Annotated in this window: 46 protein-coding genes and 3 tRNA genes (2 of these 49 cut by a window edge); 23 read left to right on the top strand and 26 right to left on the bottom strand. The window is 64.5% G+C overall.

Going from position 1 to position 57,671, the window contains the following annotated elements; all coding sequences use genetic code 11:
• Positions 1 to 895, bottom strand: partial view of a hypothetical protein gene (locus CH266_RS01450; RefSeq protein WP_032371423.1) — the 5' portion only. 77 nt of this gene lie to the left of the window's left edge; only the first 895 of its 972 coding nucleotides appear in the window; the start codon lies at positions 893 to 895; its stop codon lies beyond the left edge, outside the window.
• Between the two features lie 304 nt (positions 896 to 1,199).
• Here CH266_RS01450 and lysX point away from each other — a divergent pair, with 304 nt between their 5' ends.
• From lysX to CH266_RS01425, 5 genes are all read left to right on the top strand, one after another.
• Positions 1,200 to 4,511, top strand: a complete 3,312-nt coding sequence (gene lysX, locus CH266_RS01445) for a bifunctional lysylphosphatidylglycerol synthetase/lysine--tRNA ligase LysX (protein ID WP_094714500.1) — start codon at positions 1,200 to 1,202, stop codon at positions 4,509 to 4,511.
• A gap of 109 nt (positions 4,512 to 4,620) precedes the next feature.
• Positions 4,621 to 5,517, top strand: a complete 897-nt coding sequence (locus CH266_RS01440) for an alpha/beta fold hydrolase (RefSeq protein ID WP_174557189.1) — start codon at positions 4,621 to 4,623, stop codon at positions 5,515 to 5,517.
• Positions 5,518 to 5,617: 100 nt separating this feature from the next.
• The gene (locus CH266_RS01435) at positions 5,618 to 6,622 is read left to right on the top strand and encodes a beta-ketoacyl-ACP synthase III (protein WP_094714499.1); all 1,005 of its coding nucleotides are present in this window, start codon (positions 5,618 to 5,620) and stop codon (positions 6,620 to 6,622) included.
• Positions 6,623 to 6,801: 179 nt separating this feature from the next.
• Positions 6,802 to 7,203, top strand: coding sequence for a PPOX class F420-dependent oxidoreductase (locus CH266_RS01430; protein WP_032367602.1), 402 nt, complete (start codon positions 6,802 to 6,804; stop codon positions 7,201 to 7,203).
• A gap of 50 nt (positions 7,204 to 7,253) precedes the next feature.
• The gene (locus CH266_RS01425) at positions 7,254 to 7,754 is read left to right on the top strand and encodes a DUF4190 domain-containing protein (RefSeq protein WP_094714498.1); all 501 of its coding nucleotides are present in this window, start codon (positions 7,254 to 7,256) and stop codon (positions 7,752 to 7,754) included.
• On the opposite strand, the gene CH266_RS01420 is transcribed toward CH266_RS01425, so the two are convergent.
• Positions 7,740 to 8,972 carry an MFS transporter gene (locus CH266_RS01420; RefSeq protein WP_051365314.1) on the bottom strand — a complete coding sequence of 411 codons (1,233 nt, stop codon included), beginning with the start codon at positions 8,970 to 8,972 and terminating at the stop codon, positions 7,740 to 7,742. The two genes, CH266_RS01425 and CH266_RS01420, sit on opposite strands and share 15 nt — an antisense overlap.
• Before the next feature lie 82 nt (positions 8,973 to 9,054).
• Between CH266_RS01420 and CH266_RS01415 the strand changes: the two genes are divergently transcribed.
• From CH266_RS01415 to CH266_RS01405, 3 genes are all read left to right on the top strand, one after another.
• Positions 9,055 to 9,966: a LysR family transcriptional regulator gene (locus tag CH266_RS01415; RefSeq protein ID WP_176456975.1), complete on the top strand. Its 912-nt coding sequence runs from the start codon at positions 9,055 to 9,057 to the stop codon at positions 9,964 to 9,966.
• A 4-nt stretch (positions 9,967 to 9,970) separates the two neighbouring features.
• Complete coding sequence (locus tag CH266_RS01410) at positions 9,971 to 10,585, top strand: histidine phosphatase family protein (protein WP_094714497.1); 615 nt, start codon at positions 9,971 to 9,973, stop codon at positions 10,583 to 10,585.
• 96 nt (positions 10,586 to 10,681) lie between these two features.
• Entirely contained in the window at positions 10,682 to 12,178 is a 1,497-nt protein-coding gene (locus CH266_RS01405; protein WP_255175803.1) for a phage infection protein, read from the top strand.
• Here the strand turns inward: CH266_RS01405 and CH266_RS01400 are convergent.
• Positions 12,113 to 12,406: a putative quinol monooxygenase gene (locus CH266_RS01400; protein ID WP_032367959.1), complete on the bottom strand. Its 294-nt coding sequence runs from the start codon at positions 12,404 to 12,406 to the stop codon at positions 12,113 to 12,115. The two genes, CH266_RS01405 and CH266_RS01400, sit on opposite strands and share 66 nt — an antisense overlap.
• Before the next feature lie 102 nt (positions 12,407 to 12,508).
• On the opposite strand from CH266_RS01400, the gene CH266_RS01395 reads away from it, so the two are divergent.
• Positions 12,509 to 14,035, top strand: coding sequence for an MFS transporter (locus CH266_RS01395; RefSeq protein ID WP_057473157.1), 1,527 nt, complete (start codon positions 12,509 to 12,511; stop codon positions 14,033 to 14,035).
• Here the strand turns inward: CH266_RS01395 and CH266_RS01390 are convergent, their stop codons facing one another.
• From CH266_RS01390 to CH266_RS01375, 4 genes are all read right to left on the bottom strand, one after another.
• Positions 14,036 to 14,938, bottom strand: a complete 903-nt coding sequence (locus tag CH266_RS01390) for a cutinase family protein (protein WP_094642765.1) — start codon at positions 14,936 to 14,938, stop codon at positions 14,036 to 14,038. It abuts the gene before it with no gap.
• A 247-nt stretch (positions 14,939 to 15,185) separates the two neighbouring features.
• Positions 15,186 to 16,637 (bottom strand): glutamate synthase subunit beta, encoded by a 1,452-nt coding sequence (locus CH266_RS01385; protein WP_032367609.1) that lies wholly within the window; start codon positions 16,635 to 16,637, stop codon positions 15,186 to 15,188.
• Positions 16,630 to 21,219 (bottom strand): glutamate synthase large subunit, encoded by a 4,590-nt coding sequence (gltB, locus tag CH266_RS01380; RefSeq protein WP_032385264.1) that lies wholly within the window; start codon positions 21,217 to 21,219, stop codon positions 16,630 to 16,632. The genes CH266_RS01385 and gltB overlap by 8 nt, the downstream gene beginning before the upstream one ends.
• A gap of 424 nt (positions 21,220 to 21,643) precedes the next feature.
• Positions 21,644 to 21,729, bottom strand: a tRNA-Leu gene (locus tag CH266_RS01375).
• Between the two features lie 207 nt (positions 21,730 to 21,936).
• Between CH266_RS01375 and CH266_RS01370 the strand changes: the two genes are divergently transcribed.
• The 7 genes from CH266_RS01370 (at position 21,937) to pknB (ending at position 31,742) form a co-directional block, all read left to right on the top strand.
• Positions 21,937 to 23,406 carry a DUF3662 and FHA domain-containing protein gene (locus CH266_RS01370; RefSeq protein ID WP_094714495.1) on the top strand — a complete coding sequence of 490 codons (1,470 nt, stop codon included), beginning with the start codon at positions 21,937 to 21,939 and terminating at the stop codon, positions 23,404 to 23,406.
• A 180-nt stretch (positions 23,407 to 23,586) separates the two neighbouring features.
• Positions 23,587 to 24,051, top strand: a complete 465-nt coding sequence (locus CH266_RS01365; protein WP_027494977.1) for an FHA domain-containing protein FhaB/FipA — start codon at positions 23,587 to 23,589, stop codon at positions 24,049 to 24,051.
• Positions 24,048 to 25,493 (top strand): PP2C family protein-serine/threonine phosphatase, encoded by a 1,446-nt coding sequence (locus CH266_RS01360; RefSeq protein WP_032385262.1) that lies wholly within the window; start codon positions 24,048 to 24,050, stop codon positions 25,491 to 25,493. The genes CH266_RS01365 and CH266_RS01360 overlap by 4 nt, the downstream gene beginning before the upstream one ends.
• Positions 25,490 to 26,947, top strand: coding sequence for an FtsW/RodA/SpoVE family cell cycle protein (locus tag CH266_RS01355; protein ID WP_027494979.1), 1,458 nt, complete (start codon positions 25,490 to 25,492; stop codon positions 26,945 to 26,947). The genes CH266_RS01360 and CH266_RS01355 overlap by 4 nt, the downstream gene beginning before the upstream one ends.
• On the top strand, positions 26,944 to 28,428 hold the full coding sequence (locus CH266_RS01350; protein WP_032367613.1) for a peptidoglycan D,D-transpeptidase FtsI family protein: 1,485 nt from the start codon (positions 26,944 to 26,946) through the stop codon (positions 28,426 to 28,428). Before CH266_RS01355 ends, CH266_RS01350 begins: the two co-directional genes overlap by 4 nt.
• Before the next feature lie 6 nt (positions 28,429 to 28,434).
• A complete protein-coding gene (locus CH266_RS01345) occupies positions 28,435 to 29,811 on the top strand; it encodes a serine/threonine-protein kinase (protein ID WP_032381886.1) in 1,377 nt (458 codons plus the stop codon).
• Positions 29,808 to 31,742 (top strand): Stk1 family PASTA domain-containing Ser/Thr kinase, encoded by a 1,935-nt coding sequence (pknB, locus tag CH266_RS01340; RefSeq protein ID WP_032381885.1) that lies wholly within the window; start codon positions 29,808 to 29,810, stop codon positions 31,740 to 31,742. Before CH266_RS01345 ends, pknB begins: the two co-directional genes overlap by 4 nt.
• Before the next feature lie 10 nt (positions 31,743 to 31,752).
• Here the strand turns inward: pknB and CH266_RS01335 are convergent, their stop codons facing one another.
• Positions 31,753 to 32,394: an aminodeoxychorismate/anthranilate synthase component II gene (locus CH266_RS01335; RefSeq protein ID WP_032371409.1), complete on the bottom strand. Its 642-nt coding sequence runs from the start codon at positions 32,392 to 32,394 to the stop codon at positions 31,753 to 31,755.
• Between the two features lie 13 nt (positions 32,395 to 32,407).
• Entirely contained in the window at positions 32,408 to 33,154 is a 747-nt protein-coding gene (locus CH266_RS01330) for a DUF881 domain-containing protein (RefSeq protein WP_032367617.1), read from the bottom strand.
• 203 nt (positions 33,155 to 33,357) lie between these two features.
• Here CH266_RS01330 and crgA point away from each other — a divergent pair, with 203 nt between their 5' ends.
• Positions 33,358 to 33,621: a cell division protein CrgA gene (gene crgA, locus CH266_RS01325; protein ID WP_027494985.1), complete on the top strand. Its 264-nt coding sequence runs from the start codon at positions 33,358 to 33,360 to the stop codon at positions 33,619 to 33,621.
• Between the two features lie 36 nt (positions 33,622 to 33,657).
• On the top strand, positions 33,658 to 34,143 hold the full coding sequence (locus CH266_RS01320) for a PH domain-containing protein (protein ID WP_045841529.1): 486 nt from the start codon (positions 33,658 to 33,660) through the stop codon (positions 34,141 to 34,143).
• Positions 34,144 to 34,361: 218 nt separating this feature from the next.
• Here the strand turns inward: CH266_RS01320 and CH266_RS01315 are convergent, their stop codons facing one another.
• Both CH266_RS01315 and CH266_RS01310 read right to left on the bottom strand, forming a co-directional pair.
• Positions 34,362 to 35,279: a rhomboid family intramembrane serine protease gene (locus CH266_RS01315; protein WP_094714494.1), complete on the bottom strand. Its 918-nt coding sequence runs from the start codon at positions 35,277 to 35,279 to the stop codon at positions 34,362 to 34,364.
• A gap of 24 nt (positions 35,280 to 35,303) precedes the next feature.
• Positions 35,304 to 35,840, bottom strand: a complete 537-nt coding sequence (locus CH266_RS01310) for a peptidylprolyl isomerase (RefSeq protein WP_094621787.1) — start codon at positions 35,838 to 35,840, stop codon at positions 35,304 to 35,306.
• 82 nt (positions 35,841 to 35,922) lie between these two features.
• On the opposite strand from CH266_RS01310, the gene CH266_RS01305 reads away from it, so the two are divergent.
• Positions 35,923 to 36,312 carry a hypothetical protein gene (locus tag CH266_RS01305; RefSeq protein ID WP_094714493.1) on the top strand — a complete coding sequence of 130 codons (390 nt, stop codon included), beginning with the start codon at positions 35,923 to 35,925 and terminating at the stop codon, positions 36,310 to 36,312.
• Here CH266_RS01305 and CH266_RS01300 read toward each other — a convergent pair.
• The 15 genes from CH266_RS01300 to dnaA all read right to left on the bottom strand — a co-directional run bounded on the left by CH266_RS01300 (position 36,301) and on the right by dnaA (position 55,758).
• Positions 36,301 to 37,932, bottom strand: a complete 1,632-nt coding sequence (locus CH266_RS01300; RefSeq protein ID WP_094714492.1) for an alpha/beta hydrolase — start codon at positions 37,930 to 37,932, stop codon at positions 36,301 to 36,303. The genes CH266_RS01305 and CH266_RS01300 overlap by 12 nt on opposite strands.
• 122 nt (positions 37,933 to 38,054) lie before the next feature.
• Entirely contained in the window at positions 38,055 to 39,050 is a 996-nt protein-coding gene (locus tag CH266_RS01295) for a GGDEF domain-containing protein (protein WP_255175802.1), read from the bottom strand.
• A gap of 196 nt (positions 39,051 to 39,246) precedes the next feature.
• The gene (locus CH266_RS01290; protein ID WP_094714509.1) at positions 39,247 to 40,197 is read right to left on the bottom strand and encodes an acyl-ACP desaturase; all 951 of its coding nucleotides are present in this window, start codon (positions 40,195 to 40,197) and stop codon (positions 39,247 to 39,249) included.
• 418 nt (positions 40,198 to 40,615) lie between these two features.
• Positions 40,616 to 40,688 (bottom strand) — tRNA-Ala (locus tag CH266_RS01285).
• 190 nt (positions 40,689 to 40,878) lie between these two features.
• Positions 40,879 to 40,952, bottom strand: a tRNA-Ile gene (locus tag CH266_RS01280).
• A 109-nt stretch (positions 40,953 to 41,061) separates the two neighbouring features.
• On the bottom strand, positions 41,062 to 42,438 hold the full coding sequence (locus tag CH266_RS25265) for a DUF3566 domain-containing protein (protein WP_176456974.1): 1,377 nt from the start codon (positions 42,436 to 42,438) through the stop codon (positions 41,062 to 41,064).
• Positions 42,439 to 44,982, bottom strand: a complete 2,544-nt coding sequence (gene gyrA / locus CH266_RS01270) for a DNA gyrase subunit A (RefSeq protein ID WP_027494992.1) — start codon at positions 44,980 to 44,982, stop codon at positions 42,439 to 42,441.
• Positions 44,983 to 45,047: 65 nt separating this feature from the next.
• On the bottom strand, positions 45,048 to 47,090 hold the full coding sequence (gene gyrB / locus CH266_RS01265; RefSeq protein ID WP_027494993.1) for a DNA topoisomerase (ATP-hydrolyzing) subunit B: 2,043 nt from the start codon (positions 47,088 to 47,090) through the stop codon (positions 45,048 to 45,050).
• 255 nt (positions 47,091 to 47,345) lie between these two features.
• The gene (locus CH266_RS01260) at positions 47,346 to 48,443 is read right to left on the bottom strand and encodes a PDR/VanB family oxidoreductase (protein WP_027494994.1); all 1,098 of its coding nucleotides are present in this window, start codon (positions 48,441 to 48,443) and stop codon (positions 47,346 to 47,348) included.
• Positions 48,444 to 48,475: 32 nt separating this feature from the next.
• A complete protein-coding gene (locus CH266_RS01255; RefSeq protein WP_032371404.1) occupies positions 48,476 to 49,393 on the bottom strand; it encodes a metal-dependent hydrolase in 918 nt (305 codons plus the stop codon).
• A 167-nt stretch (positions 49,394 to 49,560) separates the two neighbouring features.
• The gene (locus CH266_RS01250) at positions 49,561 to 50,121 is read right to left on the bottom strand and encodes a DUF721 family protein (RefSeq protein ID WP_045841531.1); all 561 of its coding nucleotides are present in this window, start codon (positions 50,119 to 50,121) and stop codon (positions 49,561 to 49,563) included.
• Complete coding sequence (gene recF, locus CH266_RS01245) at positions 50,118 to 51,350, bottom strand: DNA replication/repair protein RecF (protein ID WP_048319005.1); 1,233 nt, start codon at positions 51,348 to 51,350, stop codon at positions 50,118 to 50,120. The genes CH266_RS01250 and recF overlap by 4 nt, the downstream gene beginning before the upstream one ends.
• The gene (gnd, locus tag CH266_RS01240; RefSeq protein ID WP_027494998.1) at positions 51,351 to 52,277 is read right to left on the bottom strand and encodes a phosphogluconate dehydrogenase (NAD(+)-dependent, decarboxylating); all 927 of its coding nucleotides are present in this window, start codon (positions 52,275 to 52,277) and stop codon (positions 51,351 to 51,353) included.
• Positions 52,278 to 52,381: 104 nt separating this feature from the next.
• On the bottom strand, positions 52,382 to 53,566 hold the full coding sequence (gene dnaN, locus CH266_RS01235) for a DNA polymerase III subunit beta (RefSeq protein WP_027494999.1): 1,185 nt from the start codon (positions 53,564 to 53,566) through the stop codon (positions 52,382 to 52,384).
• Between the two features lie 659 nt (positions 53,567 to 54,225).
• Positions 54,226 to 55,758 carry a chromosomal replication initiator protein DnaA gene (dnaA, locus tag CH266_RS01230; RefSeq protein ID WP_027495001.1) on the bottom strand — a complete coding sequence of 511 codons (1,533 nt, stop codon included), beginning with the start codon at positions 55,756 to 55,758 and terminating at the stop codon, positions 54,226 to 54,228.
• Between the two features lie 622 nt (positions 55,759 to 56,380).
• Here dnaA and rpmH point away from each other — a divergent pair.
• The 4 genes in view from rpmH to yidC are tightly spaced (at most 30 nt apart) and all read left to right on the top strand, a layout consistent with a single transcriptional unit that may run on beyond the window.
• The gene (rpmH, locus tag CH266_RS01225) at positions 56,381 to 56,524 is read left to right on the top strand and encodes a 50S ribosomal protein L34 (protein ID WP_026347786.1); all 144 of its coding nucleotides are present in this window, start codon (positions 56,381 to 56,383) and stop codon (positions 56,522 to 56,524) included.
• A gap of 30 nt (positions 56,525 to 56,554) precedes the next feature.
• Positions 56,555 to 56,935, top strand: a complete 381-nt coding sequence (gene rnpA, locus CH266_RS01220) for a ribonuclease P protein component (protein WP_032367623.1) — start codon at positions 56,555 to 56,557, stop codon at positions 56,933 to 56,935.
• Complete coding sequence (yidD, locus tag CH266_RS01215) at positions 56,932 to 57,261, top strand: membrane protein insertion efficiency factor YidD (RefSeq protein ID WP_027495003.1); 330 nt, start codon at positions 56,932 to 56,934, stop codon at positions 57,259 to 57,261. The genes rnpA and yidD overlap by 4 nt, the downstream gene beginning before the upstream one ends.
• A 4-nt stretch (positions 57,262 to 57,265) precedes the next feature.
• Positions 57,266 to 57,671, top strand: partial view of a membrane protein insertase YidC gene (gene yidC / locus CH266_RS01210; protein ID WP_032400884.1) — the 5' end (the start) only. It continues 686 nt past the right edge of the window; only the first 406 of its 1,092 coding nucleotides appear in the window; its start codon is at positions 57,266 to 57,268; its stop codon lies beyond the right edge, outside the window.

The raw sequence follows: 57,671 nt of genomic DNA, 5'->3' as shown, positions 1-57,671 counted from the left end.
GCAGGTCGGAGAGAACACGTTCCGGATCGTCGCGAATATCGCTCGGCAGGTGAGTCACGACAATGATGCCGGCGTTCTGAGCGCGCTCCCGTCGTTCTACGGTGGCGCGGTGCGCCGCGGGTGACAGGTGATATTCGAGCGAGTCGATCTCCCAGTCGAGGGCGACGTCGTCGAGCCAATTGTCGGCCACCAGCAGCAACCTGCCCGACTCGTCGCGTACCGCGACATTGTGAGTCATCGGGGGAAGACCACTGCGCGCGTACAACTTCTGCGCGTGTGCTTCGGCAACGGAGTGCGCGCCGGCGGCCAGTTCGCGAAGTACTCGACGAGGCATCGCGGTGCCGCGCGTAGTGCCGGCGTCCAGTTCCTTCATGATCGCCTCGATCGTTGCGGCACCCCGCTGAACGACACTGGCAACGAGCGCCATGCACTGCTCGGCGTTCTTCATGCGGCGAATCGCGTCGCACAAACACCGAACGACCGGCGCGACAGGAAGACCCGACTTGCTTTCCGCCGTCGGCATCCGCCACGTACGTTCCACCGCGGCGAAGCTCACGGACCTGCGGTGCTGCGCCTCGGGAATGAGCACGAACGTCTCCTCGTACGAGCCGGATGTACCGAGACCATGCAACGCCAGCCCGGCCCGACCACTGATGACGCCATCACGACCGCAGTAGATGGACGCGGCAACCGCCCGCTCCAAGGGCGTCAGCGAACGGTTCTTCAAGAACACCAGGCCAGGTAGCGCCCGTGACCAGATACCGTCCGGCAGCGTGCGCCGAACAATCGTCTTCGACGCGACGCCGAGTTCGAGAAGATGAGCAGTCCGCACCAGCCCGCGATCCGATGCGGCCGCAATTACCCTCGCATCGACCCGTGCGCCGCCCCTCTTCATACAGACGATCCTGCACGCTCGGCCGGACACCGATCGCACCCGACGTCGCACTATCAACAGCCCTGTGGATAACCGAATACCTGTGGACAAACGCATACAGGAAGGGTGGCCCACACTCTGACTCGAGCAAGGCCAGGCGCGCTCTCGTGACCGGACGCGAGTCCACTCGATGTGCCATTGACTGCCGGAAAGGCCACCAAATGTCACATTGAGTGGACGGCGGGGCGGCAACAGGCAACCCACCCACCTCAGCGGGGATACCGTCTATCTTGCAACTCGTGCGTTCTTATTTCGGGAGTGAGACATGACGGCGACAGCAGTTCCCTCGGGTCGGTCGGGTACTACGGCACCACGGTCGTTTTCGCCGCCGCAGCGCGGTCGGTTGAGTGAGGTTCCGCATATCGCGGGGCTGGTGCTCGGTGTGTTCGCGGCGGCGTTGTTTCTGTGGAGTCTGTCGCCCACTTTGCGGTATTTGGTTCATGCGCCGCGGGAGTATGTCGACACGTATTACTTCGATGCTCCGGATACGAGTTTGTCGTGGGCTTTGGTTGTCGGGTTGTTGGCGGCGGCGTTGGCGAGTCGGAAGCGTATTGCGTGGTGGCTGCTGACGATTTATTTGGTGTTGTTGGCGATCACGAATGTCGCGGAGGGCATCGAGGACAAGAACGTCAGTTCGTGGATTGCGTTGGCGGTTCATGTCGTCGTGACGGGTCTGCTGATCGCGTCGCGCAAGGAGTTCTACACGCGGGTTCGGCGTGGTGCGGTGTGGAAGGCGCTCGGGGTGCTCGTGCTGGGAGCGGCCGTCGGCACGATTGTCGGGTGGGCGTTGGTGGCGTTGTTCCCGGGTTCGTTGCCGGAGGGTCAGACGTTCCTGTGGGCGTTCAACAGGGTGACGGCGTTGGCGACGGTGGACAACGAGCAGTTCGACGGTAGGCCGAACGGTTTCGTCAATACGGCGTTGGGACTGTTCGGAGCGCTGGCGTTGCTCGGTGCCGTGGTCACGTTGTTTCGGTCGCAGCGGTCGAGCAATGCGTTGACCGGGCGCGACGAGTCGGCTCTGCGCGGCCTGCTCGACAAGTGGGGTGCCGACGATTCCCTCGGCTACTTCGCGACCCGCCGCGACAAGGGCGTCATCTTCGCCACCAGCGGCAAGGCGGCGGTGACGTATCGCGTCGAGGTCGGGGTGTGTCTGGCCAGTGGTGACCCGATCGGCAACCCCGAGGCGTGGCCACATGCGATATCCGAATGGCTCGACCTGGCCGAGAAGTACGGTTGGACCCCAGCTGTCATGGGGGCCAGCGAGATCGGGGCCACGGCCTACAAGCGGGCCGGCCTGAGTGTTCTCGAACTCGGTGACGAAGCAATCCTGAAAACCAAAGATTTCAACCTCAATGGACGCGAGATGCGTCCCGTGCGTCAGGCCGTCAACCGGGCTCGCAAAGCGGGTGTCGTGGTCACCGTGCGTCGTCATCGCGATATTTCGGCCGAGGAGATGGACGAGATCATTGCCTGCGCAGATGCGTGGCGCGATACCGAGACCGAGCGTGGTTTCTCGATGGCGCTGGGCCGGTTGGGCGATCCGCTCGACGGCGATTGTCTTCTGGTGCAGGCGGTTCAGGGCGAGAAGATCGTCGGTGTTCTGTCGCTGGTGCCGTGGGGTCGGACCGGCGCGTCGTTGGACCTGATGCGTCGCGATCCGGCGTCGCCGAACGGTGTCATCGAGTTGATGGTGACCGAACTGGCCACCGGCGCAGATCATTTCGGTGTCAGCAAGATTTCGCTGAACTTCGCGGTGTTCCGTGCTGCGTTCGAGGAGGGCAGTCGGATCGGGGCCGGTCCGGTCCTGCGAATCTGGCGCAGCGTATTGGTGTTCTTCTCGCGCTGGTGGCAGCTCGAGGCGCTGTATCGCTCGAATGTGAAGTACTTGCCGGAATGGGAGCCGCGCTACCTGTGCTTCGCCGACAATCGGGTGCTGCCGAAGGTCGGTGTCGCGTCGGCCATCGCCGAAGGCTTCTTGACTCTGCCGACCTTTCGGCGCGCCTCGAAGCACACCGGGTCCCACGTCGCGGTGCCCGCAGCGTTGGTCGACGCCGAGGACATTCATCCCGACGGCAGCGGACCCGAGACTCCCGCAGACGACACCATGCCCGGCCGTAAACGTCCCGACCAGGTACGCGTGCGCATGGCCAAACTCGATCGTCTCGAAAGCGACGGCATCGAGGGCTATCCCGTCGCTTATCCCCCGACGCACACCGTCGGTGAAGCGGCGGCATCACCCCAGGGCACGACGGTCCGAATCGCGGGTCGAATACTGCGCATTCGCGACTACGGCGGCGTGTCGTTCGCCGTCATCCGGGACTGGTCGGCCGATATTCAGGTGCTGTTCGACCGCGAACGCGTCGGCGACAGAATCGAGGAATTCGATGCCGACTTCGACCTGGGTGACCTCATCGAAGTCAGTGGCACCATCGGATACAGCAGGCGTGGTGAGCTGTCGCTGCTCGCCACCGAGTGGCGAATGAACGCCAAATGCCTGCACCCTCTGCCCGACAAGTACCGCGGTCTGACCGATCCGGAAGCGCGAGTACGGCAGCGGTACGTGGACCTGGCGATCAACCGCGATGCGCGCGCGCTGATGATCGCACGCTCGAATGTGGTGAAGTCGCTTCGTGATTCACTGAGCGATCGCGGCTACATGGAGGTCGAGACACCGATCCTGCAGCAGGTACACGGCGGTGCGAACGCTGCCCCGTTCGTCACCCACATCAATGCCTACAACCTGGATCTGTACCTGCGCATCGCACCGGAGCTCTATCTCAAGCGGCTGTGCGTCGGCGGCATGGAGAAAGTCTTCGAGATCGGGCGAGTGTTCCGTAACGAAGGAGCGGACTTCAAGCACAATCCGGAGTTCACGATCCTCGAGGCGTACGAGGCACACAGTGACTACGAGCGCGCAATGGTGTTGTGCCGCGAACTGATTCAGCGTGCAGCCGTCGCAGCGCACGGCCGCGAAATCATTCTGCGTCCCGACGGCCCGGACGGCGAGATGATCGAGATCGACATCTCCGGGGAATGGCCCGTCAAGACACTGCACGGTGCCGTCGCCGAAAAATTGGGTGTTCCCGTCGAGCCGTCGACGCCCCTGGACGAGCTGCAGCGGCTGTGCGACGAGAACGACATCCCGTACGAGAAGTCGTGGGACGCGGGTGCCGTCGCCCAGGGCATGTACGAGCACCTGGTGGAGGACTACACCGAATTCCCCACCTTCTACAAGGACTTCCCGACGTCGATGTCGCCGTTGACGAGACCACATCGGAGCATCCCCGGCGTCGCGGAAAAATGGGACCTGGTGGCGTGGGGGGTCGAATTGGGCACGGCCTACAGCGAGTTGACCGATCCCGTCGATCAACGTCGACGCCTCACCGAGCAGTCGTTGCTGGCTGCGGGTGGCGACGAAGAGGCGATGAGCTTGGACGAGGACTTCCTGCAGGCGCTCGAGCACGGGATGCCCCCGACCGGCGGCCTCGGAATGGGCGTCGACCGCGTCGTCATGCTCATCACCGGCGGCAGCATTCGCGAGACACTCGCATTTCCGCTGGCCAAACCGCGACAATGACGGTCTTCCCGAGGCGATCCTCCACGGGAAAGTTGCAAAACGGGGCGAATGGTGGAAACTGGAGGCTTAAACAAACTTCGAGTAGGCAATGCATGGTGGGAACGAAAACATGGATCACGGGAATCGAACCGAGCGCGAGGCATTGTTTCCCGTGAAACATCCTCCCGGGCGGTACGTCGAAGTGGACGGCCAACGTCTGCATCTGTTCGTCCGGGGAACCGGCCCCACGATCGTTCTCTGCGGCGGCCTGGGCAGTAACTGGTTCGACTGGAACGACACCGTCGATATCTTGAGCGCCCGACATCATGTCGTGGTTCTCGACCGCCCCGGCTTCGGACTCAGCGACCCTCTACCCGATGGTGCCACTCCCACCGTCCGCGGCGAGGCCGACAGGATCGTCGGCGTCCTCGACGCGCTCGGTGTCACCGAGCCGGCCGTCGTCGCGGGTCACTCGATTGCCGGCTTCTACGCAGAAGCGGTGGCCCGGCTGTACCCGTCGCGCATACGTGGTGTTCTTCTCCTGGACTCGAGCGCCGAGTCCGACCCCCGCCGCATCCTTCCGGCGGCTCTGCGAGTGCGCGCAGCGCATTCCCTGTCGACGCTCCTGAGCCGCACGGGCCTTCAGCGTCTCGTCGGCCCGCGCGTCCGACCGATACTCAACCAGGCGACGCCACCCGACGGCACACCGAAGGACGTCGTCGACTGGGTCGACGACATCTACCGCAGGCCCACCTATCTCACGGCTGCACTCGTCGAAGATGTCGTCTACCCGGACCTCGCGGCCGAATTGAACCGACTTCGGAAGCGATTGCCACTCGTCGTTCCCGTTATCGTCGCGGCCGCCCACACCGGACGCCCGTCCCCGTGGGGACGCAGATGGATCAAGACCCAACGCAAGCTGGCCACATACTTGCGAGCCGATTTCACCGTCGTCATACCCGCCCATCACCACGCCATGATCGACAAACCCGCCGAGGTTGCGGCGCTCATCACCGAACTGGTGTGAACCTCTCCCGTCGGCGCACGTAACGTGTGTCGACGAGCCCGTAGCCCAAGACCCGAGCCGAAGCTCGGCGATGGCGCGGTAGCACGAGAGGAAATTGAAGATGGTTGCGATCAGCACAACGCAAGGTCGACAGTCGAAGATGCTCGGTCTGGGCGTTCACCGCCCCGAACGAATAGTCACCAACGATGAGATCTGCGAGTTCATCGACTCCAGCGACGAGTGGATTCAGACGCGATCGGGCATCAAGAACCGCCGATTCGCCGACCCCGAAGAAAACGTCGTCCAGATGTCGATCTCGGCAGGCCGAAAAGCACTCGAAGCCAGCGGCATCTCCGCCGAGCAGGTCGACACCGTCATCGTCGCGACCTCCACACACCTCGAACTGACACCCCAAGCAGCCGCCAAGGTTGCCCACGGACTCGGCACCAAAGGACCGGCCGCATTCGACATCTGCGCCGGATGCGCAGGCTTCTGCTACGCACTCGCCGTCGCATCGGACCTGGTCAAGGCCGGAACCTCGCAGTACGTCCTCGTCATCGGAGCCGAGCAGCTCAGCGTCACCACCGACCCGTACGACCGCACCACCCGCTTCATCTTCGCTGACGGTGCCGGAGCCGTCGTCGTCGGACAGAGCGACGAAACCGAAATCGGACCCGCCGTATGGGGATCCGACGGCTCGCAGTCCGACGCCATCGTGCAGACCATCGACTGGTACGACTACATCACCAAAGCCGACGTGGAACGCCCTTGGATCCGCATGAACGGCATCTCCGTCTTCCGCTGGGCTGCATTCGAAATGGGCAAAGCCGCGCAAAAAGTCCTCGAGGTCGCCGGCATCAAAGCCGACGAACTGCACGCCTTCATCCCCCACCAGGCCAACAGCCGCATCACCGAACTGCTGGCCAAAAGCCTCGACCTGTCCGACGGCACCCCGGTCGCCAACGACATCGCCGAAACCGGCAACACCTCGGCTGCATCCATCCCCCTGGCAATGGAAGAACTGCTGCGCACCGGAAAAGCCAAAGCAGGCGACACAGCGCTGCTCCTCGCCTTCGGTGCGGGACTGTCCTACGCCGGACAGGTCGTCAAACTCCCGAAGCTGTAATCGCTCCACCCGTCCGCAGCCCACACCCACCCGCAGTCCACCTATCCGCAGTCCACTCGATGTGACATTCAGTGGCCTTTTCGGCAGTCAATGTCACGTTGAGTGGACTCGGGCCGGGCGGGGGGTGAGCGTGGGCCGAGGGTCTGGCCGAGTCAGCTTTCGGGTCGTAGTGTTGGTTCATGCCCAAGCCTCCGTTGCCCGTTGATGCTGTCGAGTTGCTGAAGAAGGCGAATCCCGCTGTCATGGCGGTGGTTCGTGCCGATGGAACTCCGATCACCGCGCCCACGTGGTATTTGTGGGAGGACGGGAAGATCGTGCTCAATTTCGATGCTTCACGTAAGCGGCTGGAGCACATTCGGGCGAATCCGAAGGTCTCGATTTCGGTGATGGACGAGGCCAGTTGGTATACGCATGTGACGGTGCACGGTTCGATCGAACTGCAGGACGACCCGGATCTGGTGGATATCGATCGCATCGCGACGCATTACACCGGCGAGCGGTATCCGGTTCGCGATCAGCCGCGCGTGACCGGTTACGTGACCGTCGACGCGTATGTGGGCTGGGGCAAGGTCGGTTCGTAGACGTCGCGTTGCCGCTTGCGACGGCCCAATTCAGGTGCAAGACTCCCGCAATGGTCAATCCGCAGGGTGAAGGTAGCGACGCGTTCGAGAAAGACGAGCCGTACGGGGGTCAGCAGTACCCGCCGTATCAGGACCCGAACACGAGCTACCAGAACCCGCAGCACGGACAACCTCAGTACCAAAACCCTCAGCACCCGAACCCTCAGTACGGGCAACCCCAATACGGACAACCCCAGTACGGGCAACCGCAGTACGGTCAGGCCCCGTATGGCGGAGCGGGTTTTCGACCGGCACCCGCGACGAACACGTTGGCGATCGTGTCGCTCGTGTTGGCGGTGTTGGGTCTGACGTTCATCCCGCTGATCGCGTCGGTGTGTGCGGTGGTGTGTGGCCACGTTGCGAAGGGCCAGATCAAGCGCACCGGCGAGGGCGGGTCAGGATTTGCGACGGCAGGTCTGATCGTCGGCTACGTGTCGGTTGCCCTGTTCGTCCTCGTCGTGGCTGCTATTTTCATCTTCGCGATAGCAGCCTCGAATTCATCCACGTATTGAGTTCGGTTGCTGCGCCAGTCGGCCGTTCATCGCTGCGGCCCACAGGCCGGCGATGACTGCCAACGCAATGACGAACAGCGCCAGGGCGTTCCATCCGAGTGACTGAAAGACCACTCCGCCGAGCCAGCCCACGACGGACGATCCTCCGTAGTAGAACAGGTTGTACAGCGATGTCGCCTGCGCCCGTCCGTGGACGGCTCGCTGGCCGGTCCATCCCGACGCGATGGCGTGGGCGGCGAAGAATCCCATCGTGAAGATCACCAGCCCGGTGAGGATCACGGCCAGGTTCGACGCCATCGTCAGTGCGACTCCGACGATCATGGTGGCGGTCGATCCGGCGAGGACGATCGACCGGCCGTGCTTCGTCGCCAACTTCCCCGCCACTCGCGAGGACACCGTGCCACTGAGGTAGGCCACGAAGATCAGGCTGATCAGAGACTGTGGAAGTCCGAAAGGTGCTGCCTCGAGCCGGAATCCGAGGAAGTTGTAGACCGCGACGAATCCTCCCATCAGCAGGAACCCCTGGCCGTACAGCGCCAGCATCCCCGGCTCTCGAAGATTCACCCACAACCGACCGGGTAGGTCACCGATCTTGCTGTGCACGAGGGTGGTTCGCGGCCGCGGTGCCAACCACACGAACAGTCCCGCTGCCAACGCCGCGATGACCGACACGGTCAGGGTTCCGATTCGCCAGTTGGTCTGTTCTGCAACGGGTCCTGAAACTATTCGCCCCAGCAGCCCACCGAGCGTCGTACCGGACACGTAGGTTGCCGCCGCCAACGCGGTGTGATTGCGGTGCACCTCCTCGCTGAGATAGGCGATCGCGATGGCCGGAAGTCCACCCAGCGCAGCACCTTCGAAGAATCGCAGGACCAGCAGCACCTCGAGAGAAGGCGACAGAGGCACCAGCAAACCCAGTGTCGTCGCGACGAGTATCGAGGCGGTCATCGCTCGAACACGTCCGATTCGGTCGGCCGCTACCGACCACGGAATGACCGACACCGCGACGCCGACGGTCGCCAGGCCGACGGCAAGCGAGGACTGAGACGGAGTGATGTCGAGACTGGACGCGATCAGCGGCAGAATCCCCTGTACCGAGTAGAGCTGCGCGAACGTCGCCACTCCGGCGAACAGCAGCGCCAGCACGAGACGCCGGTACTCGGTCGATCCCTTGGGATGCCCCTCCCACTCCAGGACCTCGGGCTGCGTCGTAGTCATGTCCAAGACGTTAGAAGCGCTCACGGTATACGTCCAATGCATGAGACCTCAGCGATCGATACGTCAGCGATATGCTTCGCTCATGCGCCGCGAGACCACCGAGCTGCTGCCGCTTCTGCCGACCCTGGTCGCGGTGGCGGACACCGAGCACATCACCGACGCCGCCCACGTCCTGGGAGTCCCGCAACCCACCGTCAGTCGGCAGGTCGCCCGCGCGTCGGCGATCCTCGGCGTCGACATCGTGGAACGACGGGGCCGCGGCATCGTGCTGACCAGTACCGGCCGCGTCCTCATCCCGTATCTTCAACGAGCCCTGAGCGACATCGACGCCGGTATCGACGCCATGACCGAGCACGACGCCCGAGCGCGTGGCCGCATCGCCGTTGCGTTCCAGAACACACTCGGTGAGGACGTCGTGCCCGCACTGATCCGGCACTTTCGCGTCGACCATCCCGCGGTGACGTTCGATCTCGACCAAGGCGCACGCGCACGCTGCCTGGATCGCCTCGCAGACCGCACGTCCGACCTGGCGTTCGTGTCTTTGAGCGCCGAACACACCGACACGAATTCCTTTCAGCTGTACGACGAGCGGCTGATGCTGGTGGTCCCCGAACATCACCGTCTCGCGTCGCGGACGACGGTCGATCTCGCCGATACCGCCGACGAGAACTACATCGCCATGGGCCACGGATACGGAATGCGCTCGATCTGTGACGAGCTGTGGGCCGATGCCGGATTCAGCCCGCGCATCGCGTTCGAGGGACAGGACACCCATACCGTGCGCGGACTCGTCGGCGCCGGCCTCGGCATCGCCATCCTGCCGCGGATCCGTGCACACGGCGCCGAGGGTGGAACGGTCGACGTGGGACTCACCCAACCGGCTGCGCGCAGGCGAATCGGCATGGTGTGGGAGCCGGGGACGGACATGCCCCGCCAGGTGGCGGCCTTCCGCTCGATGGTGCAACGCAGTGGACGCACACTCGTGATTAGGTGAGTCGATGCAACTGGTTCTGGTACGGCACGCCCTTCCGCGACGATCGGAGTCCTCGGCCGATCCCGATCTCGACGAACTGGGCGTCGAGCAATCCCGCAGAGTGCCCGATGCGCTGGCACGCTTCACGGTGTCCCGAGTCGTGTCGAGTTCGCAGCAACGCGCGATCCGGACCGCGCAGCCACTCGCCGAACGGCTCGGTCTCGAGATCACGACCGACGACCGTCTGACCGAGTACGACCGGGACTTCGGCGGCTACGTCCCGATCGAGGCCGCGAAGACCGAATTTCGCGACGCCTACGACCGCATCAAGGCCGGTCACCTACCCGAGCAGGTCGACGAGCAGGCCTTCCGCCGGCGAGTTCTCGACGGAGTTACCGATATCGTCTCGGCCGCCGCGCACTCCGATACCGTCGTCCTCTTCGCTCACGGCGGCGTCGTCAACATGCTGTTGCAAGACATTCTCCAGACCCCGAAAGTGCTCGGATTTCCCATCGACTACTGCTCGGTGACGCGTGTGCTCTTCTCCCGCAGCGGTGCCCGATCGGTCTCGTCGGTCAACGAGACCGCCCATGTGTGGGACCTGTTGCCGCGCAACCGACAATCCACAGAGACCTCTTAAAGTCCCTGCTAGAGGTGCAGAACGGCCGCTGTGGATCGCTCCGAGTGGTCGGTGCGGCCGGCGGTGGCAGTTAGCCTCGAAGTCATCATGGGTGAAATGCGTATCTTCCGACGTCCTGCCGTTGCTCTCGTCGCACTGGCGTTCCCTCTGGTGGCTGTGGGTGCGTTCGCACTCGGCACCGGCTACGACCTGGGCGGAGAATCGACCACGACGACCGCCGTTGTCGCAGACACTCAGCAGGCCCCGGCCGAGGCACAGCAGACGGCCGATCCCCTGTCCAAGGCCAGGAGCAGCCTCAACAGCGCCTCGCTCCCGATCACCTTTCTCTCCAGCGGCATCGGTCAGCTGACCGAAGGCGGAACGCAGCTCAACGACGGCGTCGGCCAGCTCGCCGACGGCATCACCCAGGCTCACGACGGAACCATTCAGCTCGCCGACGGGTTCGGCCAGTACCGCGACGGCATCGGCCAGCTCGGTGACGGCGCGTCGCAGATCAGCGGGGGTGTCGACCAGGTCGTCGACCAGCTCGCCGGATTCGGAGCTCTGCAGGCCGACTTCACAGCAAAGCTCGCCGCCACGGCAGACACGGTCGACCGCTTCCCACATCCGGGATCCGACGCGATTTCCGGCGAGATCCGCGGAGTGATCGACAACCTCAACACTCAGGCGTTCGGTCCCGATACGCTCGCTCAGCTGCAGACCCTCAAGGGTGGTGCTCAGCAGCTGTCGACCGAACTGAACGACCCCAACAGTCAGTTCCTCGGTGCAACCGCGCAGCTCGGCGACGCAACCGTGCAGTTGCGTGACGGACTCGGCCAGCTCGACGACGGCGGGCAGCAACTCAAGGCCGGCACCGATCAGCTCGTGACGTCGGTCAAACCCGTCGAGGGGATCGTCAACGGCATCGCCACCAATGTGCGCGACGCCTCCGCCGCCCTCCCGGCAAAGGCGGCCGCCACGACCGATGACGCCACCTCCGACCAGAACGTTGCAGCGACGGCGACGAGCACCGGTACCGGTGCCACCCCGTATCTGATTGCCGCCCTCGTGGCACTCGGAGCTCTCGGCTGCGTCAGCCTCGTGCGGGTCCTGGGCAGGGACACCAAGCCGCGGTGGCTCGCCGTCGGAGCGGCCGTCGCCGCAGTGGGTGTCAGCGCGGCCGTCGCATTCGCCTTCGCCACCGACGCCGCCCTCGGACCGGTGATCGGAGCCGGCGCGTTCCTCATCGTGTCGGCCGCGGCTTATCTCGCCACCGCAGGCGCAATTCAACGAGTCCTCGGTGCCGTCGTCGGGCAGATCGTCAACGTCGTCGCCCTCGTGGTGCAGGTCGTCGTCTGCGGATTCGCGTACGCATCGACGGCACCGATCTGGGGCGACCTCGCCGCCTTCATGCCGATGAGCTACACCGCCGCCGGTGCCCGCATCATCGCGTCGGGAGAGATGAGCGGGACCGGGTGGCTGGCGATCGGTGCCACGGTGGCGCTGCTTGCCGTCTCGGCACTCGTGTACGTCAGCGCGCGGGCAGGCTCAACCGACGGGCCGGAGCGGATGGATGGCGGGCGGGGCCGCGAGATGGGCACCGAATTCGCTTAGCGCCTGCTGCAGGTGCGGGGTCTGCATGTGGCCGTCGAGGTCCTCCTGCGACTTCCATACCTCGATGGTGATGAAGGTGCCCGGCTCGACCGCCGACTCGAACAACTTGTAGGAGACGTTGCCGCTCTCCTTGCGTGACTCGGCGACCAGAGCCACGAGCCCGTCGCGCACGGTGTCGATTGCGTCCGGCTTGGCGGTGATCGTCGCGACTACCTCGAGATCGTTGATCATGCGAAATCGGTTCCTTCGTTCGGCGAGACACACTCTTCCTCACCGAACGTACTCCCGACCCACCTAAGGTGAGGTGTCCACGCGGGAAGGGAAGAAGCAGTGAATCAGACGGCAACCGAGGATCGCGCCACGAAGAAGGAATGGCTCGGCCTCGCGGTACTGGTGGTGCCGATCCTCGTGGTCTCCATGGACATGTCGGTGCTGTATCTCGCACTGCCCTTCATGACGGCCGATCTCGAACCCACCAGCAACCAGACCCTGTGGATCCTCGACATCTACGGATTTCTGCTTGCCGGTCTGCTGATCACCATGGGCTCGCTCGGCGACCGCATCGGTCGGCGGACCCTGCTGATGGTCGGCGCGGTGGTCTTCGGCGCGGCATCACTCGCCGCGACGTTCTCCACCTCCCCCGAGATGCTGCTCGTCGCACGTGCTCTGCTCGGAGTGGGCGGAGCCACCATCGCGCCGAGCACACTGTCGTTGATTCGCAACATGTTTCACGACCCTGCACAGCGCAAGGAAGCGATCGGCCTGTGGACCGCCGGTTTCGCAGGCGGCGCAGCCGTGGGCCCAGTTGTCGGAGGCGTTCTGCTGGAACACTTCTGGTGGGGTTCGGTCTTCCTGATCAACATCCCCATCATGGTCGTGCTCTTCGTTGCGGCCCCGCTACTGGTCCCCGAGTTCAAGGACAGTGACCCCGGAAAGTTCGACCCGATCAGCGTGATCCTCGCGATCTCGTCGATGCTCTCGATCGTGTTCGCCATCAAGCACGGGGCCCAGGACGGTATCGACGCCACGACGATCACCACCGCGATCCTCGGCCTGGCACTCGGCTTCGTGTTCGTCATCCGGCAACGCAAGGCATCGAACCCGCTCATCGACGTGACGCTCTTCGCCGAACGTGCTTTCAGCGCTGCAGTCGTCGTGCAATTTCTGGTCATCTTCTCCATGACCGGCTTCAGCCTGTTCGCCTCTCAGTACCTGCAGCTGGTTCTGGGACTCGGACCACTCCGCGCCGGACTGTGGTTGCTGATTCCCGCTGCCGCAGCGGCGGCCGGTGCCGTCACCGCACCGACGATGAGCAAGGTGATCCCCACCGGCACCATCATTTCGGCGGGCCTGCTGTCCATCGTCTTCGGCTGCGTCGCACTGATATTCGTGCAATCCGACTCCGGCCTGCCGCTGCTGCTGACCGGAATGGCCCTGGTCACGTTCGGGATCGGAGCAGCATCGACTCTGAACTCCGACATCGTGCTGACCGCTGCGGCCCCCGAAAAGGCCGGGGCTGCATCGGCATTGTCGGAAACCGGGGCCGAGCTCGGCGGTGCCGTCGGCATCGCGATTCTCGGCACCATCGGCAGCACCGTCTATCGACACCGCATGGAGGACGCCATCCCGGCGGGCACACCGGCCGAGATCGCCGATCCGGCCCGCGAAACCATCGGCGGCGCAATAGCAGTGGCCGACTATCTGCCGGAGCCGTTCGCATCGCAGTTGACCGATGTCGCGCACTCGTCCTTCATCGACGGCTTCAACCTCGCCGCCGGTACGAGCGCCGTGCTGATGTTCGTCAGTGCCGTCGTCGTGTTCCTGTTGCTCCGTCGGGTTCCTGCTAGTACGTCGTAGTCAGACCGCGTCGGCGAGGTAACGCGCCAACCACCGCGTCGCCGACACCCCGTCTCCGACGTCGTAGGTCTGATATTCCTGGTGGATGCCCGAACGGTAGAAGGCCTCGATCTCCCGCTGACGCTGGGCGTTGGCCTGATCCGACAGCTGCCCCTGCAGTACGGGTAATCCACCGGACGCAGCGAGGTCGGCGATCAACGATTGTGCTTCCTGGGTGTACTGATCTGCGACGTCGGGCGCAGGGTTGGACGACACGGCGAGGAAGCCCGCGAGTCGCGCCACGTAATCGTCCTTGGGCGTCGAGCAGTACAGATCGCCGACGGCGCAGAACGTGCGCACCACCGGACTGACGTAGCCGAATCCGCCGACCCTGGGTCCACCGACGCCGGTACCCACCACAGGGGGACCGACCAGGGCGTCGGTGTCCGACCGCTTCGGGTCGGAGACGAGCCCGACCGCCACCACCTTGTCGGCCGGAACCACCCCGAGACCGGTCCCGATGGACGCGGCGAGATCACCGGCCGCGTCCGCTCCCTGGCTGTAACCGATGATGCCAAATTTCGTTGCGCCGCAGCGATCCGCCATCGCCTTCAGCATGCCGCCTGCGTTGGTGACGGCAGCAGCACGCGACTGCCCGTACACCTCGCCCTCCCACGGGAACGCGGTGGCGGGATACGAAACGTACTCGGTGCGGATGTCCCCGCCGAGACGATCGGTGACGTCAGTCAGCATCCCCGGCTTCGGCGCAGCACCGGAGCTGGTCTCCCACGTTCCCGGAATCGCGACGACGTACATCGAGGGACAACCGCCGGGATCGGCGACGGCGGGTGACGCCCCGACGATTAGACCGGACGCAACAGCTGCAGCGACGCCGACACCGGCGCAGAATTTCTTGACACTCATGGGGAGGGGGCCTCACTGGGTGATCGAACGCTTCTTGTGTTCGATCACCACAATGACAGCGGCCTGTGACCATCCGATGCCCACATGGTTAACGGACGTAACCGTGCGTCACACAGTTCGCCGCCACCCGTCGGGATCGGTCGCGCCCCCGTCGGGATCGGTCGCCCCCGTCGGGATCAATGCGGCTTTCAGTCGCTCAGAGTGCAACAAAGGGACATTGATCCCGACGGGACGGGCGAAAAACTACCTACCGCTGCGGCGCCTGGGTGGGCACGATCGGCGACGGCAACGCCGTTGCTCCCTGCAGGAAGGTGTCGACGGCGGCCGCGCAGGAGCGACCCTCGGCGATGGCCCACACGATGAGCGACTGACCGCGGCCCATGTCTCCGGCGACGAAGACGCCGGGCACGTTGGTGACCCACTCGTTGGTGCGTTCGACGTTTCCGCGCTGGTTGAAGTCGACGCCCAGGTCGGTCAGCAGACCGCCCTTGTCGGGTCCGACGAAGCCCATGGCGAGGAGCACGAGATCGGCTTCGAGGGTGAACTCGCTGCCTTCGATCTTCTCGAACTTGCCGGCCTTGAATTCGACCTCGCAGGCTTCGAGTGCGGTGACCTTGCCGTTCTCACCGACGAAACGCTCGGTGTTGACGGAGAAGACGCGCTCGCCGCCTTCCTCGTGTGCGGACGCGACGCGGTACATCAGCGGGTACGTCGGCCACGGGGTGGAGGTGGCACGCTCCTCGGGCGGACGGGCCATGATCTCGAACTGGTGGACGCTCGCCGCGCCCTGACGGTGCGAGGTGCCCAGGCAGTCGGCCCCGGTGTCGCCGCCGCCGATGATGACGACCTTCTTGCCCTCGGCACTGACGGGCGGCTGCTCGAAGTCGCCCTGCTGGACGCGGTTGGCGTGCGGCAGGAACTCCATGGCCTGGTAGATGCCGTCGAGTTCGCGGCCCTCGATGGGCAGGTCGCGCCAGGCGGTGGCACCGCCGGAGAGGACGACGGCGTCGAACTGCTCACGCAGTTCGTCGGCCGAGATATCCACGCCCACATCGACACCCGTGCGGAAGACGGTGCCCTCGGCCTCCATCTGCGCGAGCCGACGATCGATGTGGCGCTTCTCCATCTTGAACTCGGGAATGCCGTAGCGCAGCAATCCGCCGATGCGATCGGCACGCTCGAACACCGTGACGGTGTGGCCGGCGCGGGTGAGCTGCTGCGCTGCAGCAAGTCCGGCGGGTCCGGAGCCGACGACGGCGACGGTCTTGCCGGTCAGGTGCGTCGGGTAGACCGGCGTGACCCAGCCTTCCTCGAAGGCCTTGTCGATGATCTCGACCTCGACCTGCTTGATGGTCACCGGATCCTGGTTGATACCCAGGACACACGCCGCCTCGCACGGGGCGGGGCACAACCGTCCGGTGAATTCCGGAAAGTTGTTGGTGGCGTGCAGGCGATCGATGCTGTCGCGCCAGCGATCCTTGAACACCAGGTCGTTCCACTCGGGAATCAGGTTCCCGAGGGGACAACCGTTGTGGCAGAACGGAATGCCACAGTCCATGCATCGGCTGGCCTGGGTGCGCAGAGTGTCCTTCGAGAAGTCCTCGTAGACCTCTTTCCAGTCCATCAGGCGCAGATCGACGGGCCGCCGCTTGGGTACTTCGCGAACCGTGTTCTTCAAAAATCCCTGTGGGTCACCCACGAGCTGCCTCCATGATCGCTTCGTCCACGTCCGCGCCGTTCTTCTCGGCTTCGGAGATGGCCAGCAGTACCTTCTTGTAGTCGCGAGGCATGACCTTCACGAAATGGTTCACCTGCTGTGACCAATCCGCGAGGATCCGCTCGGCCACCTCGGAGCCGGTCTGCTCCTGGTGACGTGTGACGATGTCCTTCAACCAGGTGAATTCGTCGCCCTCTAGCTCGTCGATGTCGACCAGCTCGGTGTTGAGGTTGGCCTCGAACGTCTTGTTCGGATCGAAGATGAACGCGACGCCGCCGGACATGCCGGCACCGAAGTTTCGTCCCGTCGTGCCGAGGATGACGACCTTGCCGCCGGTCATGTACTCGCAGCCGTGATCGCCGACGCCTTCGACGACAGCAACGGCACCGGAGTTACGAACCGCGAACCGCTCGCCGACGACGCCGCGGATCAGGGCTTCACCGCTGGTGGCACCGAACAGGAACACGTTGCCGCCGATGATGTTGTCCTCGGCCACGAATCCCTTCGGAGCGTTCAGCGACGGCCGCAGCACGAGATGTCCACCGGACAGGCCCTTGCCGACGAAGTCGTTGGCGTCTCCGTTGAGGCGCAACGTCATACCGGAGGGCACGAACGCACCGAAACTGTTGCCGGCCGAGCCGGTGAACGTGATCTCGATGGTGTCGTCCGGGAGGCCGACGCCGCCGTATGCCTTGGTCACCTCGTGTCCGAGCATCGTGCCGACGGTGCGGTTGACGTTGGTGATCTTGGACTCGAACGCGACCTTCTCGCCCTTGTCCAACGCATTGCGGCTGGCCGAAATCAGCTGCTGATCCAGGGCTTTGTCGAGACCGTGATCCTGAACGCCTGTGTTGTACAGGTTCTGGTTCATGAACGCCGATTCGACCTCTTCGAGGATCGGCGACAGATCGAGCTTCGACGCCTTCCAGTGCTCCTTGGCCGCGGTCGTGTCAAGTAGACCGACCTGGCCGACGGCTTCGTCGAGCGTGCGGAAGCCGAGCTCGGCCATGAGCTCACGCACCTCTTCGGCGATGAACATGAAGAAGTTCTCGACGAACTCGGGCTTGCCCGCAAAACGCTTGCGCAGCAACGGGTTCTGTGTCGCAACACCGACGGGGCAGGTATCGAGGTGGCAGACGCGCATCATGATGCAGCCCGACACGACGAGCGGAGCGGTGGCGAAACCGAACTCCTCGCCGCCGAGCAGAGCAGCGACCATGACGTCGCGGCCGGTCTTGAGCTGGCCGTCCACCTGCACGACGATGCGATCGCGAAGACCGTTGAGCAGCAACGTCTGCTGGGTCTCGGCCAAGCCGAGCTCCCACGGTCCACCTGCGTGCTTGACCGACGTCAACGGCGTCGCGCCGGTGCCGCCGTCGTGGCCCGAGATGAGCACCACGTCCGCGTGCGCCTTGGACACACCCGCCGCAACGGTGCCGACGCCGACCTCGGAGACGAGCTTGACGTGGATGCGAGCCGACGGGTTCGCGTTCTTCAGGTCGTGGATCAGCTGCGCGAGATCCTCGATCGAGTAGATGTCGTGGTGCGGCGGCGGCGAGATCAGACCGACACCCGGCGTCGAGTGCCGAACCTCGGCGACCCACGGGTACACCTTGTGAGCCGGAAGCTGGCCGCCCTCACCGGGCTTGGCTCCCTGCGCCATCTTGATCTGGATGTCGGTGCAGTTCGTCAAGTAGTGCGAGGTGACGCCGAAACGTCCCGACGCGACCTGCTTGATGGCACTGCGTCGCCAATCGCCGTTCTCGTCCGGCTCGAAGCGCGAGACGTCCTCGCCGCCCTCACCGGAATTCGAGCGTCCGCCGAGACGGTTCATCGCGATGGCGAGGGTCTCGTGTGCCTCGGCCGAGATGGAGCCGTAGCTCATCGCGCCCGTGGAGAAACGCTTGACGATCTCGCTGGCCGGCTCGACCTCGTCGATCGAAATAGCCTGTCGCTCTTCGGTCTTGAAGCGGAACAGACCGCGCAGCGACGCGAGCCGCTCGGACTGGTCGTCGACCATCTTCGTGTATTCCTTGAAGATGTCGTACTGACCGGTGCGGGTGGAGTGCTGCAGCTTGAAGACGGTGTCGGGGTTGAAGAGATGGTACTCCCCTTCCCGACGCCACTGGTACTCGCCGCCCGTCTCGAGCTCACGGTGTGCGCGTTCCTGACGGTTGTCGAGGTACGCGACGCCATGTCGCGCTGCGACGTCGTCGGCGACCTGGTCGAGATCGATACCGCCGAGGTGGCTGTTGAGCCCGGTGAAGTACTCGTCGACCAGTTCCTGCGACAGGCCGATGACCTGGAACAGCTGGGCTCCGGTGTACGACGCGAGAGTCGAGATGCCCATCTTGGACATCACCTTCAGCACGCCCTTGCCTGCGGCCTTGATGTAGTTGCCGACGGCCTTGTCGAAGTCGATGCCGGTGAGGGCACCGCGCTCGATCATGTCCTCGATCGACTCGAAAGCCATGTACGGATTGACCGCTGCCGCACCGAATCCGATGAGCAGAGCCATGTGGTGCACCTCGCGGGCGTCACCGGCTTCGATGATGAGACCGACCTTGGTGCGCGTCTTCTCACGAACGAGATGGTGGTGCACTGCCGAGGTGAGGAGCAACGACGGAATCGGAGCGAGCTTCTCACTGGACTCTCGGTCGGAGAGCACGATGATCCGCGCCCCGCCCGAAATGGCAGCGGAAACCTGAGCGCGGATGGCCTCCAACGCCTTTCGGAGACCTTCACCGCCTTCGGCAACCGGGTACAGGCCACGCACGACCACCGAGCGCAGCTCTTCCTGCGTGCCCTCGTCGTTGATGTGGACGAGCTTGGCGAGGTCGTCGTTGTGCAGGATCGGCTGGGGCAGCACGATCTGCTTGCAGCCGTCGGCACCCGGGTTGAGCAGATCGCCCTCGGGACCGATGGTGCCGCCGAGGCTGGTGACGATCTCTTCACGGATCGCGTCGAGCGGCGGGTTGGTGACCTGGGCGAACAGCTGCGAGAAGTAGTCGAACAACATCCGCGGACGTGCCGACAGCACGGCGATCGGGGTATCGGTACCCATCGAACCGATGGCCTCGGCACCGGACTTCGCCATCGGCGAGACCAGCACGTTCAGTTCCTCGGTGGTGTATCCGAAGATCTGCTGGCGAATCAGCACGCGATCGTGCGGCATGTGCACGTGCGGCCGCTCGGGCAGATCGTCGATCGACGTCAGGCCCTCGTCGAGCCACTGCTGGTACGGGTGCTCGGCGGCGAGTTCGTCCTTGATCTCGTCGTCGGAGACGATGCGGCCCTGTGCGGTGTCCACCAGGAACATCCGGCCCGGCTGCAGACGCACCTTGCGGACGACCTTGGACGGGTCGATGTCCAGCACGCCGACCTCGGAAGCCATGACGACCAAGCCGTCGTCGGTGACCCACAGGCGGCTGGGGCGAAGACCGTTGCGGTCCAGAACTGCGCCGATGACGGTGCCGTCGGTGAAGCACACCGAGGCCGGTCCGTCCCAGGGCTCCATCAACGAGGAGTGGTACTTGTAGAACGCCCGACGCGCGGGGTCCATGGATTCGTGCCGCTCCCAGGCCTCGGGAATCATCATCAGCACGGCATGCGGCAGGCTGCGGCCGCCGAGGTGCAGCAGTTCGAGCACCTCGTCGAAACGTGCTGTGTCACTGGCTCCGTGGGTGACGACGGGGAAGATCTTCTCGAGCGCTTCCGAGCCACCGAATACGTCGGAGGTGATGAGGGCCTCGCGGGCGCGCATCCAGTTCTCGTTGCCGGTCGCGGTGTTGATCTCACCGTTGTGTGCGACCCGCCGGAACGGGTGGGCCAACGGCCACGACGGGAACGTGTTGGTCGAGAAACGCGAATGCACAAGTCCCAGTGCACTTTCGACGCGCTCGTCCTGCAGGTCGAGGTAGAAGCCCTTGAGCTGGGGCGTGGTCAGCATGCCCTTGTAGACGAACGTCTGCGAGGACAGCGACGGGAAGTACACGGTCTCGCGACCGGGGCCGTCCTTGCCTGCGCCCTCTTCACCCAACTCGTGTTCGACGCGCTTGCGAATGACGAAGGCACGACGCTCGAGTTCGAGGTCGGTGATCGCCGCGTCGGGAGCGGAGAAGAACAACTGACGGAACGTCGGCATCGCGTCGCGAGCCAACGCGCCCAAGGAGGAGTCGTCGGTGGGGACCTCACGCCATCCGAGGACGGTCATGCCTTCGCTCTCGACGATGCGCTCGACACCCTCGCACGCGCGCGCTGCGTCGCTGCGGCCCTGCGGCAGGAATGCGACACCGGTTGCGTAGGCACCGGGTGCGGGGAGCTCGAAATCTACGACGGCGCGGAAGAACGCGTCCGGTACCTGGATCAGAATGCCCGCACCGTCGCCGGTGTTCGGTTCGGAGCCCGCGGCACCGCGGTGCTCGAGGTTGACCAGTGCGGTGATCGCCTTCTCGACGATGTCGCGACTGCGGCGACCGTGCATGTCCACCACGAATGCGACACCACAGGAGTCGTGTTCGTTGACGGGATCGTAGAGGCCTTGCGGGCCCGGAGTGTGCTTCATACCTAGCCTTCGGATAAGTCCAGCCTTGAAACTCGTCGGCGACGGTGTGGTGTAACCGGCTGCTCGAACGGCCTGCGGTGCGTCCTCGCCGTTGAAGCAGCACCTGTCGATCTTCCACGCTTTCCTCTGCACGGGCGGGTGGGCTCGTGGTAGAAAAGTGAAGGTCTCGACGGATCAGGCCGTGGTGAGGCCGATCCAATTACGAACGATAAGTCAGTACCAGGGTGCTCTCGCAAATAAGGTAAGCCTACTTCGGGCTCTCACCTGCGATTTTCCACCGAATCGACGGGGTCCGGAATCCGGCTCTGCATCGACACGTCGACATCGTTGTCGAACTACACGAATGTAAGGCATCACCCGCGCTCATACGCCGGGGTTCGAAGAAACTACTGGCCGCAGCGATCGAGATCAGCTGCGGCCAGTGTGGTGGGCGGAGGGGGACTTGAACCCCCACGTCCCGAAGGACACTGGCACCTGAAGCCAGCGCGTCTGCCATTCCGCCACCCGCCCGGGTGACGGCGAGAACACTAACACGCACCCCGCCGTGCTCGAAAATCGCCGTCTCGAGCTGCCCCGAGCAACCGGCGGCACAGCGTTGCTGTCGGCCGCACCGTATATCATGCTTGCAGCGCGACTTCGTGATGACACGCGGCCGTTGCAGCGTTGTAGGCAACAGGCACCACAGGGTGGAAGAACACAGTGAGAGGAGGGGTCACGATGGGCATCGTTCAGCGTTTCGAACGCAAGCTGCAGAGCGCTGTCGGCGACGTCTTCGCCCGCGTGTTCGGCGGCGGCGTCGTACCGGCCGAAGTCGAGGCGGCGCTGCAACAGGAGGCGTCCGATCTCGTTCGCCCCTTGGACGGCGGTCATTACCTGGCACCCAACAACTACGTGATCACGATCAACAGCTCGGATCACGAGGAACTTGCCGGTGATCGCGAGCTCACGGTCAAGGCTTTCTCGCGTCACCTGGACGATTACATCCGTGATCAGGGGTGGCAGACCTACGGTGACGTGGTGGTTCGCTTCGAACCGTCGCCCACCCTTCACACCGGACAGTTCCGGGCCAGTGGCTCGGTCGATCCCGATGTGGGACGATCGGCGATTGCTGCGCAGAACAGCTCTGTTCAGCAGAACGCGTCGGCACAGCCAGCCCGTCCCGTCCCTTCAGCCACGCAGCGACCGACTGCCCCACCGATGTCGATACCAGGAGCCGGCCACATGACGCAGAACCCAGGCTACGACCCGCAGCGCGACCCCGCGGACGGACATCGTCCGGATCCGCGCGCGCGCAACGGATACGCCGGTGGCCAGGATCCCCGCTACGCGGCGCGTGAGCAGAACGGATACGACGCGCAGGGTTACGCGCCCGCCGATCGAGATCAGCGCTACGACCAGCAGCCGTACAACGCCCAGGGCTACGAGAACCAGGGCTACGACGAGCAGCCGTACGCCCAGCACGGCCAGGCCTACAGCGCCGCCGGCGGCCAGGAGCAGGGATACGACCAGGCCTACGGAGCACCCAACGGCCAGGAGCAGGGTTACGACGCCCACGGCTACGACCGAGCGGGCTACAACGCCCAGGGTTACGACGCGCAGGGCTACAACGCCCAGGGTTACGACGCCCAGGGCTACAACGGTGCCGGCTACGACTACAACGGTGGCGAGCAGGGCGGTGCCTACAGCGAGGCTCCCTACCAGGAGCAGGCGTACGGCGAGCCCGCCGGCCGCTATGCCGAGCCGCAGGGTGCCGGTTACCCACAGCAGGGCTACCAGCAGCCCGCCTACGACTACCCGCCTGCCCAAGCGCCCTACGGCCGCGGCTACCCCCAGGGTGCCGGTGATCGCGGGGACGGCTACGGCTACGACCAGTCGGCGTCCTACGCAGGTCAGCCCCAGGCGCTCGCCGCGACCCTTCAGCTCGAGGACGGCAGCGGCCGCTACTTCCAGCTCCGGGACGGACAGAACATCATCGGGCGCGGCCAGGACGCCCAGTTCCGCCTCCCCGACACCGGAGTGTCACGCCGACACATCGAGATTCGCTGGGACGGCCGAGTGGCCATGCTGTCCGATCTGGGATCCACCAACGGAACCACCGTCAACGGTGCACCCGTCCAGGATTGGCAACTGGCCGACGGCGACGTGATCCGCGCCGGTCACTCCGAGATTCTGGTCCGGATCGTCTGATCACCGGAGTGGCCCGGCCGACCGAGATGTTCGTCTCCTCGACTCGCAGGTTCGCCCACCCGTATGTCGTCCACACGAGCGACTGCACCCTATGATGCTGCGAGACAACCATGTCTGTCGCGCCGCCGCGTCGGATTGTGGGGGATGCAGGTCCGATCGCGAAGGAGGAGGTGAATCGTCGTGCAGGGATTGATTCTGCAACTGACCAGGGCAGGTTTTCTGCTTCTGTTGTGGTTCTTCGTCTGGGCCGTTCTTCGGACGCTGCGCAGTGACATCTATGCCGCAGCCGGTATGCGTGTGCCCGCCCGCTACTCCGGTGGCTCGAAGGTGCTCCCGTCGTTCAACAAGCAGAAGGTGGCGAAGTACCTCGTGGTGACCCAGGGCGGCCTCGCCGGCACGCGCATCTCGCTCGGCACTCAGCCGGTTCTGATCGGACGCGCAGACGATTCGACTCTCGTTCTGACAGACGACTATTCGTCCACCAGGCACGCTCGCCTCTCGCCTCGCGGCGGAGATTGGTACGTCGAAGACCTGGGCTCGACCAACGGCACCTACCTCGATCGAGCCAAGGTCACCACCGCTGTACGCGTTCCACTGGGAACTCCGGTTCGCGTCGGCAAGACCGTGATCGAGTTGCGCCCGTGACCCTTGTTCTCCGCTACGCCGCCCGCAGCGATCGCGGTCTCGTTCGCTCCAACAACGAGGACTCCGTCTACGCAGGTGCGCGACTGTTGGCTCTGGCCGACGGCATGGGCGGTCACGCCGCAGGCGAAGTGGCCTCGCAGTTGATGATCGCCGCGCTGGCGCACCTCGACGACGACGAACCGGGCGAGGATCTGCTCGGCAAACTCGAAGCCGCCACCCGCGAGGGCAACGCCTCCATCGCCGACCAGGTGGAAGACGAGCCCGAACTCGACGGCATGGGAACCACGCTGACCGCAATCCTGTTCGCGGGCAAGCGAATGGGTCTGGTGCACATCGGTGACTCGCGTGCCTACATGCTGCGCGACGGCTCGCTCACTCAGATCACCCGCGACGATACGTTCGTCCAGTCACTGGTCGACGAAGGCCGCATCACCGCCGAACAGGCGCACACGCACCCGCAACGCTCACTGATCATGAGGGCGCTGACCGGTAACGAGATCGAGCCGACGCTCACCGTCCGCGAGGTCCGTGCCGGCGACCGCTACCTGTTGTGCTCCGACGGTTTGTCGGACGTCGTGAGCGACGAAACCATCGAGAACACCCTCGCCGAGGGCGAGACCGGGCCGTGCGCCGACCGCCTCATCGAACTAGCCCTGCGCAGCGGTGGCCCGGACAACGTCACCGTCGTCGTCGCCGACGTCATCGACCTCGACTACGGCCAGAGCCACCCGATTCTCGGCGGCGCAGCCAGCACCGAGGACGAAGAAGACGCTCCGCCGCCGAACACTGCAGCGGGCCGCGCCGCCGCCATGCGTCCCCCGCGCACGACGCCCAAGCGCGTGACCGCCCCTGTGGTGACACCGGAGAAGAAGTCGCACAAACTGCGGTGGTCGCTGATCGCGCTGACCCTGATCGTGTTGGCCGGAATCGGTGTCGTGGTTGCCAATTCGGTGATCAAGGGCAATTACTACGTCGGTGCCGACAACAGCAAGGTCACCGTGCTGCGCGGTCTCCCCGGTTCCGTTCTCGGGTACTCGTTGCAGAGCGTGGAATTGATCGGCTGCCTCGACGACAACGGTGGCGTCACATTGACTGCACCCGACGCCGCGCCGGCCGATTGCGTCCCGTTCGAGATCGACGACCTGTTGCCGGCCGCGCGCGAGCAGGTGACCGCAGGACTCCCGTCGGGCTCTCTCGACGACGCCCGCGGTCAGGTGCAACGGTTGGCCTCGGGAGACCTACTGGAGGTCTGCGAGACCGAGCCGGCAGTGACCACCACAGCCGCACCCGCCCCGACGACGCCGATCATCGCGCCCCCCGGAGTGCCGTTGCCTCCGCCCGCGCCGGAGCCCGTTCCGGAAGCTGCCCCGACCACTACCGCCGTGCCGACACCGACCGTCGCGCAGATCCCAGGCCAGAACTGCAGGACCGGTACTCGATGAGTTCCAATCCGTCCGCAGGAGGCTCCTTTCCGAGTCCTCCCGGTGGGTTCGCTCCCGCACCGATCCAGTCGAATCGTCGCAATGTCGAATTGCTGCTGCTCGGTGCCGCGGTCCTGATCACCACCATCTCGTTGATCCTCGTCGAAGCCAGCCAGGAACAGACGATCACCTGGGACCTGGCCAAGTACGCGCTGGCCTACCTCGCACTGGTGACGGTGGCGCACTTGGCCGTACGACGGTTCGCCCCCTATGCGGATCCGCTGCTGCTGCCGATCGTCGCGCTGCTCAACGGTCTCGGCCTGGTGCTGATCCATCGACTGGACCTGGCCGATCAGCAACAGGCGCAGTACCTCGGCAACCCCATTCCCTCGCCCGACGCCAACCAGCAGGTGCTGTGGACGACGCTGGCCATCGCCGGCTTCGTGGCACTGCTGGTGCTGCTGCGCGACTACCGCACCCTGGCTCGCTACGGGTACACCCTCGGCCTGGCCGGCTTGATCCTTCTCGCCATTCCCGCGCTGCTGCCGTCGGCGTTCTCCGAGGTCAACGGATCCAAGATCTGGATTCGGTTGCCCGGCTTCAGTTTGCAGCCCGGTGAATTCGCCAAGATTCTGCTGCTGATCTTCTTCGCGTCACTGCTGGTGTCCAAGCGCGAACTGTTCACCACGGCAGGCAAACACTGGCTCGGCATGGACTTCCCGCGCGCTCGCGATCTCGGGCCCATCATCGTCGTGTGGATCGTCTCGGTCGCGGTGCTCGTGTTCGAGAAGGACCTGGGCACGTCGCTGCTGATCTTCAGCACCGTTCTGGTGATGATCTACATCGCCACCGAACGTGTCGGCTGGATCATCATCGGCAGCGGTCTGCTGATGGTCGGATTCTTCTTCGCCTACCAGGCGTTCAGCCACGTGCGCGTGCGGACACTGACCTGGCTGGACCCGTTCGCGGACTACAACGACACCGGCTACCAGATTTCCCAGTCGCTGTTCGGTCTGGCCACCGGTGGGCTCGCCGGCACCGGCCTCGGCAGCGGTCGCCCGTCGCAGGTTCCGTTCCCCAAGACCGACTTCATCATCGCCACCGTCGGCGAGGAACTCGGCCTCATCGGTTTGGCCGCAGTGCTGATCCTGTATCTGCTGTTCGTCATTCGCGGAATGCGTACTGCGCTCGCCGTCCGAGACAGCTTCGGCAAGTTGCTCGCCGCCGGGCTCTCGTTCACCGTCGCCGTCCAGCTGTTCGTCGTCGTCGGCGGCGTCACCAAACTCATCCCGCTGACCGGTCTGACCACCCCGTACATGTCGTACGGAGGATCCTCGTTGCTGGCGAACTACCTGTTGGTGGCCTTGCTGATCAAGATCTCCGACGCAGCGCGTGAGCCTGCGACCCCCAAGAAGAAGCCCGCTGTGGCCGCCCCGATCGCCGAGGCGCCGACCGAAATGGTGAAGCGCGCATGAACACTCCCCTACGCCGCGTCTCCATCGCCATCATGGTGATGGTGGTCGCCCTGCTCGCCAACGCGACCTACGTTCAGGTCATCAAGGCCGACGACCTGCGCACCGACCCACGGAACTCCCGCGTTCTGCTCGACGAGTACTCACGTCAACGCGGCCAGATCTCGGCGGGTGGTCAGGTTCTCGCATCGTCGGTTGCCACCGACGATCGCTACAAATACCTGCGCACGTACCCGCAGAATTCGATCTCCCCCGCGAGCCCGCAGGCCAACGCCCCGATCACCGGCTTCTATTCGATGCTGTACTCGAGCACCGGTCTCGAACGCGCCGAGGACCCGGTACTCAACGGATCCGACGACCGGTTGTTCGGCGGACGCCTGTTCGACCTCATCTCCGGCCGTGATCCCCGCGGTGGCAACGTCGTCACCACCATCGACCCGGTCGTCCAACAGGTGGCGTACGACCAGCTGACCGCCAAGGGATACACCGGCTCCGTCGTGGCCCTCGACCCCGCCACCGGCAACATTCTCGCCATGGCCAGCACGCCGAGCTACGACCCCAACCTGCTGGCCAGCCACGACGGCAGCACCACGTCGACCGCGTGGGAGAACCTGAGCGACGATCCGGGCAAGCCGCTGGTGAACCGCGCGATCTCGCAGACCTACCCACCGGGATCGACGTTCAAGGTGATCACGACCGCCGCTGCGCTCCAAGCAGGCGCCACCCCGGACGATCAACTCACGGCCGCGTCGAACATCACCCTTCCTGGAACGTCGACGACGCTCGAGAACTACAACGGTTCGACGTGCGGAGGCGGTCAGACCGCCTCGCTACGTGAGGCGTTCGCACGGTCGTGCAACACCGCCTTCGTCGAACTCGGCATCGACACCGGCGCCGACAAGATGCGCGAGACCGCCGCCAAGTTCGGTATCGGAGAGGACACCAGCATCCCGCTCACCGTTGCCGACAGCACCATCGGATCCATCGACGACGACGCGGCTCTCGGCCAGTCCAGCATCGGTCAGCGCGACGTGGCGCTCACCCCGCTGCAGGACGCCGTCATCGCCGCGACCGTCGCCAACGGCGGTGTACGGATGGCTCCGAACCTGGTGCAGCAGTTGCAATCTCCCGACCTGTCGGACCTGTCCAGCTACCAACCCCAATCGATGGGTGAGGCGATCAGCTCCGACACGGCCGCGACCCTGACCGATCTGATGATCGGTTCCGAGAACAACACCAGCGGGGAAGGCAAGATCCCCGGGGTGCAGATCGCGTCGAAAACCGGTACCGCAGAACATGGTTCGGATCCTCGCAACACCCCGCCCCATGCGTGGTACATCGGTTTCGCACCGGCGAAGGACCCCAAGGTCGCCATCGCCGTCATCGTCGAGGACGGCGGAGATCGAGCCCTCGCCGCCACCGGCGGTTCGGTCGCAGCACCCATCGGCCGCGCCGTCATCGCCGCCGCATTGCAGGGGAGGTGAGCATCGGTGCCACTGAGTAACGGAGCCGTCATCGCGCAGCGCTACAGACTGCTGCGCCTCATCGCCACCGGCGGCATGGGACAGGTCTGGGAGGCGATGGACAATCGCCTCGACCGCCGTGTCGCCGTGAAGGTACTCAAAGCCGAGTTCTCCGAGGATCCGGAGTTCTTGCAGCGCTTCAGGTTCGAGGCCCGTACCACCGCTCAGCTGAACTACCCCGGAATCGCCGGGGTGTACGACTACGGCGAGACCCGCGACGGTGCAGGCGAATCGCTCGCCTACCTGGTGATGGAACTGGTCAACGGCGAACCCCTCAACGCAGTGCTGGGTCGCATGTCGCGCCTGCCGCTCGGCCATGCCCTCGACATGCTCGAACAAACCGGGCGCTCACTGCAGATCGCGCACACGGCAGGGGTCGTCCACCGCGACGTCAAGCCCGGCAACATCCTGATCACCCCCACCGGGCAGGTCAAGATCACCGACTTCGGCATCGCCAAGGCCGTCGACGCCTCCCCGGTCACCAAGACCGGAATGGTCATGGGCACCGCCCAGTACATCGCTCCCGAGCAAGCCCTCGGCGAAGAGGCGACCTCGGCATCCGACGTCTACTCACTCGGCGTCGTCGGATACGAAGTACTCGCGGGCACACGGCCTTTCGTGGGCGACGGTGCCTTGACCGTCGCCATGAAACACGTCCGCGAAGCACCGGCACCCATGCCGGTCGACCTACCACCTGCCGTCCGTGAGCTCATCGAGATCACGATGGTCAAGGATCCGGCCGCCCGGTACGCCAACGGCGGTGAATTCGCCGACGCCGTCGCCGCAGTTCGCGCCGGCCGTCGGCCGCCTGCACCCGGCAACTCGCGCGGTACCGGAACCGGGAGAGTCATGATGCCCGGGGTCGTGCCCAGCCCGCAGCCGCCTCCGCCGTCGAGCACCCAGATGATGCCGACCTCGCAACGGGATTACCGGGGCCCGGCTACCGGCACTGCAGCTGCAGCGGTTCCCGAGCAGACCGGCATGTCCTCGGCACAGAAGGCGTTGGCCTGGGGCGGCGGCGCGCTCCTGCTGTTGGCCATCCTGATCGGCGGTTACGTACTGCTGACCGGTGGAAGGGACGACGCGCCGACACCGTTCGTGCAGCCGACGACCACCACGCAGCCGACGACCACGACCACAACGACCACCGAGCCGACGACCACCACCGAAGAAACCACGACCACCGAAGAAACGACCACCACCACCACGACGACCACGACCACCTCGGAGGAGCCGACGACCACCGAAGAGAGCACGACGACCTCGGCGCAGCCCACCCAGACGACGACTCGCAGGCCGCTGATCGAGATTCCGTTCCCGCAAGCACCACAAGGACAACGATGACGACTCCCCGTACGCTCTCCTCTCGCTACGAGCTGGGCGAGATACTCGGTTTCGGCGGTATGTCCGAGGTTCACCTCGCTCGGGACACACGACTCGATCGTGACGTCGCCATCAAGGTTCTGCGCGCCGACCTCGCTCGCGACCCCACGTTCTACCTGAGGTTCCGACGTGAGGCACAGAACGCTGCTGCGCTCAATCACCCCGCCATCGTCGCCGTCTACGACACCGGTGAAGCGGAGACCGAAGCCGGTCCGCTCCCGTTCATCGTCATGGAATACGTCGACGGCGACACCCTGCGCGACATCGTGCGCGCCGAAGGACCCATGGAGCCGCGTCGGGCCATGGAGGTCATCGCCGACGTCTGTGCTGCGCTCGATTTCAGCCACCGCAACGGCATCGTGCACCGCGACGTCAAACCCGCCAACATCATGATCAACAACGCCGGCGCGGTGAAGGTGATGGACTTCGGCATCGCCCGTGCCATCGCCGACTCGTCCTCGCCGATGACTCAGACCGCCGCCGTGATCGGAACCGCGCAGTACCTCTCGCCCGAGCAGGCCCGCGGGGAACAGGTCGATGCGCGTTCGGACGTCTACTCGCTCGGCTGCGTGCTGTTCGAGATCCTCACCGGCGAGCCGCCGTTCAAGGGGGATTCGCCGGTCGCCGTCGCCTACCAGCACGTCCGTGAAGACCCCCAGCTGCCGTCTCTGGTCAACGACACCGTCCCACGCGAACTCGACTCGATCATCCTCAAGGCAATGGCCAAGAACCCGGCCAATCGCTACCAGAGCGCCGCCGAGATGCGTACCGACCTGGTCCGCGTTCTGGGTGGACAGCGCCCGAGTGCGCCCATGGTGATGAACGACGAGGATCGAACCACCATCCTCGGCTCCGTCGATTCTCGTCAGGCCGATTTCTCCGGCAAGGACAAGCCCGCCGCTACGGCGGTGCCTCGGTCGTCGCGCCACACGGAGGACTACGAGGAACCGAAGAACCGCCGCGGCCTCAAGATTGCGTTGATCTCGGCGGCCGCGATCATCGTCGTCGCTATCGTCGGTGCCTTCCTGTGGTCGCTCGGTCCCGGTGCCGACCCCAAGACCGTCGCCGTGCCCACCGTCGTAGGACTGTCCGCAGACGAGGCGCAGCGTCAACTCGAAGAAGCCGGCCTGCGAGTGAGCATCCAGGAGAAGCCCGACGCGGCGATTCCGGAAGGCTCGGCCATCGGCACCAATCCGGCGGCCGGATCACAGACCGAATCGCCGGGGAACATCCAGCTCGACGTGTCCTCCGGACCGCAGCAGGTGCAGGTTCCTCGACTGACCGGCCTCACCCAGCAGCAGGCGTCGGATGCACTGAACGAGGTGGGCCTCCAGCTCGATGCCACCGTCGCCCGTGCTCCGTCGACACCCGAGAACCTCGACAAGGTCGTCGAGCAGAATCCGTCCTCGGGCGTGAGCATGAACGCCAACTCGCAGGTCCGCATCACGCTGGGCACCGGGCCCGCGCAGGTTCGGATGCCCGATGTCGTGGGGCAACTCGTGAACGTGGCGCAGCCGAACGTCGAGGGAGCCGGACTGCGCGTCCAGGTTCAAAACATCGACTCGGGACAGCCGACGGGTCAGGTCGTCTCCACAGACCCCGTGGGCGGCACCAATGTCACCGAGAACACCGTCGTCACGCTGCGCGTGTCGAACGGCGACAAGATCCCCATGCCCGACCTCGCCGGTCTGACCGAGGCGCAGGCGTTGGCCGCGCTGCAGTCGGCCGGCTGGACGGGCACGGCAGCGGAACTGACGGCGACAAGGGAAGCGACGCTGGATCCGTTGATGGTCGGGCGAGTGGTGAATCAGACGCAGCCGGCAGGGTCCGAGATCAGCAAGTCCGACACCGTCACGATCAGCATCGGTGCCCTGGGTATCCCCGGGCGTTAGCGATCGACGATCAGGCGAAGGCCTCGGCGACCTGCGCCTCCAGGGTTCCCACCAAACCGGAATCGGTGGGCATACCGCACACTGCGAGCCAGTTGGCCAGCATCCGGTGCCCGCCCTCGGTGAGGATGGACTCCGGATGGAACTGCACGCCGTGAATGGGTAGCTCGGTGTGCCTCATGGCCATCACCAGGCCGGATTCGGTACGGCCGATGATCTCGAGCTCCGCGGGGATGGTGTCCTCGCGGACGGTCAGCGAGTGATAGCGGGTGGCCGTGAACGGCTCGCCCATCCCCTCCAGGACGCCAACGCCGGTGTGATGGACGAGGCTGGTCTTACCGTGCAGCAGCTCCGGGGCCTTCTCGACCGTGGCACCGAACGCGGCTCCGATGGCCTGATGGCCCAGACAGACACCGAGCAGTGGGGTTTTGGCCCGCGCGCTCGCCGAGACCAGGTCCATCGTGGCCCCGGCGCGCTGCGGGGTTCCCGGGCCCGGGCTGAGCAGAATGCCGTCGAACTCCGCGGCGACAGCGTCGCGATCGGCGAGTCGCTCGTCGTCGTTGCGCCACACCTCGACCTCGGCGTTCAACTGGCCCAGGTACTGGACGAGGTTGAAGACGAAGCTGTCGTAGTTGTCGACGACGAGAATGCGCATGTCGACAGCGTACTCAGCGCGGCTCCGCGAAACGCATGCGCACCGATTCGGTGTACGCCGGAACCGAGAGGTTCTGATAGGCCGCGACCTCGTAGCGGAGGCCATAGCGCAGCGCATACTGCTCGTACAGCCGCACCCCGGGCTCGTTGTCCAGCGCCGCCCGCAGTCGATCCGGGTCGCCGAGAGCCGTCATCACGTACGGCGGACTGTACGTCCGGCCGCCCAGTAGCAGCGTGTTCCCGATACACCGCGGTGCCGACGACGCCACCAGACGCTGATCCTGCATCGCCATCGCCGACGCACCGCCGGCCCACAGGGCGTTGAGGACACTCTGCACGTCGACCTGATGAACCACCAGGTCGTCCGGAGACGCGTCGGACGCATAGGACCCGTCGGGACCGCGTGGAGCGTCGGCCATCGTCACCGTCAACCCCGTGCCGGACGCCTCCTCCCGACCCGCCGCGTCCGAGAGGGCGTCGACCCGGGCCAACGCGTCGGCCACCTCGGAGTCGCCCGCCGCCGTACGCTGCTGCAGGAGATCGACCTGCTGCTCCAGCGCATCTCTACTGCGCAGCGCATCGTCGCTGCTTCTCTGGGCCGAATCGACCAGATCGGCGAGCCGTGTCGTGTCACCGCCCCGCAACTCGTTGCCGTCCGAGGCATGTCGCGTGGTTCCGAGCAGCAGACCGACCACAGCGCACACCGCCACAGCGAGCACCCACCATCGGGTCTCGGAGGAATCGGTCGATCGTCGTCTCACAGAGTGCTCGCCACTGTTCGGTAGGTCGGTGCTGCGCTGATCTGAGTTAGCGTGTACTACAAACGGGGTGGATGACCGCCACGGCTCTCCGGGAGACAATAACCTGGGGATGCACGCAACTCGATCGATCCACAGGTTGTCACCGTCAGTTGTCCACAGGCACGGCGCACGCCGATGACCGTCAAGAACACGAAGAGGACGCAATGCCGAAGTCGAAGGTACGGAAGAAGAACGACTACACGATCAACCCGGCCAACCGCACGCCGGTAAAGGTCAACGCCGGCCCGTCGCCGGTCTGGTACGTGGTCCTGATGCTCGGATTCATGCTGGTAGGGCTGCTGTGGCTGATCGTGTACTACCTGGCCCAGGAAGACATCTCGTTCATCGGCAACCTCGGTGCGTACAACTTCCTCATCGGATTCGGCTTCATGGTCGTCGGCCTCGTCATGACCATGCGATGGCGCTGAGAGCCGGCCGAGTTACACCCATGTCATTCATCCCCAATGTGGATAAACCCTGTGGATAACTTTCCAAACCATCCACAGGGTGTGTACGAACACCGATGGGCGACGCCGGCCGTAGCCGTCGGCGCGCTGGTGGCAGGCGGTATCGCACTCGCCATCGGTGCCGTCCTCGCCTCCTCGGACGCTGCCGGAACCTTCCTCGTCGGACTCGCCGCCGTCGGAACCTGGGTAATGGCAGCCCTCGCGGCCGCACAACGCCCCCGACTCGCCATCACACCCGACGGCTCCCTGGTGATGAAACGACTCACCGGCACACGTACGTACTCGCGCGCCGACATCGTCCAAATCAAAGTGGTCCGCTACCCGAGACTGGGACGACGAGTACCGATGCTCGAACTGGACGTCCGCCCACCCGACGAGGACGACGATCGACTCATCATCTTCGGTCGATGGGACCTGGGAGCCGACCCACGCGACGTGTTCGAAGTACTCGACACCTACGGTCTGGTGCCGCCGAACAACTGACCGCCCACCGTCACCGACCCCCTCCGGGGTACTCAATGTGACGTTCAGTGGACTTTTCGGGGGTCAATGGCACATTTAGTGGACCAGTGAGCCGTCGCAAAGCCGCCAGGTACCAGCCAGCAGCCCAGGGTGATTGCCGAGCCCGCGTATCGGCGTCGTCGGGAGTCAATGTGACGTCCAGTGGCCTTTTCGGGGGTCAATGGCACATTTAGTGGACTTCAGAGGCCCATCTGCGCGCGGAGGTCGAGGACTCGGACCGCGATGGTGCCCAGGGCTATCAGGGCTACTGCGGCCACGGAGAGCCAGGCGAGGGATATCCCGGCACGAGGCTGCGCGCCGTTGCGGTTGGGTAGGAACACCAATCCGGCGGTGGCTGCCGCTCCGGCGACCAGTCCGCCCATGTGACCCCACAGCGAGATGCTGGGGATGGAGATGCTGATGAAGATGTTCAGCGCGATCACGATCAGGACCGGGGTCGGGGAGCGCTTGAGTCGCAGCAAAATGACGGCCTGTGCGCCGAGCAATCCGAATACGGCACCCGACGCCCCGGCGGTGGCGGCGAGGGGGTTCTCGAACAGCATGACCGATGCGCTGCCACCGAGCAGCGACAGGAAGTAGACGGCGAGATAGCGGCTACGGCCCAGCACCAGTTCGACGTCTCGGCCGATGATGTACAGGGCGAACATGTTCACCAGCAGGTGGACGGGTCCTATGTGGATGAACCCACTGCTGAGGAGGCGCCACACATCGCCGTCCGCGACCAGCAGGCTGTTCAGTGCCCAGGCGTCGGCCAGCGACGATCCCCGGAAATTGCTCATGAGGTCGCCGGATTGAGCGGCGGTGATGCCGAAGATCACGACGTTGATCGCGATCAGCGCGAAGGTCAGGGGTGTCTTGGCGGAGCGTGTCATCGGCGCGCCGGCGACCGTACGCGCGGTCCGGACGTTCTTGTTACCGTCGCGAACACAGTCGACGCAGTGTTGCCCGACGGCCGCGGGCTGCAGGCACTGTGGGCACGCGGGCCGGCCGCATCGAGAGCAGGCCAGGCCGGTCGGGCGATCGGGATGTCTGACGCACACCGACTGGGGTGGGTTGGGCTGGTCGCCGTACGCGCCACCCCAGCCGGGGTTTGTCATCGTGTAATTCCTTCTACAACCGAATCAGGCGATGGTGATGCTGTTGATGACGACCTCTTCCACGGGGCGATCGCCGCGGCCGACCTGCGTGCTCGAGATGGCGTCGACGACCTTCTTGGACGCCTCGTCCGTGACCTCACCGAAGATGCTGTGCTTGCGGTTGAGGTGCGGGGTCTTGCCGGTGGTGATGAAGAACTGCGAGCCGTTGGTGCCGGGGCCTGCGTTGGCCATGGCCAGCAGGTACGGGCGGTCGAAGGAGAGCTCCGGGTGGAACTCGTCCTCGAACTTGTAGCCCGGTCCGCCGGTGCCGGTTCCGGTCGGGTCGCCGCCCTGGATCATGAAACCGTCGATGACGCGGTGGAAGACTGCGCCGTCGTAGAACGGTCCGGTCTTGGCACCCGACGCGTTCTGCGTCGTGTATTCCTTCGACCCGTCCGCGAGACCGACGAAGTTCGCGACGGTCTTGGGGGCGTGATTGCCGAACAGTTCGATGACGATGTCGCCGCGGTTGGTGTGCAGCGTTGCCGTTTGGGTCTTGTTTGGTGAAGTCACGCTCACCATCGTGCCATCTCGAGCGACCGGGTAGTTCACAGGTGGTGTATCGGGAGGGTCGATCGGGGCGCTGTTGTGGAACAGTGAGGGCATGACGAGCACAACGAAAACCGAGCGGGTTCACTCCTCCACCGGTACGGCGGCGTCGACGCTGCTCGGTGCCGCTTCCGTCGTGAGCAAGGGCCCTGCCGGAGTGGGCCTGTTGCTCGCCAAGCGCGGCTACGGTCTGGCGCGTAAGCAGGCTGCGCAGCGTCGCGCGGCGACTGCCGAGCGCATTGCCCGGGCCGATCTGACCAAGGCAGCTCTCACGACTGATCGGACGCCGGGAAACAAGCATCGCGTCCTGGCGCTCGGAGCTGCCGCTGTCGTCGTCGGAGGTGTCGTGTTCTACCTCAGCCGTCGCCGCCACGAGGTGCCGCCGCCCGCAGATGCGCCGCCCAGCTTGGTCGATTACGAAGACGAGTCGACGTCACAGGTATAGAAGCTTCTGTAGTAGATCGAACAGGCCCGGCCGGGGCCTGGTTTCTGCATCGTCACCCCGGCCGGCGACGACCAGCGCGACGTTGTGTTCGACGCTCGAACCGTCCGTGAGGTAGTCGCCGTGACCTGTCGTGCCCGGACGCCCGTCGCCCTCGTCGGTCGCCAGTTGGGTCACTCCATCGAGTGTGCCGGGATCGCGACCGAAGGCACCGATGTCAGCAACGATGTCCCCGCGCGCCTCCGCCGCGAAAACGTGACCGTCGGGAACCTGTAGGTCGGTCACACTGTCGGTGCCGAGGCCAGGTGATCCGAGGGCCACGAACTCGTCGACGCCGGTGCTTTCGTGCAGGGCAGCGGCTGCGGTCAATGATCCGTACGAGTGTGCGAGCACCGACAGATGTGGATCGTTCGACCGGGCCGCATCGAGGCCCTCCAGAAAGGGCACCAATCGCGTCGCCCCCGCGTGCGCTGCTGCATCGGATACGACGGTCCGATCGGGATCGAGCAGGCCCCATCCCAGCTGTGGTGCCTGGTAGTTCATCCACGTCACGGCTGCGACGGTGGGCGGCGGATCCTCCGAAAATATCTGTTCCACAGTTGTTTTGAGATCTTCCAGGTCGCCGTCGTAACGTACCGCGTCTCCGTGGACCGTCGAGCCGAGGCCGGGTACGAACACCGCCACGTGCGTTGCCGTGTCGACGTCACCTATTGCAATCGCGGCAGTGGTCTCCGCATACGTGGAATTGTCGAGCGCCAACAGTTGCCTGTCACCCTGCGCCAGAGTGCTCTCGATCGCGTCGAGCGAGCTCAACCGCGTTCGCGTCTGTTCCAAGCCGGCGTCGGCATCACTGAACAATCCTCCGAAGATGTTGTCCTTCAATTGGTTTCCGAGTTCATCAGCCACAGCCTGCAGTCGGAGGCGCTCACTGGCAAGTACCCGACGGTTCGCTGAATCCCGAATTCGGCCCGGCACGCCGTCGAGATTACCGATGAGAGCCGGGTGCTCGACGAGCAGTCGAGTGCGCTCGGCGGGCGAGAGAGCGCTCCAGAACGCCGCATTCGTGGCCGGGCTCCCAGCGACCGGCACTTCCGATACCCCTGCTGTTCTCACGCTCCCCGGTGAGATGTCGCCGGCGAGGCGTCGGGCAAGGTCGTCGTCGAACGCGGTCGCGGCTCGCATCAGTTGGGTGATGCGTTCGGCCAACTCGGTGCAACGGCGACGCCGATCGCGAATGGTCGACGACAGGTCCTGCTGCGCAACCGAATACGACGTCAGCACGTCGGTCACCGAACCGTCGCGTCGGATATCGAAGTGCTCGCGCGCGGCGTCCGCTTCCACAGCGGTCAGCGCCGAGACGAGTTCGGCCATGTCGATGGCCGCCGGAGTGGTGCACAGCGCTACCCGCAGTAGCTCCGTCGCACAGTCCCCCACCTGTGCACGGAGAGCTCCCATGGCATCTCGGTATGCCGTTGCCGCGGGGCCCTGCCATCCGTCGTCGACGACGGTCTCCAGCAGTGAGCTGTGCACGGCGGTCAATTCACGCCAACTGTGCATGAACTGATTCGAGACGGCGGTCAGCGCCTGACTGTCCCATGATCTGACGTCATCGAGCGTGACCATCGCAATCCCCCCGCAGAGTTGTCGTCGTACTCGACGAGTCAACGTCAGCGAGACGGTGCAGCGAGGAATCTATCCCCAGGCTGTGGATGAAATCTGGGGATGACGGGCATATCGGTGTATCGCTACACGATTCTGCGTACCGGCCCGCGATGTCCGTCGCCGGGCTCGGTGGGGCGAGACGCCTTCGGGGGACGACTCCGCTTGGCGCGGTACAGGTCTGCGTCTGCAGCGCGGTAGATTTCACCCCACCGGCGGCCGGCAGGCATACACGCCAGACCGACGCTCCACTCGGCTCGATGGGATCGGCGCAAGCCGTCGATGACCTGCCAGGCTTCGGCCTCGAGAACCCCTGGCATGAACAGGACGAATTCGTCTCCGCCGAGCCGGCCCAGAACATCCCGTTTCGTCAGTTGCCCCTTCCACGCCTTCGAGACGCGAGTGAGCAACACGTCGCCGGCAATGTGGCCGTACTCGTCGTTGATCTCCTTGAAGTTGTCGAGATCGAGCACCGCCAGACTCACCGTCAGACCACGAGCGGCGCACGCGGGCAACATCTTCTCGATCTTCGACTCGAAACCGAATCGATTGAGCAGGCCCGTCAACGCATCATGAGTGGCCGAATACCGCATTCGACGCGCGAACACCCCGAACACTTCCGTTGCGCCGACGATGCCCAGGGCGACCAGAATGTAGCTGATGAAGGGCGTGCCGTAAGGGGCGACAGCGGCACCCACGACCGCAGACACGGCCAGCACCGCAACCCATATTCCAGCGTCGCGCTCGGACCAGAACGCACCGATGTGCATGCCGAGGAACATCGCCGCTTGCACACAGATCAAGAACGCGGGCATCGTGTTACTACTACCCAATGCACAGGCAAGCGCGCCCACCGACAGAGCGGTGGCGATCCCGACCGCATGCTTGGGACTCGGCGCTCCTGCCCGGGCGAGAACAACGATCGCCGCCGGCCCCAGAACCACTGCGAGCGCGGCGAAGAGCTGCTGCGGGTTGGACAGGTCCGACCACGATGCAATGCCGTTCGCGATGTAGAGAACCGTGGTCACCGCGGCGAGTACCGCCAGCATCCGGCCGGACTCGTCGAACCTGAATCTGCTCACCAGCAGACACCGTCGACTACGCGTGACGCCTCACCGAGGCACGCAACGAACCGGACACCACCGCTCACGCGATTCCCCCCAGGCACCATCGGCCCTCCCCACGCACTACGACCATCGCCTCATCGGGCCCACCCGTGACCGGACTCTAACACCTCCGAGCTTCGATCACGACCCGCAGCAGCGATTCCGTAGCAGGTCAGGACGCTTTCTCGGCCCGCGCTGCCTCCCGCGCCAACAGGCGATCGCGTGATTCCTCGAACTTCGTCGCCTTCGCCTCGAGATCCTGGACGAATGCGGCCAGACGATCGCGATCGCGTTCGCCCTCACCACTGAAGTCGTTGCGCTCGAATATGTTCCATTTCCGCAGCACCGGCATCAGCACCTCGTCCAGATGCTGGCGGAGATCGTAGATCCCGTGCTTCGCCAGGATCATGGCGTTCTTGCGGAAGTTCGGCATGTTCAGTCCCGGCATCTGAAAGTCCGTCGCGACATCGGCGATGGCACGCACCATCTGGTCCGGGACCAGGTCGAGCGACGCCTCGCCGAGGTTGCGGTAGAAGATCATGTGCAAATTCTCGTCGGCGGCCACCCGGGCCAGCATTCGATCGGCGATCGGGTCACCACAGGCCAAACCCGTGTTGCGATGCGACACGCGCGTCGCGACCTCCTGGAACGTCACGTACGCCACCGAATGCAAGAAGTTGGAGCCGTCCATCGGGGCATCGACACCGACCGTCATGTGGTGCATCCGAGCCCGCTCCAGCTCGACCGGGTCGACGGCGCGTGTGACGACCAGATAGTCGCGCATCACGATCCCGTGACGGTTCTCCTCCGCGGTCCAACGGCCCACCCAGGTGCCCCAGGCTCCGTCCAACGAGAAGTTGTCGGCCAGACCGCGGTGGTACGACGGCAAATTGTCTTCGGTCAACAGATTGGTGATCATCGCTGTACGAGCCAACTCCGACAACGACGACTGCTCCAGCGACCAGTCCTCTCCGCCCATCGCTGCAAAATTGCGACCCAGATCCCACGGCACGTAATCATGCGGATGCCACTCCTTCGCCATCGACAGATGGCGATTCAGGTTGGCTTCCAACGTGCCGTCGAGTTCGGTCAACAGCTCTTCATGATCGAGAACACGCGTCATCTGTGGGGCTCCTCCGAGAAATATGAGACGCCCGAACCGAAGACCGATCCGAGACGCCGAGATCGAACGACGGCACACCCCCCTGCGGTGCGCCGTCGCGACCTGTCCCGTCGATCCGAGAACCGACGCTGCTGTACCCGAAGAACGCTAGGGACCGCGGACGTGATGCGAAACGAATCGAACAATGATCTGGATATCTGGGCACCGATCTCGACAGCGGTTGGTCCGAGTCACAACAGTGGTCGATGCATCCCTGCCACCCGGCCGGGACTCGATGTCACGTTCGGTGGACTTTTCGGGGGTCAATGTCACATCTAGTGGACTTGGGCTGAGGGGCAGTCGAGGGGACTTGGGGTGAGCGGCAGTCGAGGGGAGACACGAAAAAGGACACCCATCGGAATGGACGTCCTTTTGATTGTGGAGCCTAGGAGATTCGAACTCCTGACATCTGCCTTGCAAAGGCAGCGCTCTACCAACTGAGCTAAGGCCCCGGGTGTTGCTGTCGAACGTGCACGAACTTTACACGTTCTCTCCGAGCGATTGTCACCCGGTGGAGATGCTGTGCCAGACGCCTTCCGAGCTGCGCGTGGAGCGCACCTTCGATACTGTCAGCACTGCGATCACCACCGAAGCAACAAGAAGAAGGACTTTCACGTCCTGCCTCTTTTCGTTCGTTCGGTGTGGGCCTAGGAGGACTTGAACCTCCGACCTCTTCCTTATCAGGGAAGCGCTCTAACCGCCTGAGCTATAGGCCCTCGATACTGCTTCGGGCCGAAGAATTGCTCTCCTCGAACCGAGGGATGAGATTACCGTATCGGGCCGCTGTCTTCCAAAACGGCCCGATACGGCTGTCGTTCGTGCTGGTCAGTCGCGATCTGCCAGCGTCACTTCGACGCCGCCGACCAGGTCCGACGACAGGTTGTAGATGAAGGCACCGATCGTGGTGAGTGCGGTGAACAGTACGACATTGATCACACCGATCACTGCGGCGTAGCCGAACACCTGACCGGCGCTGACGAGTCCGCCGTCGCCGGATTCGTTGACGATCTCGGTGAAGGCACTGTTGAGTCGGTCCCACACACCCATGCCGTCGAGCACGGCGTACAGCAGGCCGACGGCCACCATCCACACGAAGAACAACGACACAGCGATGACCAGAGCGATCTTGAGCGTCGACCAGGGGTCGATCTTGCGAATCTGGATCGTCGCCCGCAGAGGATCGCCGTCCGCGCTGGGTACCGCCGTGATAGCGGTGGGGGCTGCGCGATCGGCTGCCGTCGGCTCGGGATGCCGGGTGGCGGACAGATCCGGCATGTCCTTCGCCAGATCTTTGCGCTCGATGTGCCGGGTCGGCCCGTCGATCACGGCCGCTTTCGACCGCGCTGCCTCGCGTCGTTCGGTCTTGTCCCCACCCGATTCACGCTCGCCCGATTCACGCTCGCCCGAGTCGCGCTGGCCCGGCGCTGCCGAAGCGGCTGCAGCTGCCGCTGTCGAACGATCGAACTCACCTGTCGCCGGCAGTGCGGTGCCGCGCCCGGACAGGTTCGTCTGCGGTTGGTTCTGGGGCTGCTGACGGTCGTCGGGCCCCTGCTGTGCCGGACGCTGGCCGGGGCCGCGCTGCCAGGGCGGAGTGCCGGAACCGCCCTGCGGGCCGTCTCCGCGCTGAGTCGGTATCGCCTGGGTCGGTGCCGGAGCCTTCGACTCGGCCGACCCCTCGGCGACCGGCGCTGCGTCATTTGCGGGACGCGGCGGCGATGCGGGACCGGACGGTCCCTGACCCTGCGGCGGCTGGCCGTTGGCGGGGCGACCGCCGTCGGCGTTTGCGGTACCCGGCTCACCGGGCCGACCGTTGGCCGCCTGGGGCGGGCGAGACTGAGCCGGTCCCTGCGGTGCCGGTCCCTGCTGAGGTGCTCGCGGCGGCGGTCCCTGAGGTGCCGGCTGACCCTGAGAACCCGGCTGACCCTGCGGTGCCGGTGGGCGCTGCGGCGGCGGTCCCTGCGTCGGACGAGGCGGGCCGGCCGGACCACCCTGTGTCGGGCGTGCCGGTGGCCGAGCACCCTGCTGCGGTGCCGGTCCTCGCCCGGCCGCGGGTGCCGGACGCGTCGCCGGCTGGGGGCGACTTCCCGGTCGGGCACCTTCTGGAGGTGCCGGACGCGATGGCTGCTCGGTCTGCGCAGCGTCCCTGCCGTCCGGTCCACCCGTGGGGCCGGGCCTGCTGCCAGGCCGGTTGGGAGTGCTCACTTACGACTCCTTCGGTGCATCGTCTTCGGGACCTGCTGCGTCCGGTTCGATCTCGTCGGCGTTGCGCGCTATCGCGAGCAGTGTGTCGCCTTCACCGAGATTCATCAACCGCACGCCCTTGGTCTGTCGGCCGGCTTTCCGAACCTGCTTGGCAGCGGTCCGGATGACGCCACCACTGGACGTGATGGCATACAGCTCGTCCTCGTCGTCGACGATGAGAGCTCCCACCAGCGTGCCACGCTTGGGGTCGTACTGGATTGTCAGTACTCCCTTTCCGCCGCGGCCCTGCTGCGGGTAGTCCTCCATCGCGGTGCGCTTGGAATAACCGCCCGACGTCGCGACCAGCAGGAACTTGTTCTCGCTGACCACGTTGAGCGAGAGCAGCTCGTCTTCGCCGTTGAAGCGCATGCCCTGGACACCGGAGGTGGCGCGGCCCATGGGTCGCAGTACCTCGTCGGTGGCCGAGAATCGGATCGATTGGCCCTGAGCCGAGACGAGCAGCAGGTCGTCGTCGGACGACGCCAGAACTGCCCCGACCAACTCGTCCTCACCGCGGAGGTTGACGGCCACGATGCCGCCGCTGCGGTTGGAGTCGAAGTCGGTCAGACGCGACTTCTTGACCAGACCGCCCTTGGTCGCAAGCACCAGGTAGGGAGCATCTTCGTAGGTCTTGATCTGGATGACCTGCGCGATGCGTTCGTCGGGCTGGAACGCCAGCAGGTTCGCGACGTGCTGTCCGCGCGCCGTGCGGTTTGCCTCGGGCAGCTCGTACGCCTTGGCCCGGTAGACGCGTCCCTTGGTGGTGAAGAACAGGATCCAGTCGTGCGTCGAGCAGACGAAGAACTTGCTGACGATGTCGTCCTGCTTGAGGCCCGCTCCCTGCACGCCCTTGCCGCCGCGCTTCTGCGACCGGTACAGATCGGTTCTGGTGCGCTTGGCGTATCCGGTCTCGGTGATCGTGACGACCACGTTCTCCCGGGCGATCAGATCTTCGTCGTTGACGTCGCCGTCGGCAGCGATGATGCGCGTGCGACGGTCGTCGCCGAACTTCTCGACGATCTCGGCCAGTTCGTCTCGCACGATCTGACGCTGACGCTCCGGCTTGGCCAGAATGTCCTGCAGGTCGGCGATGGTGCGTTCGAGTTCGGCCAACTCGTCGATGATCTTCTGGCGCTCGAGGGCTGCGAGGCGCCGCAGCTGCATGTCGAGAATTGCCTGCGCCTGGATCTCGTCGATGTCGAGCAGATCGATCAAGCCCTGCTTGGCGAGATCGACCGTCTGCGACGCACGGATGAGGGCGATGACCTCGTCCAACGCGTCGAGCGCCTTCACGAGACCGCGCAGAATGTGGGCCCGCTCCTCGGCTCTGCGCAGGCGGTACCGCGTACGACGAACGATGACGTCGAGTTGGTGAGTGACGTAGTACCGGATCATCTGATCGAGCCGCAGGGTGCGCGGCACGCCGTCGACGATCGAGAGCATGTTGGCACCGAAGCTGGTCTGCAGCTGCGAGTGCTTGTAGAGGTTGTTGAGCACGACCTTCGCGACGGCGTCGCGCTTGATCGTCACGACGATGCGCATACCGACGCGGTCCGAGGACTCGTCGTCGATCTTCGAGATACCGGACAACTTGCCGTCGCGGACCTGCTCGGCGATCGAGGTGATCAGGTTGTCGGGGTTGACCTGGAAAGGCAGTTCGGTGATGACGATCGTCGTGCGACCGTTGGAGTCTTCCTCGATCTCGACGACGCCGCGCATGCGGATCGAACCGCGGCCGGTCGAGTACGCATCCTGAATTCCCTGGCCGCCGACGATGAGTCCGTGGGTGGGGAAGTCCGGACCCTTGACGCGTTCCATGCAGGCCGCGAGAGTCGCTTCCTCGTCGGCCTCGAAGTTGTCGAGGGCCCAGAACACCGCGTCGCCGAGTTCACGCAGGTTGTGCGGCGGAATGTTGGTGGCCATACCGACGGCGATACCGTTGGAGCCGTTCATCAACAGGTTCGGCACACGCGACGGAAGTACCGTCGGCTCTTGGGTTTTGCCGTCGTAGTTGGGGATGAAGTCGACGGTTTCCTCGTCGATGTCGCGCAGCATCTCCATGGCGAGCGGGGTCAGACGCGCTTCGGTGTATCGCATGGCGGCGGCGCCGTCGTTGCCGCGGGAGCCGAAGTTGCCCTGGCCGTCGACCAGTGGGTACCGCATCGACCACGGCTGAGCCAGACGCACGAGCGCGTCGTAGATCGAGGTGTCGCCGTGGGGGTGGTAGTTACCCATCGTTTCGGCAACGGGCCGTGCGGATTTCACGTAGCTACGGTCGGGACGGAAGCCCGAGTCGTACATCGCGTACAGCACACGTCGGTGCACCGGCTTGAGACCGTCGCGGACCTCGGGAAGCGCGCGGCCGACGATGACGCTCATGGCGTAATCGATGTAGCTGCGCTGCATTTCCTGCTGGATGTCGACCGGATCGATCCGGTCGCCGCCCTCGGCGTTGGTGGTCGAGCCCGGCGGGGGCCCGACCGGCGGTTCGGTGATGTCAGACATAGAAGATCTCCTCGAAAACGGTCGTCGGACGCACCGACACTGAGTGCGGTGCGTCCGAGAAACGACTAAACGTCAAGAAAGCGAACATCTTTCGCGTTACGCGCGATGAAGCTTCGGCGGGCGGACACGTCCTCGCCCATCAGGACGCTGAACAGTTCGTCCGCGGCCGCGGCATCGTCGAGAGTGACCAGACGAAGAACTCGCACTGCCGGGTCCATCGTGGTTTCCCACAGCTCCTTGGCGTTCATCTCGCCGAGGCCTTTGTAGCGCTGGACGCCGTCCTCGACGTTGATCTTGCGCTTGTTGGCGATACCGGCCTCGAGCAGACCGTCGCGCTCGCGGTCGGAGTACGCGAAATCCGGTTCGCCGCGGCTCCACTTGAGCTTGTACAGCGGCGGCATGGCCAGGTAGACGTGACCGTTCTCGATCAGCGGCCGCATGAACCGGAACAGCAGGGTCATCAGCAGGGTGGAGATGTGCTGGCCGTCGACGTCGGCGTCGGCCATCAGCACGATCTTGTGATAGCGCAGCTTGGCGATGTCGAACTCGTCGTGAATGCCGGTGCCGAACGCGGTGATGATCGACTGGACCTCGTTGTTCTTGAGGACGCGGTCGATGCGGGCCTTCTCGACGTTGATGATCTTTCCGCGCAGCGGCAGGATCGCCTGGAACATCGAGTCACGGCCGGATTTGGCCGAGCCGCCGGCGGAGTCGCCCTCCACGATGTAGATCTCGGACTTGCTCGGATCGTTCGAGCGGCAGTCTGCGAGCTTGCCGGGCAGGCCACCGATATCGGTTGCGCTCTTGCGCCGCACCAACTCTCGCGCCTTACGCGCGGCCATGCGGGCCTGCGCGGACGAGACCGCCTTGTTGATGATTGTCTTGGCATCGGCCGGGTTGGACTCGAACCAGTGCGAGAGGTGCTCGTTGCACGCCTTCTGCACGAACGAGCGAATCTCGGTGTTGCCGAGCTTGGTCTTGGTCTGTCCCTCGAACTGGGGCTCCCCGACTCGCACCGAGATGACGGCGGCGAGGCCTTCGCGGATGTCGTCGCCGGTGAGCTTGACGTCCTTTTCCTTGACCAGTTTCTTCTCGATGGCGTACTTGTTCACCGTCGACGTCAGCGCGGTACGGAAACCCTCTTCGTGGGTACCGCCCTCGTGCGTGTTGATCGTGTTGGCGAAGGTGTGCACCGATTCGGAGTAACCAGCGTTCCACTGCATGGCGATCTCGACCTCGTGGCCCTCACCCTTGCCGGTGAAGCCGACGACCGAGTTGTGAATCGCGGTCTTGGTGCGGTTGATGTGCTTGACGAAGTCCACCAGACCGTCGGGGTAGTGGTACGTCCGCTTACGAACCTTGGCCGGCTTCGCGTTGGCCGCGTCGGCCTGCTCTTCCTCGGCGGTCTTGGGTGCCTCGGCGGTCTCGCCGAGTTCTTCCTCGGTCGCGTCGGTGGCCGCCACTCGCTCGTCGGTGAAGTTGATGGTCAGTCCCTTGTTGAGGAACGCCATCTCCTGCAGGCGACGGTGCACGGTCTCGAAGCTGTAATCGAGGGTCTCGAAGATCTTGCCGTCGGCCCAGAACCGCACCGTGGTGCCGGTCTCCGTGGTGTCGCCGACGGTCTCGAGTGGGCCGGGCTTGGCGTAATCGTACGTCTGCTTGTAGCGGTGACCGTCACGCGCGATCTGCAGTTCGACCTTGGTCGAGAGTGCGTTCACGACGGAGATACCGACGCCGTGCAGACCGCCGGAGACGGCGTAGGAGTCGGAGTCGAACTTGCCACCGGCGTGCAGCTGGGTCATGACGACCTCGACGGTGGGAACACCGGAGGAGTGCATGGCGACGGGGATGCCTCGGCCGTCGTCCTTGACCTCGACGCTGCCGTCTTCGTGGATGGTGACGTCGACGGTGGAGGCGTAGCCGGCCATGGCCTCGTCGACGGAGTTGTCGACGACCTCCCAGATCAGGTGGTGCAGGCCTCGTTCACCGGTGGAACCGATGTACATACCGGGCCTCTTACGGACTGCTTCCAGGCCCTCGAGGACCGTGATGGACGAAGCGCCGTAATCCTTGCTGTTCTCACTGTTACCTGACTTCTGGGCAGCCACGGTTAGCTGGTTCTCCTTCTACGCGTCCACTACCCCGCTCACACCTGCTGTAGGTGCTACCGCAGGGTCGGCACGGTCGTTTCCGCCGTGCTCGGTCCATGCGTTTGTTCCGGGCTTGATGTCGTACCGGTCCATAGTACTGGGTGGCTGCGACAGCATGGGGACGATGACACCCCTAAAAGGCCCCTGATTGCTTCACAGGCGCATTTTCTCGACATCGGACGACAAAGATGAAGGGTAAAACCGGCGATTCGGCTACAGATCGAGGACGATCCGTTCTCCGTCCGACCGCGAGACACAGATCAACATCTCGTGCCGCTGCTCCTCGGTCGTCAACCGATTCTCTCGATGCTGCGGTGTTCCGCTGAGCACTCGCACCCGACACGTGCCGCAGAAACCCTGCTGACACGAGTACGCGACATCCGGCCTGATGCGTCGAATGGCATGCAGCGCAGTCTCTTCCGCACCGACCGACAGAATTTCGCCGGAATCGACGAGCTGCACTTCGAATTCCGTCCCGTTCTTCACCGGCGGCGGTGAGAAGCGCTCGAAGTGCAGATGCGTGGCCGGGAGGGCGTCGAACGAGGCGCGAACGAGGTCGATCATCGGCGGCGGACCACATACGTAGACCGAACCGCCGGGGGCCGTCGAGCCCAACAGATCCATACTCGACGGCATGCCGTCCACGTCGTCGGTGCGCACGGTGACCCGGGCGGGATCCCAGCCCTCGATCTCGTCGAGAAACGGCATCGACTCGCGGGAGCGGCCGCAGTAGACGAGGTGCCAGTCCATGCCCAGATCGCGGGCACGGCGCACCATCGAGATGATCGCGGTGATGCCGATTCCACCGGCGACGAATACTGCCTGTTCGGACGGTACGAACGGAAACCCGTTGCGCGGCCCCCTGATCGACACCGCAGTGCCGACCGTCAGCGCGTGCATCTCCGGAGATCCGCCGCCGCCGTCCGGCACGAGTCGTACTGCGATCGAGTACGTGTCGTCGCCGGGCAATCCGCACAGGGAATACTGCCGTCGGCGACCGGACGGGAGGTAAAAATCCAAGTGCATTCCCGGTGCCCACGCCGGCAGAGCCGACCCGTCGGCGGCGGCGAAGGTCAGCTGGACGACCTGTTCGTCGATGCACAGAACGTCACGGGAGACCAGTGTCAGTTCTCGGGTACGCGCGACGGGAGGCGCCGCGAACGAGGCGTCGTACTCACCGTTGTCGAGGAGGGCGAACCACTTGTCCAGTGCATCGGTGACCAGCGACACCGTCTGATCCGGCTCGTCACGCCCGTACAGATTCTGTGGAATCGTGCGGCCTACTCGGAACGAGTCGACCTTTCGAGCCATCGCGTCGAGCCTGCTCCGCAACGTGCGTTTGGTCATCGATCAGCGGACCGCGCCGCCGGCGAGGTGGCGAGATACTGCACGGCCTGGGCCGTCGAGCCTTCCTGAGACGGGTGATATGTGCTCTTGAAGTACCGCAGGGACGCCTTGACCATGGACATCGGCGTCGGAAACAGACCGGACTTGGCGACCCGTCGGAATTCCCGGAACGACGGCGTGCGCTCCTTCGGCGACAGATGCGCCAACGTCGGATCCTGGCTCATGAGGTAGCGCACGCCGCGCGTCCAGAACCAGACGAGAGTGGGTGCAATGACCACGTAGGTACGGATACGCCGGGCCGGCCGAACGTCGAAGTAGCGCATCACCTCGTACGCCACCGAACGATGCTCCACTTCTTCGGCGCCGTGCCACCGCAACAGATCGAGCATGACCGGATCGACGTCGGCTTCGTCGAGTTCGCGCGCGTTGAGGACCCAGTCGCCGAGAAACGCGGTCAGATGCTCGGCAGCTGCGATCAAGGCAAGACGCTCCACCAGGCTGTTCTGACCGTGGCCCGAGCGATTGCCGAGTGCGCGACCGAACAGGAACTTCATCTGGTCGACGTACGGATCGACATCGATGCCGTGGGCTCGAAGCTGATCGTGGACCTCGGTGTGGGCCTGTGCATGCATGGCTTCCTGGCCGATGAAGCCGATCACGTCGTCGCGCAACTGATCGTCGTGGATGAGCGGCAACGCCTCTTTGAACGTGCGCACGAACCACTCCTCACCCTCGGGCAGAAGCAGGTGCATCACATTGATCAGGTGGGTGGCCAGGGGATTGCCGTCCATATAGTGCAGCGGCAGAGTTTCCCAATCGAATTCGACGTTCCGAGCGTGCAGAACCACTCTGTCTTCGGGGGTCCCATCGACGTCGACCGCCGTTGTCGACGCCTTCTTCGTAGGTGCAGACACAACTTCTCCTCGTCCGATGGCCGCATGGAACAGTATTCGGTCCCCCGACCGTTGCGTGTCCCGAATCACGCTACGCATACCAACTGTCTCACAGCAACACTGCCCCCAACATCTGTTGAGGATCACCTGGACCAGGGGCTACGTCGAACGCGCATTGGGAACAGTCACTATCCGTAGGTGTCCCGCGGACCACGACCTTTGACGTGGCGCTCGCCTTTTCGCCAGCTCTGCGTCGTCGGCCCGGTGATCCGAAGCGACGTCACCACACCGTGGCCCACCGCCGCCGCGATCTTCGCCAGTATCTGCGACTGCATCAGTCGGAGCTGCGTCGCCCACGCAGTCGACTCGGCGGAGATACTGAGCACTCCGTCCTTGAGGCCGGTGGGGTCGGCGTGTGCCGAGATGTCCTCACCGACGACGCTGGGCCACCGCCCCAGCACGGCACCCTCGGATACCTTGGCCGACCAACCACGCTTGGAAGCGATCGAGTTCGCCAGTGCGCCGAACGCCTGCGGATCTCGATCGTCGGGGCCCGCCCCCGACCAACCCCGTCGTCGACGCCCCCGCAGTGCCCGGACACCCCCGGTCGGTGACGAACGACCTTGACCGACCGACTTGCCGCTCGCCTTGGCCGCAGCCCGGGCATCTTCGAGCGCCCGACGCGCAAGGTCGACGCCCTTCAACTCCGGCTGCTCATCCGGTGCCGATGAGTTCGTGTCGTCGCTCATGACACCTCACTCTCCGACGTCGACAGCTCGGTGATGGTCGAAATACGGCCTGCCGCACCGGAATCGGATCCCTGACGTGCCTCGACACCGTAGCGTCGTGCATCGAGTTCGGGTGGCACGTCCTCGGGAACCGCGGCGGTGATCAGTACCTGTTCCGCGTCGGCCGCGACTGCCGCGAGGGCCGTGCGCCGCTTGCGGTCGAGCTCGGCGAACACGTCGTCGAGCATCAGGACGGGGTCGGTCCCGTCCTCGCGCAGCAACGAAAAGGAGCCGAGCCGAAGAGAGAGTGCGTACGACCACGATTCACCGTGGCTGGCAAAGCCCTTGGTGGGTCGGTCGCCGAGCATCAGTTCCAGATCGTCTCGATGGGGCCCGACCAGACACACCCCACGTTCGATCTCTCGCTGCCTCATCACCGAAAGTTGGTGCAGGAAAGCAGCTTCCAGCACGTCGACGTCGTCGGACTCCGGTGCTCGGCCGGCATCGGAGAATTCCGGCGGCAGTGCCTCGGCGAGACTGCAGCGATAGGACAACGTGGCGAGCCGCGATTCCGGCGCGATCGACTCGTAGGCCTGCTGCACGAAGGGCATCAGCTCGTGTACCAAAGATATTCTGGCCGACAGCAATCGGGCACCGTGGGCAGCAAGATGGCCGTCCCAGACATCGAGCGTGGCCAGAGCGCTCGAGCCGTCGGTGGATGACGAGCCTCGGCGCAACGCCCCGCTGGCGGTCTTGAGCAGTGCCGACCGCTGACGCAGCACCTTGTCGTAATCTGCACGCACAGCGGCCATTCGAGGAATTCTGGTGGTGAGCAGCTCGTCCAGATACCGCCGGCGCTCACTCGGGTCGCCGCGCACCAGAGACAGGTCCTCGGGTGCGAACAACACACTCTGGAGCACACCCAGAATCTCTCGTGGCCGACGCAGCGGAGACCTGTTCATCCTCGCCTTGTTCGCCTTGCCCTCGAGCAGTTCGACGTCGATGATCAACTCGCGTCCGTGGTTGACCACGGCGCTGCCGACGAACGCGGTGGACGCACCTGCCCTGATCATGGGCGCATCGGTCGAGACCCGGTGCGAGGACAGCGTCGACAGATAACCGAGTGATTCCAGCAGGTTGGTCTTACCGTGGCCGTTGGGCCCGACGAACACGGTCGATCCCGGGCCCAGGTCGACGATGACGTCGTCCCAGGACCGGAAATCGTGAAGTTGCAAAGACCGGACGAACACTTACTCGGTGTTCTTCGGCGCGGGTGCGCGCAGTGTCTCGTCCGCATCCGCCTTCTTGACGGCGTGCCCGCCGAACTGGTTCCGCAACGCCGACACTGCCTTCATGGCAGGCGAATCTTCTTGTCGCGAAGCGAATCTCGCGAACAGAGCTGCGGAGATGACCGGGGCTGGTACGGCATGCCGAATGGCCTCCTCGACGGTCCATCGACCCTCGCCGGAGTCCTCGGTGTACCCCGAGATCTCACTGAACTCCGGATCCTGACCGAGTGCCTCGACCAACAGATCGAGCAGCCACGACCGCACGACAGTGCCCTTGCTCCAGGCCCGCAGCACGCCCTGCACGTCCTGCACCAATTCTTCGGCCTCGAGGATTTCGTAGCCCTCGGCGTACGCCTGCATCAGTCCGTATTCGATGCCGTTGTGCACCATCTTCGAGTAATGCCCGGCACCGACAGGGCCGGCGTGGACGAATCCGTCCGCGCGTTCCCCTTCCGGACGCAGGGCGTCGAAGATCGGCATAGCGCGTGCAACGTGCTCGTCGTCTCCGCCGACCATCAGGCCGTAGCCGTTCTTCAATCCCCAGACACCGCCCGAGACTCCGGCATCGATGTAACCGATTCCCTTGGCGTCCAACAGTTCTGCGTTGGGCTTGTCATCGGTGAAACGCGAGTTTCCACCGTCGATCACCAGGTCGCCAGGTTCGAGAACATCCCCGAGCCCGGTGATGGTGTCCCGGGTGATCTGGCCGGAGGGCACCATCACCCACACCACTCGGGGAGCGGTGAGGGATTCCGCGAGACCGGCGAGTGACGGGGTGTCCGTCACCTCGGGCCTCGGGTCGTAACCGATGACCTCGTGGCCGTGCTCGCGCAGCCGCTCGCGCATGTTGAAGCCCATTTTTCCGAGACCGACCAAGCCCAGCTGCATGAGGAAGCGTCCTTGTCTGTGTCAGGTGTAATTCCGGTCGAGCGGGTGTGGAGCCGGCGGAACGACTCGTACGATCCCGCAACCTCAACAGTAACCAGGCAGGATCAGCCCGGCAGCCTGACCGGCATCAACAGATAGGTGTATTGGGACTGAGGCGCCGCGAACTTGCCGGAATCGTCGGGCACCAGCTCCTCGTCCGACGTCGGACGCAGCACTGCAGGCCGACTGGGGGTGGTGAAACCGAACGTGACCTTCTCGCTGTGCAAGGAGGACAGGCCGTCGATGAGGTACCCCGGGTTGAACGCGATGGTGAGCGCCTCGCCCTGGAAGTCGGCCGGCAGAGCTTCCTCGGCGCGGCCGGCATCGTCGCCGCCTGCCGAGAGCAGCACACCTTCGGCGTTGAATTCCAGACGCACCTGCGCACCGCGTTCGGCGACGAGTGCCACGCGCTTGATGGCCTCGACCAACGGCGCGATCTCGAGTGTTGCGACGGCGGTGTGCTCTGCCGGGAGCAACTGACGGAACTTCGGGAATTCCGCATCGAGCAGACGAGTGGTCGTGCGGCGCCCGTCGCTGACGATTCCGAGCAAACCGTCGCTCCCGATGGAGGAACCCGAACCGAGAGCGAGCTCGACGGGCGAACCCGCGTTGCCACCGAGAGTCTTGGCCGACTCGGACAGGGTCTTCGCCGGAATCAGCACTGCGGTGGTGGTGTCGGCGCCGGCGGGAGTCCAGTCCACCTCACGAACCGCCAACCGGAATCGGTCGGTCGCAGCCAGCACGACGTTGGTGCCGTCGATCTCGACACGGATACCGGTCAGCATGGGAAGCGTGTCGTCCTTGCCCGCCGCAATGGCGACCTGGGCAATTGCCTCGGAGAAGACATCACCGGCCAGCGAACCGGTGTTGCTGGGCAACTCGGGTAGCTGAGGATAGTCCTCGACCGGCATCGTCGGCAGCGAGAATTTTGCGCTTCCGCAGTTGACGAGAACGCGGGTCCCGTCGACGGTGACGTCGACGGGCTTGTTCGGCAACGACTTGGTGATATCGGCAAGTAGCTTGCCCGACACCAGAACTCGTCCTGCGGTGGCCACTTCGGCCGAAACTTTCACCTGGGCGGAGACCTCGTAATCGAAGCCCGAGACCGTCAGACCCTGTTCGTCGGCGGCGAGCAGAACGCCACCGAGAACGGGAACGGGCGGCCGGGACGGCAGGCTGCGGGCCACCCAAGCCACGGAATCGGAAAAATCTTCACGAGCAACGCGAAACTTCAAACTTCCAAGCTCCATCGCTCGGCATTTCCTCTCGTTCGGGGCATTCGTGTGCACAGTCGAGCGGTGCGACCACGATCGTCGCGGCTCCAACCGATGCAACGACGAGTCTGGCACATCCAGCGCAAGCACACCGTATGCCCTTCGAGACGAAGTTGAAAGCTCGGGCGAGGCCGCGAAGGGCACCGATGCGGTCGTCGGAAGGGGGCTGTGAACGGATCGTTCCCCAACACCTGTTTTCAAAGAAGTTCTTTCAAGGAGAAAACAGAAGTATTAATAGGTCCTGTGCAATCTGTGCATGGAGCCCTCGCGATGCTGGTGGCTCGGCGTGGTGTCGTGGGGATGAACTCGGGACCAATCTGCGGTTGACGGACGGCTGCCTGTGGACCAATCGCATCGGTGCACAGGCGCCCACATTCCATCCCCAGAAGTCGACGGTTGTCCACATGGTTATCCACAGGTGTGAATCAATGGTCGTCGGCTCCGAAATGTCATCCGATTCGGCCCAGAATCGGCGCGGAATCGACCCAGATTCGATCCGGAATCGACTGGAGATCGTGTTCGATCGACGCCCGAGTCGAACCGAGGCGGCACCGATCACCGACGAAAACGGCGACGGCGCCGACCCCCGCGATGGGAATCGGCGCCGTCGCCGTCGTTGCCGAAGGACTGTGGAGCTATCGCTTCGAGCGCTGCTTGATGCGCGCCGTCAACTCCTGGACCTGGTCGTAGACCTTGCGACGCTCGGTCATTTCCTTGCGAATCTTCTTGTCCGCGTACATCACCGTCGTGTGATCTCGGCCGAACGTCTGACCGATCTTCGGTAGTGACAGGTCGGTGAGCTCTCTGCAGAGGTACATCGCTATCTGCCTGGCCATGGCCAATGCCCGGGCCTTACCCGGCCCGCACAGGTCCTCGATGGAGGTGTCGAAGTATTCCGCGGTGACGGCCATGATCGTGGCCGCGTTGATCTCCAAGCTGGACGAATCGGGAATCAAGTCACGTAGGACGACTTCGGCGAGGGTGAGGTCGAGGGCCTGTCCGTTCAACGAGGCGAATGCCGTCACGCGAATGAGGGCGCCTTCGAGCTCGCGGATGTTGCGCTCGATGCGGCTGGCGATCAGCTCCAGGACGTCGTGCGGCACGTCGAGTCGGTCCATCCGAGCCTTCTTGCTCAGGATGGCGATTCGCGTCTCGAGCTCCGGTGGCTGGACGTCGGTGATCAGGCCCCACTCGAAGCGGGTACGCAGCCGCTCCTCGAGGGTCGCCAACTGTTTGGGTGGTCGGTCGGACGAGACGACGATCTGCTTGTTGGCGTTGTGCAGCGTGTTGAAGGTGTGGAAGAACTCTTCCTGGATACCTTCCTTGCCCTCGATGAACTGAATGTCGTCGACCAGCAGCACGTCGGTCTCCCGGTAGCGGCGCTTGAACGCCACCTTGCGGTCGTCACGGAGACTGTTGATGAAGTCGTTGGTGAATTCTTCGGTGGAGACGTACTTGACGCGCATGCCCGGGAACAGGCGCTGCGCGTAGTGCCCGGCCGCGTGCAGCAGGTGCGTCTTGCCCAGGCCCGACGCCCCCCACACGAACAACGGGTTGTACGCCCGGGCGGGTGCTTCGGCGATGGCGACCGCGGCGGCGTGCGCGAACCGGTTGGAGGCGCCGATCACGAACGTGTCGAAGGTGTACTTCGAGTTGAGGCTGTTGGCACCCGACGACGGTGGCGTCGATTCCGGTGGTTTGGTGAAGTACGTCGGCCACGAGTTCTGGACGCTGGCGAGGGCTTCCCGCTCGTCGTCCACTTCCTCGTAATCGGCGGTCTCGGAGTCCGACGGCTCGTCGTCTCTGCTGGTCAGGACGCGGCGCCGGTACGTCGGGGAACTGACGGCATCGGGATACGTCGAGCGCTCGGTTTCGAGCTTCTCGTCCTCGGGGGCGGAGATCCGAACGCCGAGACCTTCGACACCCTGTCCCAGATGACGCCCCAGGGCTCCCAGGATGGGTTCGCGCAGGTCACGTTCGATCGCTTCCTGAGCGAAGGTCGACGGGACGGCGAGCAGAGCGAAGCCCTGAGTCAACGTGAGCGGTTTGACCAGCGCGAGCCAGGCCTTCTGGCCCTTGGTCAGCGGCGACCCACTGTGTCGGTCGGACGTCAGCTCCGCGACTACCTCGGGCCAGATGCGCGCAAGCGCATCCGGATCGTCGTTCACGTCGATCCCTCCGTCGTCGAGCTTGTAGGTCTCGCCGGACTCCGACAACCGATTCGGTGCGGCGTTTCGAACCCGCGCAACCGCGTCGTCGGATAGCGTCGTCGATCGTGCGCCTCCGCGGCCGAGACAAGGGTCCCTCGGTGGACCCCGCAAGGTACGAATATGCCACCTGAACTGTGTTTCCACACAATTATCCACAGGTGTGGATAAACGACACCGATGTGAGCCCAACCGTCACCGAGTGGCGTGGTAGTACGTATACGACAGTCTGACCTGCGGCGATAGCCATTGTCAGTCGTTCGATCGCAGCAACGACCAGTTGCGCGGCGCGGCGGAACGACAGATATTGTCGACTCTTCGGCCCGTCCGAGGTCTCGTCGTCGGTGGCCTGTGTATGAATCGACGGATCGGTCGATGTCGAGCGAGTTTGACCACCGGTGACTCGATCAGTACTCTCGAACAGTCACCCAATAGCGAGGTGGCCGATGCTTGCTGGCTGCTCACAGTCTGTCTTCACTCGGATTTCTCGCTCGGGAGGCTAGCGAGTTCATCCGAACTCGCTGAGAACCTTTACAGCAGGCGCCGACAGATCGGCGTCTTCGAATCTCGAGGAGTGTTGACCGTGGCCAAGGGCAAGCGGACGTTCCAGCCGAACAATCGCCGCCGCGCGCGCGTTCATGGCTTCCGTCTTCGTATGCGTACCCGTGCGGGTCGTGCAATCGTTTCCGCACGTCGCGGCAAGGGCCGCAAAGAACTCACAGCCTGATAACCGTTCGTCCGAAGCTTGGAGCTCGGGATGCTTCCTGAGCCGAATCGGCTGCATCGCGCACGTGACTTCACCGTGGTGATGCGTCGAGGACGCCGAATGGGTAGATCGGACCTGGTCGTACACGCAGTTGCGCGTCACGAGCAGGACATCGCATCCACCGTTCATGGGCCACGTTTCGGATTGATCGTCAGCAAGGCAGTCGGGCCGGCCGTAACTCGTCATCGAGTTGCGCGCCGGCTTCGGCATATCTGTGCCGAGGTGATCGACGGGCTCGCGGTGAACACCGACGTGGTCATTCGAGCACTTCCAGGTGCTGCGCACGCATCCTCGGCAGATCTACACGTTCAACTGCGTTCAGGTTTGAAGAAGCTCGGTCTACTCGAAGCTCCGAAGGGTCCGCCGTCATGACATTCATGGGCAACCTTCGTTCCATTCCTGCTCGAACTCTCGTCTACTGCATCGTGTTGTACCGGACCTATGTGTCCCCGATGCGGCCCCCTACCTGTCGCTTCTCCCCCACCTGCAGTGAATACGCCATCGAGGCGCTCCAGGTGCACGGGATGCCGAAGGGCTCGCTCCTGGCAGTCGTCCGCCTCCTCAAATGTGCTCCCTGGCACTCTGGAGGCTGGGACCCGGTGCCCGAACCCGGTAGGTGGCGCGCAACCGTCACCGAGCTGACCGAAACCGAAGAACACCACGATCTCCTGCGAGTGGAAGAACAGAGGAGTACATAGAGCCGTGCTCGACTTCATTTACTACCCGGTTGCCTGGATTCTCTGGGTGTGGCACAAGGTGTTCGGCTTTGTGTTCCAGGATCCCAGCAATGGCTTCGCCTGGGCATTGTCCGTCGTCTTCCTCGTCTTCACCCTCCGGCTGATCCTGTACAAGCCCTTCGTCAAGCAGGTCCGCACGACGCGGCAGATGCAGGAACTGCAGCCGCAGATCAAGGCGCTGCAGAAGAAGTACGGCAAAGACAAGCAAAAAATGGCCGTCGAGATGCAGAAGCTGCAGAAGGAACACGGCTTCAACCCGCTGATGGGTTGCCTCCCCGTGTTGGCACAGGCACCGGTGTTCATCGGCCTGTTCCACGTGCTTCGCTCGTTCAACCGCACCGGCACCGGTTTCGGTCAGCTCGGGCTGACGC

Origin of the sequence: Rhodococcus sp. 06-1474-1B (genome assembly GCF_002258885.1) — a bacterium.
Taxonomy (GTDB): domain Bacteria; phylum Actinomycetota; class Actinomycetes; order Mycobacteriales; family Mycobacteriaceae; genus Rhodococcoides; species Rhodococcoides fascians.
This window is presented reverse-complemented; position numbering and strand designations above follow the sequence as displayed.

Bases quoted from the DNA above. Each gene is read 5' to 3' on its own strand.
- lysX (WP_094714500.1), top strand. From the start codon at position 1,200: ATGACGGCGACAGCAGTTCCCTCGGGTCGGTCGGGTACTACGGCACCA.
- CH266_RS01440 (WP_174557189.1), top strand. From the start codon at position 4,621: ATGGATCACGGGAATCGAACCGAGCGCGAGGCATTGTTTCCCGTGAAA.
- CH266_RS01435 (WP_094714499.1), top strand. From the start codon at position 5,618: ATGGTTGCGATCAGCACAACGCAAGGTCGACAGTCGAAGATGCTCGGT.
- CH266_RS01430 (WP_032367602.1), top strand. From the start codon at position 6,802: ATGCCCAAGCCTCCGTTGCCCGTTGATGCTGTCGAGTTGCTGAAGAAG.
- CH266_RS01425 (WP_094714498.1), top strand. From the start codon at position 7,254: ATGGTCAATCCGCAGGGTGAAGGTAGCGACGCGTTCGAGAAAGACGAG.
- CH266_RS01420 (WP_051365314.1), bottom strand. From the start codon at position 8,972: ATGACTACGACGCAGCCCGAGGTCCTGGAGTGGGAGGGGCATCCCAAG.
- CH266_RS01415 (WP_176456975.1), top strand. From the start codon at position 9,055: ATGCGCCGCGAGACCACCGAGCTGCTGCCGCTTCTGCCGACCCTGGTC.
- CH266_RS01410 (WP_094714497.1), top strand. From the start codon at position 9,971: ATGCAACTGGTTCTGGTACGGCACGCCCTTCCGCGACGATCGGAGTCC.
- CH266_RS01405 (WP_255175803.1), top strand. From the start codon at position 10,682: ATGCGTATCTTCCGACGTCCTGCCGTTGCTCTCGTCGCACTGGCGTTC.
- CH266_RS01390 (WP_094642765.1), bottom strand. From the start codon at position 14,938: ATGAGTGTCAAGAAATTCTGCGCCGGTGTCGGCGTCGCTGCAGCTGTT.
- gltB (WP_032385264.1), bottom strand. From the start codon at position 21,219: ATGAAGCACACTCCGGGCCCGCAAGGCCTCTACGATCCCGTCAACGAA.
- CH266_RS01370 (WP_094714495.1), top strand. From the start codon at position 21,937: ATGGGCATCGTTCAGCGTTTCGAACGCAAGCTGCAGAGCGCTGTCGGC.
- CH266_RS01355 (WP_027494979.1), top strand. From the start codon at position 25,490: ATGAGTTCCAATCCGTCCGCAGGAGGCTCCTTTCCGAGTCCTCCCGGT.
- CH266_RS01350 (WP_032367613.1), top strand. From the start codon at position 26,944: ATGAACACTCCCCTACGCCGCGTCTCCATCGCCATCATGGTGATGGTG.
- pknB (WP_032381885.1), top strand. From the start codon at position 29,808: ATGACGACTCCCCGTACGCTCTCCTCTCGCTACGAGCTGGGCGAGATA.
- CH266_RS01335 (WP_032371409.1), bottom strand. From the start codon at position 32,394: ATGCGCATTCTCGTCGTCGACAACTACGACAGCTTCGTCTTCAACCTC.
- crgA (WP_027494985.1), top strand. From the start codon at position 33,358: ATGCCGAAGTCGAAGGTACGGAAGAAGAACGACTACACGATCAACCCG.
- CH266_RS01320 (WP_045841529.1), top strand. From the start codon at position 33,658: ATGTGGATAAACCCTGTGGATAACTTTCCAAACCATCCACAGGGTGTG.
- CH266_RS01315 (WP_094714494.1), bottom strand. From the start codon at position 35,279: ATGACAAACCCCGGCTGGGGTGGCGCGTACGGCGACCAGCCCAACCCA.
- CH266_RS01310 (WP_094621787.1), bottom strand. From the start codon at position 35,840: ATGGTGAGCGTGACTTCACCAAACAAGACCCAAACGGCAACGCTGCAC.
- CH266_RS01305 (WP_094714493.1), top strand. From the start codon at position 35,923: ATGACGAGCACAACGAAAACCGAGCGGGTTCACTCCTCCACCGGTACG.
- CH266_RS01300 (WP_094714492.1), bottom strand. From the start codon at position 37,932: ATGGTCACGCTCGATGACGTCAGATCATGGGACAGTCAGGCGCTGACC.
- CH266_RS01290 (WP_094714509.1), bottom strand. From the start codon at position 40,197: ATGACGCGTGTTCTCGATCATGAAGAGCTGTTGACCGAACTCGACGGC.
- gyrA (WP_027494992.1), bottom strand. From the start codon at position 44,982: ATGTCTGACATCACCGAACCGCCGGTCGGGCCCCCGCCGGGCTCGACC.
- CH266_RS01260 (WP_027494994.1), bottom strand. From the start codon at position 48,443: ATGGCTCGAAAGGTCGACTCGTTCCGAGTAGGCCGCACGATTCCACAG.
- CH266_RS01250 (WP_045841531.1), bottom strand. From the start codon at position 50,121: ATGAGCGACGACACGAACTCATCGGCACCGGATGAGCAGCCGGAGTTG.
- gnd (WP_027494998.1), bottom strand. From the start codon at position 52,277: ATGCAGCTGGGCTTGGTCGGTCTCGGAAAAATGGGCTTCAACATGCGC.
- dnaN (WP_027494999.1), bottom strand. From the start codon at position 53,566: ATGGAGCTTGGAAGTTTGAAGTTTCGCGTTGCTCGTGAAGATTTTTCC.
- rnpA (WP_032367623.1), top strand. From the start codon at position 56,555: ATGCTTCCTGAGCCGAATCGGCTGCATCGCGCACGTGACTTCACCGTG.
- yidD (WP_027495003.1), top strand. From the start codon at position 56,932: ATGACATTCATGGGCAACCTTCGTTCCATTCCTGCTCGAACTCTCGTC.